This window comes from Nocardioides oceani, from assembly GCF_030412965.1.
Classification (GTDB): domain Bacteria; phylum Actinomycetota; class Actinomycetes; order Propionibacteriales; family Nocardioidaceae; genus Nocardioides; species Nocardioides oceani.
Genome location: NZ_JAUHJQ010000003.1, coordinates 1 through 56,569 on the forward strand (window position 1 = coordinate 1; position 56,569 = coordinate 56,569).

The 56,569-nt window shown below is 74.4% G+C and carries 53 protein-coding genes and 2 pseudogenes (1 of these 55 cut by a window edge); 34 read left to right on the plus strand and 21 right to left on the minus strand.

All coding sequences use genetic code 11. The features are described from left to right. Positions 1-115: 115 nt before the first annotated feature. Positions 116-1,167 (minus strand): annotated as a pseudogene (locus QWY28_RS09590) (IS3 family transposase); the annotation flags it as partial. A 133-nt stretch (positions 1,168-1,300) separates the two neighbouring features. Here QWY28_RS09590 and QWY28_RS09595 point away from each other — a divergent pair. Both QWY28_RS09595 and QWY28_RS09600 read left to right on the plus strand, forming a co-directional pair. Further along, positions 1,301-1,396 carry an acyl-CoA dehydrogenase family protein gene (locus tag QWY28_RS09595; protein ID WP_300952309.1) on the plus strand — a complete coding sequence of 32 codons (96 nt, stop codon included), beginning with the start codon at positions 1,301-1,303 and terminating at the stop codon, positions 1,394-1,396. Between the two features lie 47 nt (positions 1,397-1,443). Continuing rightward, the gene (locus QWY28_RS09600) at positions 1,444-2,796 is read left to right on the plus strand and encodes a hypothetical protein (RefSeq protein ID WP_300952310.1); all 1,353 of its coding nucleotides are present in this window, start codon (positions 1,444-1,446) and stop codon (positions 2,794-2,796) included. A gap of 176 nt (positions 2,797-2,972) precedes the next feature. Here the strand turns inward: QWY28_RS09600 and QWY28_RS09605 are convergent, their stop codons facing one another. Beyond that, positions 2,973-3,212 carry a hypothetical protein gene (locus tag QWY28_RS09605; protein WP_300952311.1) on the minus strand — a complete coding sequence of 80 codons (240 nt, stop codon included), beginning with the start codon at positions 3,210-3,212 and terminating at the stop codon, positions 2,973-2,975. A 218-nt stretch (positions 3,213-3,430) separates the two neighbouring features. Between QWY28_RS09605 and QWY28_RS09610 the strand changes: the two genes are divergently transcribed. Together QWY28_RS09610 and QWY28_RS09615 are read left to right on the plus strand one after the other, a co-directional pair. After that, positions 3,431-4,417, plus strand: a complete 987-nt coding sequence (locus QWY28_RS09610; protein WP_300952312.1) for a hypothetical protein — start codon at positions 3,431-3,433, stop codon at positions 4,415-4,417. Further along, on the plus strand, positions 4,414-5,022 hold the full coding sequence (locus QWY28_RS09615; RefSeq protein ID WP_300952313.1) for a hypothetical protein: 609 nt from the start codon (positions 4,414-4,416) through the stop codon (positions 5,020-5,022). The genes QWY28_RS09610 and QWY28_RS09615 overlap by 4 nt, the downstream gene beginning before the upstream one ends. A 130-nt stretch (positions 5,023-5,152) precedes the next feature. Here the strand turns inward: QWY28_RS09615 and QWY28_RS09620 are convergent, their stop codons facing one another. The 6 genes and pseudogenes from QWY28_RS09620 to QWY28_RS09645 form a co-directional block, all read right to left on the minus strand. Beyond that, on the minus strand, positions 5,153-6,109 hold the full coding sequence (locus QWY28_RS09620) for an LLM class flavin-dependent oxidoreductase (RefSeq protein WP_300952314.1): 957 nt from the start codon (positions 6,107-6,109) through the stop codon (positions 5,153-5,155). Next, complete coding sequence (locus QWY28_RS09625) at positions 6,106-7,014, minus strand: GNAT family N-acetyltransferase (RefSeq protein WP_300952644.1); 909 nt, start codon at positions 7,012-7,014, stop codon at positions 6,106-6,108. The genes QWY28_RS09620 and QWY28_RS09625 overlap by 4 nt, the downstream gene beginning before the upstream one ends. Further along, the gene (locus tag QWY28_RS09630; protein WP_300952645.1) at positions 7,014-7,526 is read right to left on the minus strand and encodes a GNAT family N-acetyltransferase; all 513 of its coding nucleotides are present in this window, start codon (positions 7,524-7,526) and stop codon (positions 7,014-7,016) included. The genes QWY28_RS09625 and QWY28_RS09630 overlap by 1 nt, the downstream gene beginning before the upstream one ends. A 127-nt stretch (positions 7,527-7,653) precedes the next feature. Further along, positions 7,654-7,851: pseudogene (locus tag QWY28_RS09635) on the minus strand (GNAT family N-acetyltransferase); the annotation flags it as partial. A gap of 184 nt (positions 7,852-8,035) precedes the next feature. Further along, a complete protein-coding gene (locus QWY28_RS09640) occupies positions 8,036-8,644 on the minus strand; it encodes a YceI family protein (protein ID WP_300952315.1) in 609 nt (202 codons plus the stop codon). 130 nt (positions 8,645-8,774) lie between these two features. Beyond that, complete coding sequence (locus QWY28_RS09645) at positions 8,775-8,912, minus strand: hypothetical protein (RefSeq protein WP_300952316.1); 138 nt, start codon at positions 8,910-8,912, stop codon at positions 8,775-8,777. Between the two features lie 258 nt (positions 8,913-9,170). On the opposite strand from QWY28_RS09645, the gene QWY28_RS09650 reads away from it, so the two are divergent. Further along, entirely contained in the window at positions 9,171-10,886 is a 1,716-nt protein-coding gene (locus tag QWY28_RS09650; RefSeq protein WP_300952317.1) for a DEAD/DEAH box helicase, read from the plus strand. A gap of 108 nt (positions 10,887-10,994) precedes the next feature. Here QWY28_RS09650 and QWY28_RS09655 read toward each other — a convergent pair whose 3' ends face one another. Further along, positions 10,995-11,891, minus strand: a complete 897-nt coding sequence (locus QWY28_RS09655; RefSeq protein ID WP_300952318.1) for an NAD(P)/FAD-dependent oxidoreductase — start codon at positions 11,889-11,891, stop codon at positions 10,995-10,997. Between the two features lie 27 nt (positions 11,892-11,918). Between QWY28_RS09655 and QWY28_RS09660 the strand changes: the two genes are divergently transcribed. The 8 genes from QWY28_RS09660 to QWY28_RS09695 all read left to right on the plus strand — a co-directional run bounded on the left by QWY28_RS09660 (position 11,919) and on the right by QWY28_RS09695 (position 19,908). After that, on the plus strand, positions 11,919-12,371 hold the full coding sequence (locus QWY28_RS09660; RefSeq protein WP_300952319.1) for a MerR family transcriptional regulator: 453 nt from the start codon (positions 11,919-11,921) through the stop codon (positions 12,369-12,371). A 25-nt stretch (positions 12,372-12,396) separates the two neighbouring features. Continuing rightward, positions 12,397-14,328: a penicillin-binding transpeptidase domain-containing protein gene (locus QWY28_RS09665; protein ID WP_300952320.1), complete on the plus strand. Its 1,932-nt coding sequence runs from the start codon at positions 12,397-12,399 to the stop codon at positions 14,326-14,328. A 203-nt stretch (positions 14,329-14,531) separates the two neighbouring features. Continuing rightward, positions 14,532-15,998: an NAD-dependent succinate-semialdehyde dehydrogenase gene (locus tag QWY28_RS09670; RefSeq protein WP_300952321.1), complete on the plus strand. Its 1,467-nt coding sequence runs from the start codon at positions 14,532-14,534 to the stop codon at positions 15,996-15,998. Positions 15,999-16,028: 30 nt separating this feature from the next. Beyond that, entirely contained in the window at positions 16,029-17,036 is a 1,008-nt protein-coding gene (locus QWY28_RS09675; protein ID WP_300952322.1) for a DUF2332 domain-containing protein, read from the plus strand. A 74-nt stretch (positions 17,037-17,110) separates the two neighbouring features. Further along, positions 17,111-17,689: a potassium channel family protein gene (locus tag QWY28_RS09680; RefSeq protein ID WP_300952323.1), complete on the plus strand. Its 579-nt coding sequence runs from the start codon at positions 17,111-17,113 to the stop codon at positions 17,687-17,689. A gap of 49 nt (positions 17,690-17,738) precedes the next feature. Continuing rightward, a complete protein-coding gene (locus tag QWY28_RS09685) occupies positions 17,739-18,128 on the plus strand; it encodes a hypothetical protein (RefSeq protein WP_300952324.1) in 390 nt (129 codons plus the stop codon). Positions 18,129-18,178: 50 nt separating this feature from the next. After that, a complete protein-coding gene (locus QWY28_RS09690; RefSeq protein WP_300952325.1) occupies positions 18,179-18,637 on the plus strand; it encodes a DUF350 domain-containing protein in 459 nt (152 codons plus the stop codon). After that, positions 18,637-19,908, plus strand: a complete 1,272-nt coding sequence (locus QWY28_RS09695) for a glutathionylspermidine synthase family protein (protein ID WP_300952326.1) — start codon at positions 18,637-18,639, stop codon at positions 19,906-19,908. Before QWY28_RS09690 ends, QWY28_RS09695 begins: the two co-directional genes overlap by 1 nt. 53 nt (positions 19,909-19,961) lie before the next feature. Here the strand turns inward: QWY28_RS09695 and QWY28_RS09700 are convergent, their stop codons facing one another. The 5 genes from QWY28_RS09700 to QWY28_RS09720 are packed head-to-tail and all read right to left on the minus strand — an operon-like array spanning position 19,962 to position 24,901. Beyond that, complete coding sequence (locus tag QWY28_RS09700; RefSeq protein WP_300952327.1) at positions 19,962-20,996, minus strand: helix-turn-helix transcriptional regulator; 1,035 nt, start codon at positions 20,994-20,996, stop codon at positions 19,962-19,964. Between the two features lie 10 nt (positions 20,997-21,006). After that, on the minus strand, positions 21,007-21,639 hold the full coding sequence (locus QWY28_RS09705; RefSeq protein ID WP_300952328.1) for a TIGR03086 family metal-binding protein: 633 nt from the start codon (positions 21,637-21,639) through the stop codon (positions 21,007-21,009). Then, positions 21,636-22,637: a sigma-70 family RNA polymerase sigma factor gene (locus QWY28_RS09710; RefSeq protein WP_300952329.1), complete on the minus strand. Its 1,002-nt coding sequence runs from the start codon at positions 22,635-22,637 to the stop codon at positions 21,636-21,638. Before QWY28_RS09710 ends, QWY28_RS09705 begins: the two co-directional genes overlap by 4 nt. Before the next feature lie 60 nt (positions 22,638-22,697). Beyond that, a complete protein-coding gene (locus QWY28_RS09715) occupies positions 22,698-24,287 on the minus strand; it encodes a glycerol-3-phosphate dehydrogenase/oxidase (protein ID WP_300952330.1) in 1,590 nt (529 codons plus the stop codon). Beyond that, positions 24,284-24,901 (minus strand): TetR/AcrR family transcriptional regulator, encoded by a 618-nt coding sequence (locus QWY28_RS09720; RefSeq protein WP_300952331.1) that lies wholly within the window; start codon positions 24,899-24,901, stop codon positions 24,284-24,286. The genes QWY28_RS09715 and QWY28_RS09720 overlap by 4 nt, the downstream gene beginning before the upstream one ends. 17 nt (positions 24,902-24,918) lie before the next feature. On the opposite strand from QWY28_RS09720, the gene QWY28_RS09725 reads away from it, so the two are divergent. After that, positions 24,919-26,499: an FAD-binding oxidoreductase gene (locus tag QWY28_RS09725; protein ID WP_300952332.1), complete on the plus strand. Its 1,581-nt coding sequence runs from the start codon at positions 24,919-24,921 to the stop codon at positions 26,497-26,499. Then, positions 26,496-27,416: a diacylglycerol/lipid kinase family protein gene (locus QWY28_RS09730; RefSeq protein WP_300952333.1), complete on the plus strand. Its 921-nt coding sequence runs from the start codon at positions 26,496-26,498 to the stop codon at positions 27,414-27,416. The genes QWY28_RS09725 and QWY28_RS09730 overlap by 4 nt, the downstream gene beginning before the upstream one ends. A gap of 292 nt (positions 27,417-27,708) precedes the next feature. On the opposite strand, the gene QWY28_RS09735 is transcribed toward QWY28_RS09730, so the two are convergent. Next, on the minus strand, positions 27,709-28,392 hold the full coding sequence (locus tag QWY28_RS09735; RefSeq protein ID WP_300952334.1) for a pirin family protein: 684 nt from the start codon (positions 28,390-28,392) through the stop codon (positions 27,709-27,711). A 16-nt stretch (positions 28,393-28,408) separates the two neighbouring features. Between QWY28_RS09735 and QWY28_RS09740 the strand changes: the two genes are divergently transcribed. After that, on the plus strand, positions 28,409-29,815 hold the full coding sequence (locus tag QWY28_RS09740) for a GH1 family beta-glucosidase (RefSeq protein ID WP_439117247.1): 1,407 nt from the start codon (positions 28,409-28,411) through the stop codon (positions 29,813-29,815). Positions 29,816-29,828: 13 nt separating this feature from the next. On the opposite strand, the gene QWY28_RS09745 is transcribed toward QWY28_RS09740, so the two are convergent. Genes QWY28_RS09745 through QWY28_RS09755 form a run of 3 tightly spaced genes read right to left on the minus strand, consistent with a single transcriptional unit; the run spans position 29,829 to position 33,122 of the window. Continuing rightward, the gene (locus tag QWY28_RS09745; RefSeq protein ID WP_300952335.1) at positions 29,829-30,566 is read right to left on the minus strand and encodes a sulfotransferase family protein; all 738 of its coding nucleotides are present in this window, start codon (positions 30,564-30,566) and stop codon (positions 29,829-29,831) included. 4 nt (positions 30,567-30,570) lie between these two features. Then, on the minus strand, positions 30,571-31,284 hold the full coding sequence (locus QWY28_RS09750) for a class I SAM-dependent methyltransferase (RefSeq protein WP_300952336.1): 714 nt from the start codon (positions 31,282-31,284) through the stop codon (positions 30,571-30,573). Continuing rightward, on the minus strand, positions 31,281-33,122 hold the full coding sequence (locus QWY28_RS09755) for a glycosyltransferase family protein (protein ID WP_300952337.1): 1,842 nt from the start codon (positions 33,120-33,122) through the stop codon (positions 31,281-31,283). Before QWY28_RS09755 ends, QWY28_RS09750 begins: the two co-directional genes overlap by 4 nt. 21 nt (positions 33,123-33,143) lie before the next feature. On the opposite strand from QWY28_RS09755, the gene QWY28_RS09760 reads away from it, so the two are divergent. The 5 genes from QWY28_RS09760 to QWY28_RS09780 all read left to right on the plus strand — a co-directional run bounded on the left by QWY28_RS09760 (position 33,144) and on the right by QWY28_RS09780 (position 39,765). Further along, positions 33,144-34,682: a hypothetical protein gene (locus QWY28_RS09760; protein ID WP_300952338.1), complete on the plus strand. Its 1,539-nt coding sequence runs from the start codon at positions 33,144-33,146 to the stop codon at positions 34,680-34,682. Then, positions 34,679-36,265 (plus strand): glycosyltransferase family 2 protein, encoded by a 1,587-nt coding sequence (locus QWY28_RS09765; RefSeq protein ID WP_300952339.1) that lies wholly within the window; start codon positions 34,679-34,681, stop codon positions 36,263-36,265. Before QWY28_RS09760 ends, QWY28_RS09765 begins: the two co-directional genes overlap by 4 nt. A gap of 104 nt (positions 36,266-36,369) precedes the next feature. Further along, the gene (locus QWY28_RS09770; RefSeq protein ID WP_300952340.1) at positions 36,370-37,449 is read left to right on the plus strand and encodes a sulfotransferase family protein; all 1,080 of its coding nucleotides are present in this window, start codon (positions 36,370-36,372) and stop codon (positions 37,447-37,449) included. Next, positions 37,446-38,384, plus strand: coding sequence for a hypothetical protein (locus tag QWY28_RS09775; RefSeq protein WP_300952341.1), 939 nt, complete (start codon positions 37,446-37,448; stop codon positions 38,382-38,384). The genes QWY28_RS09770 and QWY28_RS09775 overlap by 4 nt, the downstream gene beginning before the upstream one ends. Next, complete coding sequence (locus QWY28_RS09780) at positions 38,365-39,765, plus strand: glycosyltransferase family 2 protein (RefSeq protein ID WP_300952342.1); 1,401 nt, start codon at positions 38,365-38,367, stop codon at positions 39,763-39,765. The genes QWY28_RS09775 and QWY28_RS09780 overlap by 20 nt, the downstream gene beginning before the upstream one ends. On the opposite strand, the gene QWY28_RS09785 is transcribed toward QWY28_RS09780, so the two are convergent. Beyond that, positions 39,736-40,881 carry a MalY/PatB family protein gene (locus QWY28_RS09785; RefSeq protein ID WP_300952343.1) on the minus strand — a complete coding sequence of 382 codons (1,146 nt, stop codon included), beginning with the start codon at positions 40,879-40,881 and terminating at the stop codon, positions 39,736-39,738. The two genes, QWY28_RS09780 and QWY28_RS09785, sit on opposite strands and share 30 nt — an antisense overlap. A gap of 46 nt (positions 40,882-40,927) precedes the next feature. On the opposite strand from QWY28_RS09785, the gene QWY28_RS09790 reads away from it, so the two are divergent. The 9 genes from QWY28_RS09790 to QWY28_RS09830 all read left to right on the plus strand — a co-directional run bounded on the left by QWY28_RS09790 (position 40,928) and on the right by QWY28_RS09830 (position 49,716). Next, positions 40,928-41,830, plus strand: a complete 903-nt coding sequence (locus QWY28_RS09790) for an ABC transporter substrate-binding protein (protein ID WP_300952344.1) — start codon at positions 40,928-40,930, stop codon at positions 41,828-41,830. Then, entirely contained in the window at positions 41,823-42,689 is an 867-nt protein-coding gene (locus tag QWY28_RS09795) for an amino acid ABC transporter permease (RefSeq protein ID WP_300952345.1), read from the plus strand. Before QWY28_RS09790 ends, QWY28_RS09795 begins: the two co-directional genes overlap by 8 nt. Continuing rightward, entirely contained in the window at positions 42,686-43,438 is a 753-nt protein-coding gene (locus QWY28_RS09800; protein ID WP_300952346.1) for an amino acid ABC transporter ATP-binding protein, read from the plus strand. The genes QWY28_RS09795 and QWY28_RS09800 overlap by 4 nt, the downstream gene beginning before the upstream one ends. A 66-nt stretch (positions 43,439-43,504) precedes the next feature. Continuing rightward, entirely contained in the window at positions 43,505-44,683 is a 1,179-nt protein-coding gene (locus tag QWY28_RS09805; RefSeq protein WP_300952347.1) for a CaiB/BaiF CoA transferase family protein, read from the plus strand. After that, on the plus strand, positions 44,680-45,426 hold the full coding sequence (locus QWY28_RS09810) for a glutamine amidotransferase (protein WP_300952647.1): 747 nt from the start codon (positions 44,680-44,682) through the stop codon (positions 45,424-45,426). Before QWY28_RS09805 ends, QWY28_RS09810 begins: the two co-directional genes overlap by 4 nt. Before the next feature lie 72 nt (positions 45,427-45,498). Beyond that, positions 45,499-46,998: a flavin-containing monooxygenase gene (locus QWY28_RS09815; RefSeq protein WP_336622414.1), complete on the plus strand. Its 1,500-nt coding sequence runs from the start codon at positions 45,499-45,501 to the stop codon at positions 46,996-46,998. A 69-nt stretch (positions 46,999-47,067) separates the two neighbouring features. Further along, complete coding sequence (locus tag QWY28_RS09820) at positions 47,068-47,262, plus strand: CsbD family protein (RefSeq protein WP_300952348.1); 195 nt, start codon at positions 47,068-47,070, stop codon at positions 47,260-47,262. Positions 47,263-47,461: 199 nt separating this feature from the next. Beyond that, a complete protein-coding gene (locus QWY28_RS09825; protein ID WP_300952349.1) occupies positions 47,462-48,967 on the plus strand; it encodes a DEAD/DEAH box helicase in 1,506 nt (501 codons plus the stop codon). Positions 48,968-49,020: 53 nt separating this feature from the next. Next, positions 49,021-49,716: a CPBP family intramembrane glutamic endopeptidase gene (locus tag QWY28_RS09830; RefSeq protein WP_300952350.1), complete on the plus strand. Its 696-nt coding sequence runs from the start codon at positions 49,021-49,023 to the stop codon at positions 49,714-49,716. Between the two features lie 113 nt (positions 49,717-49,829). On the opposite strand, the gene QWY28_RS09835 is transcribed toward QWY28_RS09830, so the two are convergent. Both QWY28_RS09835 and QWY28_RS09840 read right to left on the minus strand, forming a co-directional pair. Further along, positions 49,830-50,729, minus strand: coding sequence for an NAD(P)H-binding protein (locus QWY28_RS09835; RefSeq protein ID WP_300952351.1), 900 nt, complete (start codon positions 50,727-50,729; stop codon positions 49,830-49,832). A 36-nt stretch (positions 50,730-50,765) separates the two neighbouring features. Next, positions 50,766-51,509 (minus strand): MerR family transcriptional regulator, encoded by a 744-nt coding sequence (locus QWY28_RS09840; protein ID WP_300952352.1) that lies wholly within the window; start codon positions 51,507-51,509, stop codon positions 50,766-50,768. 112 nt (positions 51,510-51,621) lie between these two features. Here QWY28_RS09840 and QWY28_RS09845 point away from each other — a divergent pair, with 112 nt between their 5' ends. The 4 genes from QWY28_RS09845 to QWY28_RS09860 all read left to right on the plus strand — a co-directional run. Then, positions 51,622-52,833, plus strand: coding sequence for an acetyl-CoA C-acetyltransferase (locus QWY28_RS09845; protein ID WP_300952353.1), 1,212 nt, complete (start codon positions 51,622-51,624; stop codon positions 52,831-52,833). A 172-nt stretch (positions 52,834-53,005) separates the two neighbouring features. Beyond that, positions 53,006-55,219: a 3-hydroxyacyl-CoA dehydrogenase NAD-binding domain-containing protein gene (locus tag QWY28_RS09850; protein WP_300952354.1), complete on the plus strand. Its 2,214-nt coding sequence runs from the start codon at positions 53,006-53,008 to the stop codon at positions 55,217-55,219. Between the two features lie 127 nt (positions 55,220-55,346). After that, the gene (locus QWY28_RS09855) at positions 55,347-56,078 is read left to right on the plus strand and encodes an ABC transporter ATP-binding protein (protein ID WP_300952355.1); all 732 of its coding nucleotides are present in this window, start codon (positions 55,347-55,349) and stop codon (positions 56,076-56,078) included. Continuing rightward, positions 56,053-56,569 carry the 5' end (the start) of a hypothetical protein gene (locus QWY28_RS09860; RefSeq protein ID WP_300952356.1) on the plus strand. It continues 1,028 nt past the right edge of the window, so the window shows 517 of its 1,545 coding nt (coding positions 1-517); the start codon lies at positions 56,053-56,055; its stop codon lies off the right edge, out of view. The genes QWY28_RS09855 and QWY28_RS09860 overlap by 26 nt, the downstream gene beginning before the upstream one ends.

Consider the following 56,569-nt stretch of genomic DNA (forward strand, 5'->3'; position numbering starts at 1 on the left):
CAGCAGTCTGGTGAACGCCACCGCCCGGGGCCGACACGTCAACGCGAGGGCACCCGCAGGGCCGGTCATAAGCAAGGGTCAGACCCCAGGTGGTGGCGCAGTCACGATGCTCGCAGTCGTAGGCGTCGGCAACAGTGCCGATCGAGGGGCGGATGCCGGCGTCGGCGAGATGATCTGTGAACGCGATGGATGTGTACTGCGACCCGGCGTCCGCGTGGCCGATCAGCTCTCCGGGCACGACCGGGCGACCCTCGCGGTCGCGCTGCCACAGCGCCATTCTCAGCGGCACGTCCACGAGCTCTACCGCCTTTGTCGACGCGACGTTCCACGCCACGATCCGTTGCGCGAAGACGTCAAGGATGAACGCGACGTAGACGAACCCCGCCCAGGTGCGGACATAGGTGAAGTCCATGACCCATGTCCGGTTCGGCGCCGGGGCGGTGAAGTCACGATCGAGCAGATCACCGGCACGTCGACCGTCCTTGCCCGGGATCGTGGTCCGTAGGCCCTTTGAGCGTCGGATCCCTTGCAGGTCAAGCGATCGCATCGCCCGGTCGACCGATCCTGGTGAGGCTCCAGGGCTCGTACGCCGCACCAGCGCGGTCATCTTCCGCCGCCCGTAGAGGCCCTCGGGCGTCAACCGGCGCACGCCCTCGTGATCGGTGCGCCAGGCCAGGTCACGGACCTGGTCGATGACGGCGGCGTCGCTGATCGTGCGGGCCGCGACCGGGCGGTTGGCGCGCGTCCATTCGCGGTAGGTCCGTGCGGCGATCTGGCAGCCCTGCTCACGCAGGACACGGCAGATCGACTCGACCGCATGGCCCTCGGTCCGCAACTCGTCGATGAACGCGACGATCAGCGGTTGCGGGGGTCGAGTTCCCCGGCGAAGAAAATCGAGGCCCGCCGAAGGATCTCGTTGTCCTCCTCGAGCCGGCGGACCTTCGCCTTCAGCTCGCGGATCTCAGCCAGCTCATCACTCGTCGCGCCCTGACGCTGACCGCCATCGACCTGAGCTTGGATCACCCACCGCCGCACGGTCTCCTTGCCCAGGCCCTCGCGACGCGCGACGACTTCGGCGGCTGCGGTCAACGACGAGTACTCCGGCAAGTGCTCCAGCACCTGCCGCACGCACCGCTCCTTGACCTGCGGATCGATCTTCTTCGGCATGCTGCTCATCCTCCTGGACTCAAACAGGAGCGGCATCAAACCTGGGGCGCTTCATTTTGTGTCAGTTCTGTGCCAGCAACGACGCTTCCGGCGCGCCGGACGAGCGTTTGCGCAGGTCAGCGAGCCCCGGACGGTGACACACCAGAAGATCTACACGATCTTCGAGGGCACCTCGGAGATCCAGCGGCTCGTCATCGCCCGGGCCATCTCGGGCGCGCAGATCCGGTAGCCGTCCGGAGGGTCCGAACGGCGCTCCGGTCGACGTAGCCTCGCGCCATGACGGACAGCTCTCGGGACCGGCGGGGCGCGTGGGTGCAGGCCCTGCTCGCAGCCCTCGTGGTGGCAGCGGCGCTGGTGGCGGCACCGGTGCCCGCAGCAGCAGCACCTCAGCAGGACGGGCCGGTGTGGACGCAGCCCCAGGGCCTCGCGCCCAGCCACCTGCAGCCCGACTTCCCCACCGCGGTGGCCGTCGGCCAGGGGGGCCGGGTCCTGGCGGTCTTCGGCTGCAACCGCGGGCGCGGCGCGACCGCGCGCCGTGCGCTGTGTGCCCGGTGGCGGGAGTGGGACGGCAGGATGGGTCCCACCCTCACGCTGGGCGACGCCGCCTCCGGAGCGGCCGAGGACGCGCCGGTCGACGCCGCGATCAGCACGGAGGGGATCGCCACCGTCGTGTGGGAGACCGCGGCCGGCCTGCAGCTGCGACGCGTGCGCGCCGGCGGCCGCCTCGGCGGCGAGCAGCTCCTCGCCACGGGCCGGGTGGAGACGGTCGCCGTGACGGCCGGGGACGCCGGCTCCGTCGCCGTGACGTGGGCCCAGGACCAGGCCCGGTCGGACCCGGCGCCCGTCACCGACGGAGTGCGGGTGCGGGTGGTGAGCGCCCGCGGCGTGGCCGGCCCGACGACCGTGCTGCCCGGGAACACCGTGCACCGCGTCGTGCCCGTCCCCGGCGGCGGAGACCTCGGGTACGCGGTGCTGACCTCCGACGCAGGCCTCACCCGCTCCGTCGCCCGCTACGACCTCACCGAGGTCGCCGAGGACGGCACCGTGCGTGCGACCACGGTGGTCGACGACGCGACCGTCGGGGTCGACGTCGCGACCCGCCACACCGGTGCGTTGGTCCTCGCCTGGTGGCGCTCGGAGGGCGACGAGCGGGTCCTCACCGTGCGCCGCTACCCCCAGGGTCTCGCCGGCCCCTCGAGGACGTTCCGGGCCGGGCCCGTGCACCCTCGTGGGGGCGAGGCCGTCCTCGCGAACACGTTCGACGGCCTCCAGCTGGTCTTCTCGACGGAGCGCGGCAGGCGGGTGGGCGTCGTGCCGTGGTCGGGTGGCAAGCCGCTGCGCCACGTCCCCCTCGCCGCCGGCGGCGAGGTGCATGCCGCGCGCGATCGCCTGGTCCTCCTCCACCCGGTCGCCTCGGTCGTCGGCCAGTACGTCGAGGTCCGGACGTGGGACGGCACGAGGCTGTCGCGGCCCAAGCGGGTCCTCGTCGACGACCGCTTCGACAACGAGTGCGGCGACAGCCGCTTCGACATCGCGAGCGCCCACGGGCACGTCGCCGTCGTCAACGTGCGCGAGCTGGGGTGCGTGCGGAGCGGCCTGGTCCGCGCCCAGGTCGTCGTCCGCGACTGATCGGGTGCCGAGGGGCGGTGCCGCCCGCGCCGGCCGCCGACCCCGCAGCAGCGCCGAGCCCTGCACCGCTTCGCCGAACTACTGGTGGAAGTCCTCGTCCGGCTCGCGCGACCTGCGGGAACGCGGCGGCCGGGACGACTTCCACCCGTCGTTCGGCGGCGTTCGCCCCGAGCGGGTCAGCTCGCCGCGTCGAACCGCAGCCCGAGGGCGTCGCGCACCTCGTCCACGGCCAGCCCCGCGAGGTCGAGCCGGCGCCGTACCTCATCCTCGTCGAGGTCGTCACTCGGCTCCTCCGCGCGCTGGAGGAGGTCGCCGGCGACGGCGAGCCGCGCCTCGTGCTCGGTGCACCCGATCCGCCGGTAGGACTCCAGCAGCCGTCGGCCGTCCTCGTCGAGCCAGTCGAGGGGGTCGTTCATCGGGTGTCTCCTTCGGCGGTGCGGGTGCGGTCGTGCGGTGGGCGGGCCGTCCCCCACGGCGGCCCGCCGACGGGCTCCAGTCTCCGAGGCGTCGAGCGCCCGGACCGACCACCGACCCGCCGCCCGGACGTTCCCGGACAACCACGGACAGCCGTGTGGGTCTCACTACGCTGGGTCCGCCGCCGGGACCGCGGCGCACGGCAGGGGAGGGGACTCGGGTGACCGACGAGCGCACGCGCGAGCACGCCGTGACGGCGGGGGGCGCCGGCGGCCGGTGGGACCGGTTCGCCGAGGAGCTGCAGGTGCTGCGGCGGGCGGCGGGGGAGCCGTCCTTCGCCGAGATCGCCCGCCGCGTGGCCGACCAGCGCGCCGCCGCAGGTGTCGACGAGCACGCCGCGCGCGTCGCCCGCACCACGGTGTACGACGCGTTCCGCACGGGCCGCGCGCGGGTCAACGTCCCGCTGGTCCGCGAGATCGTGGTCGCCCTCGACGCCGACCCCGCCCTGGTCGACGCCTGGCTGGCCGCGCCCGTCGAGCGGGTCGGAGCGGTTCCGCCGGTGCAGCCGGTCGAGCCCGTCGAGCCCGTGGCGGAGCCCGCGGCGGAGGGCCGCGTGCCGCGGCGCACCGCCCTGCTCCTCCTCGCCGCCTTCGTCGTCGCGAACGTCCTGGGCCGCACCTTCGTCGACCTCTTCGACCTGCCGATCTACCTCGACATGGTGGGGACGGCGGCGGCCGCGCTCGCGCTCGGGCCGTGGTACGGCGTGGCGGTCGCGGTCGTCACGAACCTCGCCGGGGTGGTGCCGAGCGGGGTGGCGTCGATCCCGTTCGTGCTGGTCAACGTGGCCGGCGCGCTGGTGTGGGGCTACGGCGTCCGCCGGTGGGGGATGGGGCGGACGCTGCTGCGGTTCTTCTCCCTCAACCTCGTGGTCGCGGCCGCGTGCAGCCTGGTCGCGGTGCCGATCCTGCTGGCGATGTTCGGCGGCTCCACCGGGCACGGCGAGGACCTGATCGTCGACACCTTCCTCGACGTCACCGGCAGCAGCGTGGTGGCGATCGCCGTCGGCAACCTCCTCGTCTCCCTCGCCGACAAGGTCATCAGCGGCTTCGCCGCGCTCGTGGCCGTCTCCGGCCTCCCGCCCCGGCTCCGCGCCGGGGTGCCGCTCCCGCTGACGCCGACCCCCGCGGGGCCGGAGAGCGCCGCGTGAGACAGCGCTTCCGCGGACGGATCGCCGGCGTCGGCACGACCGGCGGGGTCCGGATCGTCGTCGGGCACTGGCACGACACCCCGCTCGGCGCGTTCTCCGACGCGATGGTCGAGACGGCCGCCGGCCACCGGGTCCTCCTCGCCCCGCACGACGCCGCGGCGGACTTCATCGCCGCGACGTACACCTTCGACGAGGTCCGGATCGAGCCGTTCTCCGTCGTCGTCGGCGGGTCCGGCGACCGCGACCGGTGGCTCGTCCGCTCGGCGTCGCTCCGCCTCGACCTGGCCGTCGGCGGCCGGACGGGCCTGGGCCGCCTGCTCCGGCTCGTCCCCGACCGGCTGGCCACCGCGCCGGCGTTCTGCACCCTCACCGACCCGGTGGCGCGGCTCGTGCTCGCCGGTGTGCGGACCCGCGGCTCGGCCGCCGGCGACCGCCGCGAGTGGTACGGCGCGACCGACCACCACGCGGTGACCGCCGCCTCCGGCACCTTCGACGGCGCCGACCTCGGCACGCTCGCCCCGGTGGAGCCGCCCCCGCGCTTCGGGTTCTCCTCCACCCCGCCCCGCCCGTCGGTCACCAGCGTCGTGACGACCGTCCAGTCCTGACCCGGGCGAGAGGTACCCCGGCGGGTGTACCAGGCCGGAGGTCTCGGGCCTCCGCGACACCTTCTGGCCCGTCGCCTCGCCCCAGGACGTCAGGCGTACCACCTGGGCGGTACGCCTGCAGCCCCGAGACTCACGCCCGCACAGCAGGCATGACCGTCTCGGTGACGAGCCGCAGCGAGGCCCACGACGGCTCGGCGGGGAGGCCGCCGCAGGCGGGGTGGTTGGTGACGAGCCGGACCTCGCGGGAGCGGATGCGCTCGACGAGGTCGTCGGCGGTGCAGACGAGGTACACGCCGGCCGCCTGCATCTCCTCGACGGTGGTCGAGCTGTCCAGGACGTGGGAGGCGGCGTCGCCGTGCCAGGACTGGTACGCCGTGGCGTCGGCGAGCAGGTGGTGGCCCCACCTCTCCCAGAACTCCTCGGGCCGCTCGGCGCAGAACACGTTCGCCGGGCCGGGCGGCGCGGTGATCACCAGACCCGGCTCGCGGCCGAGCTCGCGGCACGCGGCGACGTACTCCTCCTCGAGCGCGGGGTCGCCGTGCTGCGGCTGGAAGGAGAGCCCGAGCCGCGCCGCGCGCCGGGCGGCCGCGGGCGTGCCGCCGCCGTAGAGAAGGAACGGGTGCGGGTCGCTGAACGGGCGCGGCGTGACCCGGCCGGTCGCCCACGCGTCGAGCATCGTGGTGATCCGCTCCTCGATGTCGCGGCCGCGGGTGCGCCAGGGCCGGTCGAACAGCGCGTACTCCACCTCGCGGTAGCCCAGCCCGAACGTGAAGCCCACCCGCCCCGCGGCCAGGTGGTCGAGCACCGCGATGTCCTCGGCGAGCCGTAGCGGGTCGTGCAGGTTGACCAGCAGCGCCGCGATCGTGATCGGCACCCGCGTGGTCACCGCCGCCATCGCGGAGGCGACCAGCATCGGCGAGGGCACGTAGCCGTCGTCGGAGGCGTGGTGCTCGGAGAGCATGATCGCGTCGTGGCCGTGCGCGTCGACGTACGCCGCCTGCTCGAGCGACCGCGCGTAGACCTCCTGCCGGGTGGCGGCGTCGCCGCCCGGGACGCGGAAGTCGTAGCGGGTGACGAAGGTGGTCATGGCTCCAGGGTGACGCTCCGGTTGACCCACGTCGAGGACACGACCATGCCGACCTTCTCGTAGAGCCCGCGTGCCCCCGCGCGGGTGTCGGTCGAGAGGTAGCAGCGCGCGGCGCCGTGCTCGCGGGCGCGGCCGAACGCGTCGACGAGCATCGCGGGCGCGAGCCCCCGGCCGCGGTGGTCGGGGCGGACGGCCACGCGGGCGACGTACGCCGCGTCCCCGGCGAGGAAGACGTGCGTCGCCCCGACGAGCTCGGCGGTCGCGCCGGAGCCGTGGAGGAGCAGGCGGAGGTTCCACGGCTCGGCGCCGGGGCGGTCCCAGACGCGGGCGCCGAAGTCGGCCAGCGGCATCCGCTCGCGCTCGGACCACTCGAGGAACGCGTCCTCGACCAGCGTCCACACCGCCTCGCGGTCGGCCTCGGTGGCGTCGCGCAGGCCGTAGCCCGCGGGCAGCGGCCGGGCCTCGATCTCGGCGCCCTCGGGCAGCTCGAGGTCCCAGGCGGTCCAGCGCACCTCGTAGCCGAGGTCGGCCATCAGCCGGTCGGCGGCGCTGCCCTCGGGCACCTGGGTCCCGACGCGCGTCGAGCCGGCGGCGCGAGCCCGCTCCTGGACCCAGCCGGCCAGCGCGGTGCCGATGCCGCGCCCGCGCTCGTCGGGGTGGACGGCGGTGTAGGCGACGTCGGGGGCGGAGAGGTCGGCGTAGGCGACCAGCCGGTCGCCGTCGAAGACGCCGACGGTGCTCGCGGCGACGTCGTACGACGGCCGCTGCCAGTCCGCGACGACGTCCTCGAGCGTCAGCTCGGCCTCGCCGAGGTCGACGACCTCCTCGGCGGCGACGACGGCGTGGACGGCCTCGGCGTCCTCGAGGGTCAGGGGGCGGGCGGTGAGCCCGGCGGGCAGCTGCATCAGTCGGTCCTCGTCAGGTCGGCGGCACGGTTGACCCACACCGACGTGGTCTCCATCCCGACCTTGAGGTACAGGTCGAGCGCCCCGGTGCGCGAGTCGGTGGACAGCTCGGCGCGGGGCGCGCCGTGCTCGCGCCCGACGGCGAAGCAGTCGGCGAGCAGCGCCTGGGCCAGCCCGCGGTGGCGGCGGTCGGCGCGGGTGGCCAGCTTGTCGACGTACGCCCACTCCTCGTTGACGTGCAGGGAGGCGACGGCGACGACGTCCCCGTCGGCGTCGGTGACGACGCGCAGGTGCCACGGCTCGAAGCCGGGCCGCTGCCACACGGTGGCGGCGAAGTCCTCGAAGGACTGCCGCTCGCGCACCGACCACTCCAGGAAGGCGTCCTCCACGACCGTCCAGGCGGCCTCGCGCTCGTCCTCGCGCGCCGCGCGGACAGCGTGCCCCGGAGGTAGGGGGCGGTCGGGGACGGTGCGGCCCGGCGGCAGCTGCAGCACCCAGCTGGTCCACCGCACCTCGTAGCCCAGCGAGGCCAGGAGCCGGTCGCCCGGGGAAGCCCTCGGGCACGGGCTGCCCGACGACGCTCGCACCGAGCCCGCGGGCGGTCGCGCGCACCCACGCGGCGAGCGCGGTGCCGATGCCGCGGCCGCGGACGTCGGGGTGGACCGCGACGTCGGCGCGGTCGACGTGGGTCAGCTCGGCGCAGGCGACCAGCCGGTCGCCGTCGAGGACACCGAGCGATCGGGCGGCGAGGTCGTACGACGGCCGCTGCCAGTCCGCGACGATGTCGGACTCCTCGATGACCACCTGCCCGAGGTCGGCCAGCTCGGAGGCCGCCATCACCTCGAAGACCGCGCGGGCGTCCTCCGGCACCAGCGGGCGGGCGGCGAGGCCGGCCGGGAGCGTGATCTGCACGCCGGAGATGAGACCACGGGGACGACCGACGGGGCCGCTCCTTTTCTCGGGAGCGGCCCCGTCCGGGGTGGTGCTGGGTGGTGCTGGGTGGTGCTGGTCGAGCGGTGGCTCAGGCGTTCTTGATCGCCGAGACGTCGAACTCGAGCTTGATCTTCTCCGAGACGAGGACGCCGCCGGTCTCGAGCGCGGCGTTCCAGGTGAGGCCCCAGTCCTTGCGGTTGATCGCGGTGCCGCCCTCGAAGCCCACGCGGAGGTTGCCGAAGGGGTCCTGCGCGGAGCCGGTCTCGTCGAACGCGACGGTGACGGCGTTGGTGACGCCCTTGATGGTCAGGTCGCCGGTGATCGCCCAGGTGTCGTCGTCGACCTTCTCGACCTTGGTCGAGCGGAAGGTGATCGTCGGGTTCGCCTCGGCGTCGAAGAAGTCGGCGGAGACCAGGTGGCCGTCGCGGTCGGCGGAGCCGGTGTCGATGCTGGCGGTCGTGATGGTCAGCGAGACGTTCGAGGCCGACGGGTTCGCGGCGTCGATGTGCGCGGTGCCCTCGAACTCCTTGAACGCGCCGCGGACGGTGGTGACCATCGCGTGGCGGGCGCTGAAGCCGATCCGGCTGTGCGAGGCGTCGATGGTGTAGTCGCCGGTGATGTCGGCGACGGCGGCGGTGGCGGGGTTGAAGACCGGCTCGGCGGCGACGGTCTCGGACTTGCGGCTGAAGATGCTCACGGGTGCTCCTCGGGAGGTGGTGGTGGAGGCTGGACGACGAAAGTCGTTCAGAATTCAACCACCAGAACGGACCGGGGTCCGGTTCCATTCCCGGGGCGCCCCTGTGGTCTGGACCACAGGGTCGGAGCGGTCAGGCGGCGGCGGATGCCGCGGCGTACGTCACCGGCGCCGGAGCGACGCTCCAGCGGGACTCCAGGCGCGTGCGCCCGTGCTCGTCGACGACGGGCACCCAGCGCTGCACGGGTCGGGTCCGGGACGTGGGGGACACCTGTGGTTCCTGCATGGGACACCTCCTGTTCACTTTCTGTTCACCGATGCTACCTCTTCCCCACTGGAGGCGCCAGCAAACGCACGACGCGGCGTGCTTCCCCCACCTGGTGGCGCGAGGAGGCGCAGCGGCGGGGTTCTCGCTCCCGCGACCCGCTCGGGGCCGTAGGCGGGGCCCGGGAGGCCGGACGGGGCGGTGACCCAGCGCACCGCGCTGCGGAAGAACGGCCCGGAGCGCGGAACCTCTACGGTGGGGAGGGTGAGCACCACCGACGACGCCCCTGCCCCCACGACCACCTTCGCGGACCTGGGCCTCGACGACTCCGTCCTGCGCGCGCTGAAGGACGTCGGGTACGAGACCCCGTCGCCCATCCAGGCCGCCACCATCCCCCCGCTGCTCGCCGGGCGCGACGTCGTCGGCCTGGCGCAGACCGGCACCGGCAAGACCGCCGCGTTCGCGCTGCCGATCCTCAGCCAGCTCGACCTCAAGCAGAAGACGCCGCAGGCGCTCGTGCTCGCCCCCACCCGTGAGCTCGCGCTCCAGGTGTGCGAGGCGTTCGAGCGGTACGCCGCGCACCTCAAGGGCGTCCACGTCCTGCCGGTCTACGGCGGCCAGGCGTACGGCGTACAGCTCTCCGCCCTGCGTCGCGGCGTCCACGTCGTCGTCGGCACGCCCGGCCGGATCATGGACCACCTGGAGAAGGGCACGCTCGACCTCTCCGAGCTGCGGTTCCTCGTGCTCGACGAGGCCGACGAGATGCTCAACATGGGCTTCGCCGAGGACGTCGAGACGATCCTCGCGAGCACGCCCGAGGACAAGAACGTCGCGCTGTTCTCCGCGACGATGCCCGCGCAGATCCGCCGGCTGTCCAAGAGCTACCTGCGCGACCCGCAGGAGATCACCGTCAAGGCGAGCTCCACGACGGCCGCGAACATCACCCAGCGCTACCTGCTCGTCAGCTACCCGCAGAAGGTCGACGCCCTCACGCGCATCCTCGAGGTCGAGAACTTCGAGGGGATGATCGTCTTCGTCCGCACCAAGCACGAGACCGAGACGCTCGCCGAGAAGCTGCGGGCCCGCGGGTTCTCCGCCGCCGCGATCAACGGCGACGTCGCGCAGGCGGTCCGCGAGCGCACCGTCAACCAGCTGAAGTCCGGCAAGCTCGACATCCTCGTCGCCACCGACGTCGCCGCCCGCGGCCTCGACGTCGAGCGGATCAGCCACGTCGTCAACTACGACATCCCGACCGACACCGAGTCCTACGTCCACCGCATCGGCCGCACCGGCCGCGCGGGCCGGACCGGCGACGCGATCTCGTTCGTCACCCCGCGCGAGCGCTACCTGCTCAAGCACATCGAGAAGGCGACCAAGCAGCCGCTCACGCAGATGCCGCTGCCGAACGTCGACGACGTCAACGCCACCCGGCTCTCGCGCTTCGACGACGCGATCACCGAGGCGCTCGGCCAGACCGACCGGATCGAGAAGTTCCGCGACATCATCGGGCACTACGTCAAGGAGTACGACGTGCCCGAGGTCGACGTGGCCGCCGCGCTCGCCGTCGTGGCCCAGGGCGACACCCCGCTGCTGCTCGACCCCGCCGCCGAGGTGCGCCCGCAGCGCCTCGACGACCGCCCCGACCGCAAGGACCGGGGCGACCGACCCGACCGGGGCGAGCGCCGCCCGCGCGGTCGCACCGACGTCCCCATGGCGACGTACCGCATCAACGTCGGCAAGCGGCACAAGGTCGAGCCGCGCCAGATCGTCGGCGCGATCGCCAACGAGGGCGGCCTGCAGCGGGCCGACTTCGGCCACATCCAGATCCGCCCGGACTTCTCGCTCGTCGAGCTGCCCGCAGACCTGTCGCCGACCGTGCTCAAGAAGCTCGAGGAGACCCGGATCTCCGGCAAGCTCATCGAGCTCCAGCCCGACAACGGCCCGGCCCGCCCGGCCCGCAAGCCGCGTCACAAGGGCTGACGGCGACTCGCTGCTCGGTGGCCGCTCCGGGGCTGCCGTGGGGGGTCTTCAGCGATCTTGTGGTCGCTCCACACGCGGTGTACGCCGTGTGGAGCGACACCAGGGTCGCTAGAGGAGCGCCGCCACCATCGCGGACGCGGCCACCTGGCCGGAGGCGGCCGCGATGAGCACCGAGGCCATCGCCATGGGGAGCGCGGCGACGTGCGCCATGTCGCCGGCGGCGTGGACCCGGGGGAGGCTGGTGCGGCCCATGACGTCGACCTCGACGCCGCCCGAGGGCAGGGTGGCCAGCCCCAGCTGCTCGGCGAACGGCGCCGCCTGCGCGCTGACCGGCACGACGAAGACGCCGGCGTAGTCCTCGGTCGAGCCGTCGGCGAAGGTGACGGTCGCCCCGCCGGAGCTGCGGCAGAACCCGGCGACCGGCTCGGTCCGCACCTCGACCCCGGCCGGCAGGTCGGCCTCGACCGGGCCGCCGTCGGCGAGCACGGCCAGGCGCGACGCCACCGGCGCCATGATCCGCGACAGGTGGCCCGCGGCCGGGCCGGCGCCGAGCAGGGCGACCGGCCGGCCGGCGTACTCATGACCGTGGCAGAACGGGCAGTGCGCCGCCTCCCGGCCCCACAGCTCGGCCAGCCCGGGCTTGTCGGGGAGCGTGTCGCGCAGGCCGGTCGCGAGCACCAGCCCGCGCGCCCGCACGGTGGGGCCGCCGGCGAGCTCGACGCGGAAGCCGTCGCCGACTTGGGCGACCCGCTCGGCCGCGGCGTCGCGCACGTCGACGGTGTCGTACGCCGCCAGCTCGGCGCGGGCGGCCGCGCGCAGGTCCGCGGGCGGCGTGCCGTCGTGGCTGAGGAAGTTGTGCATCGCGTCGACGGTGGCGTTGCGGTAGCGGCCGCTGTCGAGCAGCAGCACCGACCGGTGCACGCGGCCGAGGGTGAGGGCGGCCTGGAGGCCGGCGGGGCCACCGCCGATGACGACGGCGTCGAACGGGGTCTGTGACTTGTCCATGTCGGCAGTCTGTGAGTTCATGTCGACATGAAGTCAAGCGAGCGCGTCCAGCGGTGGTCCGTGGGCGATCTGGCCGGCCGGTTCGGCCTGGCGACCCACGTCCTGCGGCACTGGGAGGACGTCGGGCTGCTCACCCCGGCCCGGGACGCGGCGGGCCGGCGCCGCTACGGCCAGGACGAGGTGGTCCGCGTCGCAGTGATCATCCGCAGCAAGGCCGCGGGCATGAGCCTGGAGCAGATCGCGGTGATGCTCGACGCCGAGGCCGAGGACCGCCAGGTCGTGCTGCAGGCACACCTCGACGACCTCGACCGGCGGATGAGGGAGATGGAGCGCTCGCGGGAGATGACCGAGCACGCGCTGCGCTGCGGGGCCCACGACATCGCCACCTGCCCGCGCTTCAAGGCCGCGGTGACCGACCTGGTCGAGGGCAAGCTCGACGCCTTCCCCACCGGCCACGAGATCCACGCGATGCTCGGCTGACGCGCGGACTGGTAGAAGGGTCCGCATGCGCCGTCTCGGGAGCCTCGCCACGACCGTCCTCCTGCTGGGGGCGGCCACGACCGGCTGCACGGCCGGCGACGACGACGGGGACGGGCCGGGGCCCGAGGAGGCCGCGGCGGAGCTCGCCGCTGGGCTGGCCGCCGGCGAGCTGACCGGGGTGGCGTTCACGACCGTCACCGACGACCAGGCGCAGGCGGCGTACGACGAGGTGGTCGCCGGGCTCGCCACCGGCGAGGACGGCCCGACGCCGGCCGTCGAGGTCGGCGAGGTCACCGAGACCGAGGAGGGCGCCGCCACCGCCACCCTGACCTGGACCTGGCCGGTGCTCGAGGGCGTCGACGGCGGGTGGAGCTATGAGTCCGAGGTGGCGCTGATGGACCTCGACGGCGCGTGGCGGGCGGTGTGGCTGCCCTCGCTGGTCCACCCGGGGCTCGAGGACGGCGCGGTGCTGGAGCGGACGACCATCCGGGCCGCCCGCGGCGACATCACCGGCGCCCGCGGGCTGGCGCTGGTCACCGACCGGCCGGTCGTCTCCTACGGGGTCGACCGAGCCCGCGTCCCGAAGCGGCAGGCGGTCGCCGACGCCCGTGCGCTGGCCGGCCTGGTCGACGTCGACGCCGAGGCGTACGCCGCGCGGGTGCGAGCGGCGGGGGACCAGGCGTTCGTCGAGGCGATCACCTACCGGCGCGAGGAGGTGCCGGCGGGGCTGGTCGCCTCGACCGGCCCGCTGCGCGGCGTCATCGCCATCCCCGGCGAGCGCCCGCTCGCACCGACCCGGGAGTTCGCCGCGCCCGTCCTGGGCTCGGTCGGCGAGGTGACCGCCGAGATGGTCGCCGAGGACCCGACCCTCCGGCCCGGCGACCAGGCCGGCCTGTCGGGCCTGCAGGCGCGCTACGAGGACCAGCTGCGCGGCGAGCCGGGCGTCGTGGTCGACGCGATCGGCCCCGGCGGGGAGGAGCGCGAGCTGTTCCGCGTCGAGGCGACGCCGGGCGAGGAGCTCGTCCTCACCCTCGACGTCGACCTGCAGTCCGCGGCCGAGGCGGTGCTCGCCGACGTGCGCCCCGGCAGCGCCCTCGTCGCGGTCCGGCCGAGCGACGGCGCGCTCCTCGCGGTCGCCAACGGCCCGGGCAACGACGGCCTCAACCTGGCGACGTACGGCCAGCTGGCCCCCGGCTCGACGTTCAAGACGGTCACCAGCCTCGCCCTGCTGCGCGCCGGCCTCGAGCCCGGCACGACCGTCCCGTGCACCCCGACGCTCGAGGTGGACGGTCGGCGCTTCACCAACTACTCCGACTACCCCGCCTCGGCGCTGGGCCCGGTCCCGCTGCGCACCGCGGTGGCGCACAGCTGCAACACCGCCTTCATCTCCCAGCGCGACCGGCTCGATCGCGATGGCTCCGGTGACGCGCTGCTCGAGGCGGCCGCTTCCCTCGGCCTCGGCCTCGACCACGACCTCGGCTTCCCGGCGTACTTCGGCAGCGTCGAGCCGCCCGCGTCGCAGACCCAGGCGGCGGCGGACCTCATCGGCCAGGGCAGGGTGCTGGCCTCGCCGATGGTGATGGCGACGGTGATGGCGAGCGTGCAGCAGGGCGCGACGGTCGTGCCGCGGCTGCTGGAGCAGGTCGAGGTGTCGGTCCCCGAGGGCGTCGCGCCGCTGCAGGCCACCGAGGCGGACGCCCTGCGGTCGCTGCTCCGTTCGGTGGTCACCGACGGCAGCGGGGCGCAGCTCGCCGACGTGCCGGGGCCGCCGGTGCTCGCCAAGACCGGCACGGCCGAGTTCGAGGACGGCGGCCGGATCGCGACCCACGCGTGGATGGTCGCGGCCCAGGGCGACCTGGCCGTCGCGGTCCTCGTCGAGCGCGGGGCGTCGGGGTCCAGCACGGCCGGGCCGCTGCTGGAGGAGTTCCTCAGGACGGCCCGCCGGCTCGGGGGTTGAGACCGAGCCGGCGGACCGACGGCCGGCCGAGGAGTGGGGGACCGCGGCCGGACAAGGGAGAACCCCTCGCCGCATGGGGTCGGCAAGGGGTTCAGTGCCGTCTTCTCGGTGCTCCCTCCGAAGTCGACATGCACGAGCATTCCACGGCGTCCGGGACGTGTCAGCGATTTGGCGCAAGACGTCGAGGTGACAGGCTTCACGTCATGACCGGACCAGACCGCCTGCCCCTGCTCGACGACCACCACCGCGACCTCCTCATCGGCGGCCGGTGGCGCCCGGCCGGGTCCGGCGCACGCTTCGAGGTCCTCGACCCGGCCGACGCCTCGGTGCTCACCGACGTCGCCGACGCCACGGTCGACGACGCGGTCGCCGCGCTCGACGCGGCCGTCGCGGCGCAGGCCGACTGGGCCCGCACCGCCCCGCGCGAGCGTGGCGAGATCCTGCGCCGGGCCTTCGAGCTGGTCGCCGAGCGGGCCGACGACTTCGCCCTGCTGATGAGCCTGGAGATGGGCAAGACCGTCGCGGAGGCCAAGGGCGAGGTGGCCTACGGCAACGAGTTCTTCCGCTGGTTCTCCGAGGAGGCCGTGCGCATCCACGGCCGCTACATGGCCAACCCCGCCGGCGGCAGCCGGCTGCTGACGCTGAAGAAGCCGGTCGGGCCCTGCCTGTTCGTGACGCCGTGGAACTTCCCGCTCGCCATGGGCACCCGCAAGATCGGCCCGGCCATCGCCGCGGGCTGCACGATGGTCGTCAAGCCGGCCGCGCAGACCCCGCTGACCATGCTCGCGCTGGCCGCCGTCCTCGCCGAGGCCGGCCTGCCCGACGGCGTGCTCAACGTCGTGCCCTCGACCGCCGCCGCGGAGATCAGCGAGGCGCTGCAGGCCGACGACCGGCTGCGGAAGGTCTCCTTCACCGGCTCGACCGCCGTCGGCCGGATCATGGTGCGCCAGTCGGCCGAGCGGCTGCAGCGGGTGAGCATGGAGCTCGGCGGCAACGCGCCGTTCCTCGTCTTCGGCGACGCCGACCTCGACGCCGCGGTCGACGGCGCGATGGTCGCGAAGATGCGCAACATGGGCGAGGCGTGCACTGCGGCCAACCGGTTCCTCGTGCACGCCGACGTGGCCGAGGAGTTCGGCCGCCGCCTCGCCGAGCGGATGGGCGCGCTGCGGCTCGGCCGCGGCCAGGACGAGGGCACCGACGTCGGCCCGCTCATCGACGAGTCGGCGGTCACGTCGGTCGGCGGACTGGTCGAGGACGCCGTCCGCGACGGCGCCCGGGTGCTGGTCGGCGGCGAGCCGCACGAGGGTCCCGGCTACTTCTTCACCCCGACGGTCCTGCTCGACGTGCCGCAGCACTCCGCGATCAACGCCGAGGAGATCTTCGGCCCGGTCGCGCCGATCACGACGTTCACCACCGAGGAGGAGGCCGTCGCGAAGGCCAACGACACCGAGTACGGCCTGGCCTCCTACGTCTTCACCCGCGACCTCGCGCGCACGATCCGGCTGGCGGAGTCGCTGGAGTTCGGCATGGTCGGCGTCAACACCGGGCTGATCTCCACCCCGGCCGCGCCGTTCGGCGGGATCAAGGCGAGCGGGTTCGGCCGCGAGGGCGGCTTCGAGGGGATCGAGGAGTACCTCGAGACGACGTACGTCGCGCTGCCCGCCGGCTGAGCGGCTCCCGCTCGGTGCCAGGATGCGGCCATGGAGCCGTACGCCGAGCCGCGCGAGCAGTACCGCCGCTTCGCCGACGAGGCCGCCGACTCCCCGTGCTTCCGCGACTGGGCGCTCGCCGTCGCCGAGGACCCCGAGGTGCTGGCCTGGCTGGCCGACCTGCCCGCCGGGAAGGCCCAGCCCAACCTCGTGCTCGCCGCGGCCCGGTGGCACGGCGTACCCGCTCCCGGGCCGTACGCCGCGCTCCGCGAGGCGCTGCTCGGGCCGGCCTCCGCGCGGGTGCGCGCGACGGTGCTCGAGCGGCGCACCCAGACCAACGAGGTACGTCGCCTGGCGACCCTCGTCCCGGCGTTCGCGGCCCTCGGGCTGGACGAGCCGGTGGCGCTCCTCGAGGTCGGCGCGAGCGCGGGTCTGTGCCTCTTCCCGGACCGCTGGGGCTACCGGTGGACCGCGCCGGACGGCCGGACCCTGGCCGAGGCGCCGCTGGCCGGCGCCGGCGAGCTGACCTGCACCGTCGAGCTGCACGCCGACGCGGCCGGCCCGCCGCCGTACCCGGCGCTCCCGCCGTCCGTGGCCTGGCGCGGCGGGCTGGACCTCCACCCGCTCGACGTCTCCGACCCCGACACGGCGGCCTGGCTGGCGACGCTGGTGTGGCCCGAGCACACCGACCGCCGCGAGCTGCTGGCCCGCGCCGTCGAGGTGGCCCGCGCCGAGCCGCCGGACCTGCGCGCGGGCGACCTGCTCACCGACCTCCCGCCGCTGGTGGAGGAGGCCGCGGCCCACGGGCCGGTGGTCGTCTTCCACAGCGCCGTGGCCGCCTACCTGTCCGCGCCCGACCGGGAGCGCTTCCACGAGCTGATGACCGGCCTGGTCGCGGCCGGCGCCTGCCACTGGGTCAGCAACGAGGCACCCGGCGTGCTGCCCCGGGTGACGGCCACCGGGCCGACGCCGCCCGACACCCCGACGTTCGTGCTCGGCGTCGACGGCCGGGCCGTCGCCTGGACGCACGGCCACGGCCGGTCGCTGACGTGGCTGTGAGCGCCGCGAGGTGGATTGAGGCGGCGCCGGGAGGGGAAGGAGCGGTCGGCCGGACCTCACTGCTGGGAGAAACGATGACCGCCGCGCCTGGGAGCGACCCCGCCGACGACCGCGCCGACGCCCGCGCCGCTGCCCGCCTGGCGCGGCCGGCCCGGCGGCTCGTCAACCACCCCTGGCTGCTCGTCGCCGCGATCCTCAGCACCTGGGTCGGCTGCTCCCTGGCCTACGCCGCGCTCGAGGACAAGGGCCCCGTGGAGTCGCTGTGGTGGGGCGTGGTCACCGGCTCGACCGTCGGGTACGGCGACTCCTACCCCGCCAGCACCGCCGGCCGGGCCGTGGCCGTCGTGCTCATCGTCGCGATGCTCGTCCTGGTCCCGATCGCCATCGGCCACGTGATCGCCGGGCTGGTGCACGACCGCGACCAGTTCAGCCACGACGAGCAGGTCGCCCTCGCCGAGACCATCGAGTCCCTCCACGACCGCGTCGAGCTGCTCCAGCACCTGCTCGTCGACAGCCTCGCCGACGCCCACGGCGAGGAGTGGCTGCGCGAGCGGCTCGGTGAGCACCGGCACGGCGCCGTCCCGGACGACGTGACGGCTGCCGACGACGTGGACGACCGCATGCTCCGGCTGTTCCGGGCCGAACGGCCGTGACCCCGACCGGCACCACCCCCCACCCGCGCACCACCCCTCGGAGGAACCGATGACCACCACCGCCCGACGTCGGATGCGCTCGACGAGCGTCGCCCTCGGGGTCACCGCGCTGATGGCGGCCGGCCTGACCGGCTGCTCGTCCTCGGCCGACTACGCCGCGGTCTGCGTGAACCCCGAGACCGAGGAGCGGGTCGACGACGACGAGTGCGACGACGACCGCGACTACAACGGCGTCGGCACGGGCTTCTTCTGGTACTACCTCGGCGCGAGCTCGCGGGTGCCGTCGGTCGGGTCGCCCGTCTCCGGCGGCACCTGGAACGGCTCCTCGCTCTCCGGCAAGGTCCAGCGCGGCGGCCTGCCCTCGACCGGCGGCTCGACGGTGAAGTCGACGACCAAGACCGGCGGGTTCGGCGGCAGCAGCCGCGGCTTCTCCGGCTGACCGCGCGCCCCGCGCCGTACCTCCCCCACCCCGACCCGCGAAGGAAACCGATGTCCGACCTGCTCAACGCCCTCGGCCACGCCGTCGTCTACGCCGTGCTCGCCGGCCTGCTGCTGGTGGCCGCCTACTACGTGCTGGACCTGGTCACCCCGGGCCACCTCGGCAGCCACCTGCGCGGCATCGACGAGCGCGGCGAGGAGTCGGTGCACGCGGCCAGCCGCTCCGCCGGCGTCGTGACCGGCGCGTGGCTGGTCTCCAACGCCGCCGTCCTGTTCACCGCGATCTGGACCAACGGGGAGACCGATCTGGGCTGGGCGCTGGCCTGGACGCTGTCCTTCGGCGTGCTCGGCATCGTGCTCAACGCGGCCATGTTCTTCGTCATCGAGGCGATCACGCCGGGCGACCTGCGCACGATCGTCACCTCCGCCGGACCCGTGCGCCCCCTGGCGTACGTCGCCGCGGCGGTCGCGCTCAGCACCGGCGCGATCGTCTGCGCGAGCATCGCCTGATGTGGCGCCACCGCGCCCGCCCGCGCCCTGACTGGGAGCGGATCGTCACCGAGCAGGGGCTGATCTTCCCCACGACGGACAAGCCGGACGGCACCAAGGTGCCGTACTGGAACGAGGCCGCGTGGTACGAGCTGACCCTCGACGAGGTCGAGATGCTCGAGGCCGCGACCGAGGAGCTGTGGGCGATGTGCGTCGACGCGGCCGGGCACATGGCCGCGACGATGACCGACCAGCGGCTCGGCCTCCCGCCCGGCACGCTCGCGCTGGTGCGGGAGTCGATCGCGCGGGAGGACCCCGCGGTCTACGCCCGCTTCGACCTCGCCTACGGCGCCGACGGCTCGGTGAAGATGCTCGAGGTCAACGGCGACACCCCGACCGGGCTGGTCGAGACGGGCGTCGCGCAGTGGCGGTGGGTCGAGGACGTCATGACCGACATCGACCAGTGGAACAGCGTCCACGACCGGCTGGTCAACTGCTGGCGTCGGCTGCTCAACTTCGGCTCGCTCGGCGACGGTCGGGTGCACTTCCTCTACGACCTCGGGGAGGAGGGCTCCTACGACGGCGGCGAGATGGAGATGACCGTCACCTACCTGATGGACTGCGCCATCCAGGCCGGCGTCACCGCCCTCGCGCAGCCGATCGCGGAGGTGGGCTGGAACCCCGACGCCCGCGAGTTCCGCGACGTGCACGACCAGCCGATCCGCACGGCCTTCAAGCTCTACCCCTGGGAGGAGATGCTCGGGGAGGACTTCGGCCGGCTCATCGTCGACGGGGCCGAGCGGCAGCCCGTGCGCTGGTTCGAGCCGCCGTGGAAGGTGCTGCTGTCGACCAAGGCGATCCTGCCGGTGCTGTGGGAGCGCAACCCTGGGCACCGCCTGCTGCTGCCGGCCCACTTCGACGAGCCGCGCGACCTCCAGGAGTGGGTCGCCAAGCCGCTGCACGGCCGCGAGGGCGACAACATCCGCATCCACCTCGCCGACGGGTACGAGACCCGGATGCCGGGCGTGTACGGCGAGGAGGGGTTCGTCTACCAGGGCTACACCCAGCTGCCGGTCTACGAGGGCAACCACGTCGTCCTCGGCTCGTGGATCGTCGACGGCCAGGCGGCCGGCATGATCGTGCGCGAGTCCGACGGCCCGGTCACCGACTACTTCAGCCGGGTCGTCCCGCACGCCATCAGCGACGCCCTCTCCCCCGACGACGCCCAGGTGCAGGCCTGGATCCTCGACCGGGTCCCCGCCGACCCGCCCCGGTTGCCGCCGGGGGCCTGAGGGCCGGTGCGGGCGGTGTCGGGGTCACCGGTTGACCGGGTACTCCCGCACCCTCAGGCGGGCGCGCCCAGGGTGGCGGCGAGGCGGGTGCGCGAGGTGATGCCGAGCTTGCGGTAGACGCGGGAGAGGTGCCACTCGACCGCCTTGACGGTCACCACCAGCTCGGCGGCGATCTGGCGGTTGGTCAGCCCGTCGGCGGCCAGCGCGGCGACCCGCCGCTCGGAGGCGGTCAGCGCGGCGAGCGCCTCGGACTGCACGCGGTGCGGGGTCTCGCCGAGCCGGTCCAGCAGGCGACGTACCCGACCACGCAGCGGCCAGAGCTCCTGGCGACCGGCGTACGCCTCCGCGCCGCGCAGCAGGGCGAGCGCCTCCTGCGGGTCCTCGGTCCCGGGGGCGAGCAGCAGCAGGCCGGCGAGGTCGGTGTCGAGCTGGGCCGCGAGCCGCTCGGCGCGGAATCCGGCCGCGGCCAGCGTCGCCCGCGCCCGCCGGAGCAGCGCGGTGCGGTGGGCGCCGGAGTCGGCGGTGGCCAGCGTGCGCAGCGCGCTCGCCACGGCGTACGGCGATCCGGAGGCCTCCGCGACCGCGAGGTGCTCGCGCGCGAGGTCGGCCCCCTCGCGGAACCGCCCGGTGCGCACCAGCGCGAGCGCCGCGCCCGCCCGCCACGGGACCTCGAGGACGTGCTGGAGGCGGACCTCCGCGGGCGGGTCGAGCGCGGCCAGCACGTCGCCGGCGGCGGTGAACCGCTCGAGCGCCAGGTCGACCTCGGAGAGCGCCGCGGCGACCTCGCCTCGGGCGTGGAGCGCGAACGCGGCGACGTCGGCCTCGGCGGCGTCGACGGGGGACCCCACCGCCGCGTACGTCTCCAGCCGGTCCCCCAGCGCGACCACGTCGCCGAGGTCACCGCGCGCCAGCCGGCACTCGACGGCCGCCAGGGCCGCCCGCACGCCGTCGCGCGGCGCCAGCCCGGACCCGCGCAGCCGGGTCAGCGCCGAGAGGGCGTCGACGACCCGGCCGGCCCGGACCAGGTCCGCCACGCGGTCGACCGGCGCGGTGGCGACGGTGACGACGGGGGCGGCGGTCTCGGGCACGGCCGCCACCCTAGGAAGCCAGGCCGCCCCGCGTGCCCGGTTCGCGCGACATGGCCGCGGGTGGTCCAGCCAGGTCCCGCCCGACGAAGGCCAGCAGCTGCGCGGCGTACGTCGCGTCGTCGGCGACCGGGCGGACCGGTCCGAACCGCACCCCCCGGTCCGCGGGGTCGACCACGACCCCGGCGACGGCGAGCAGCCCGCGGGAGAGGTCCTCGGGCAGCGGCCCGCCGCGGCCGGTCGCCCGGCCGACGTCCCACGCGTGGACGGTGATCTCCAGGGCAGCGGCCGCGACGAGGAGCGGCCCGGCGAGGCCGGCGTCGCCGACCGCCACCGACCCGTCGCCCCCGGTCGGCTCGCCCGCGACGGCCCGGGTCCACGCCGCCAGCAGCGCGCACGCCTTCTCCCGCAGCGCGTCGACCCGGGTGAGCGTCGGCGGCGGCGGGTCGACCCGCACGACGCCCTCGGCAGCCTCGGTGAAGGCGTCGAGGGCGTCCTCCATGTGGGCCAGGAGCGCGCGCAGCGTCCACGCGGTGCACGGTGTGCGCCGGTCGAGGTCGGCGGGCGTGACGTCGGCGAGGGCCATCCGGGCGTAGGCCAGGGACCGGTCGAGCAGCTCGACGGCGCCGTCGAGCGCCCGGGTCACGAGACCGGCTGGTGGTCGGCGGGGAGGCGGTCGGGCAGGCCGAACATCGCGAAGAGCCGGTGGTCGAAGAACGCGGTGACGTGCCTGACCTTGTCCCCGTCGAGCTCGATGACCTGCAGCTGGAACGGGGTGAAGTCGCCCTCGGGCGTGCGCATGTAGAGCCCGTACGCCGGCTGGCCGTTCGCCCACGTGGCGAGCATCGGCATGTCGTGGACCCCGCCGGGGCACTCGTTGCCGATCAGCCAGCCGATGTTCGTCGCACCCTTGAACCAGCTGGTGAACGGCGGCATGTCCCAGGTCGCCTCGGCGGTCAGCATGCTGACGATCTCGCCGACGTCCTTGCGCCAGAACGCGTCGACGTACCGTTCCAGCAGCTGCTGCTGGGCCTCGCTCAGGTCGGGCCGGACGGTGTCCTCGGTGAGCCCGCGGTCCTTCATCTGCGCGTGCGCCCGCTGGAGCGCGGAGTTCACCGCGGCGACGGTGGTGTCGAGCGCCTCGGCCACCTCGGCGGCCGACCAGCGCAGCACGTCGCGCAGGATCAGCACGGCCCGCTGCTTGGCGGGCAGGTGCTGGAGGGCGGCGACGAACGCGAGCCGGATCGAGTCGCGCTCGGCGACCACGACCGCGGCGTCGGGCACCGGCTCCAGCCAGGCGATCTCGTGGTCGGTCTCGAGCGCCTCACCGGCCATCTGGTCGGGCGTGCCGAGGCCCGCGGGCAGCGGTCGCCGGGGCCGGCCCTCGAGGTTGGTCAGGCACACGTTGGTCGCGATGCGGTACAGCCAGGTGCGCACCGAGCTGCGGCCCTGGAAGTCCGCCGAGGCCTTCCAGGCGCGCAGGAAGGTCTCCTGCACCAGGTCCTCGGCCTCGTGCACCGAGCCGCTCATCCGGTAGCAGTGCGCGAGCAGCTCGCGCTGGTAGCGCTCGGTGAGCGTCGGGAAGTCGCTCAGCTCGGGGTCGGTCGTGGTCGTGGTCGTGGTCGTCGTCGCGGTCGCGGTCATGCCCTGTGCCTCCACCTCGGTCAGTCTGCTCCGCTCATCGACCGGCGTCGAGTGCCGAACTCATCGGTGCTCGGGCACCGACCCCGCGGCGAGCTCGAGCGCGCGCCGCGCGGCGGGCTCCGCGAGGGCCCGGTCGGCGGCGACCAGGCCGACGCGGGTACGCCGGTCCAGCAGGTCGTCGACGTCCGCGGCGCCCTCGTGGGTGACGCCGAAGACGAGCTCGGCCAGCGTGACGGGGACGCCCGGCGCGACCGCCGCGAGCAGCGCGGCCTCGTCCAGCCCGGTCACCTCCACGGCCGAGGCGAGCACGAGCGCGGCGTCGGTTCCGTAGCGACGCACCAGCCGCCGGTCCTGCTCGAGCCCGGCGAGGACCGGGCGGGGAGCCGCGCCGAGCAGCGGCAGCGTCCGCGTGCGACACGGACCGGCGGCCAGCCCCGCGGCCGCCGGGGTGGTGAGGGCGGCGTCGACGGCGTCCTGCGCCATCCGGCGGTACGTCGTCAGCTTGCCGCCCACCACGGTGACCATGCCCGAGCGGCCGACCAGCACCGCGTGCTTGCGCGAGAGGTCCGCGGTGGAGCCGCCGGCGCCGGACTCCAGCAGCGGCCGGAGCCCCGCGAACGCGCCGACCACGTCGGAGCGGTGCAGCTGGCGGGCGAAGCAGGCGGAGACCACGTCGAGCAGGAAGCCGATCTCGGGCTCGGTCGGCACCGGCACGTCGGGGACCGGTCCCTCGACCGGCTCGTCGGTGAGGCCGACGTACACCGTGCCGTCGGGCTGGGGGAGCACCAGGACGAAGCGGTTGGTCTCGCCGGGGACCGGGGCGAAGACGGAGACCTGCAGGCCGGGCAGCGCGTCGTCGCGCAGGACGAGGTGGGTGCCGCGGCTGGGGCGGAGCGTGACCTCCTCGGCGAGGTCGCCCGCCCACACGCCGGCGGCGTTGACGACCATCCGCGCGATGACGGTCGAGGTCGCGCCGGTCAGCTCGTCGCGCAGCGACACCTCCGTGCCGAGGGTCCCGCCGCCGGCCGGGGCGGTGCCGAGGACGCGGGCGCGGGTACGGACGGCCGCGCCGTGCGCGGCCGCGGTGCGCGCGACCGTCGTCACCAGCCGGGCGTCGTCCTCGAGCTGGCCGTCCCAGCTGAGCATGCCGCCGCGCAGGCCGGCCGGCCGGAGGGCGGGCGCGAGCGCGAGCGTCTCGGTGGCCGAGAGCCGCCGCGGGCGGGGCAGCGTCTCGGCGTGGGTCCGGGCCCCGCGTCGCAGGGCGTCGCCTGCGCGCAGCCCGGCCGCGGTGAGCACGGCCTGGGCGCGGGTGACGCTGCTGGTGAGCGGGACGACCACCGGCATCGGCCGGGTCAGGTGCGGGGCGGTGACCTCCATCAGCACCCCGCGCTCGACGGCGCTCTCGTGGGCGACGCCGACCTGCCCCTTGGCGAGGTACCGCAGGCCGCCGTGCACCAGCTTCGAGCTCCACCGCGAGGTGCCGAACGCGAGGTCGTGGGCGTCGACGGCCAGCACCGAGAGGCCCCGGGTGACCGCGTCGAGGGCGACGCCGGCGCCGGTGATGCCCAGGCCGACGACCACGACGTCGACCTCGGTCGGCGCGCCGGCGAGGCCCGCGGCGATCCGGGTGGGCGCGAGCGGGGCGCTCACGGCTGCAGCGTCCGGGTGAGCACGACGCGCATCTCGGCCTCGAGCGCCGCCTCGGTGACGGTGTCGTCGACCATCGTGTGCGCGGACATGACGAAGCCGTGGGCCGACAGGACCAGTCCGCGGGCCATCGCTGCGGGGTCCCCCGCACGCACGTCACCGGAGGCCTGCGCCTCGCGCAGCGCCTGCTCGACGAGGTCGAGCACCAGCTGCTGGGAGCGGCCCCGGCGGTCCAGCAGGTAGGGGAGGATCAGCTCGGGGTCGAGCTCGACGATCCGCACGAACAGCTCGTTGCCACGCAGCACCTTCACGGTGCGCACCAGCTTGTCGACCAGGCGCTCGACGACGGTGCGGTCCGGGGCGTCCTCGTCCTCGGTCTCCGCGGCCACCACGACCTCGGTCCACTCCCGGGTCATCAGGTCGGCCAGCAGCTGCCGCATGTCCGACCAGGTCCGGTAGATCGTCATCCGCGAGACCCCGGCCCGGCGCGCGACCTCCGTGAGCGTCGTGCGCCGCCAGCCGATGTCGAGGATGCACGCGCGCGCCGCGTCGAGGTAGCCGTCGCGGGGGCTCGCCGGCTCGTCGGCGCCGGAACCGTTGTGACGAAGTGACGTCATGTGTCACAGTGTAACGCATGAGCACTGCTGCCGCCGCCGTCGAGATGCACGCCAGCCGCTGGGGCGACCCGGCCCGGGCCGGCGCCCTGCCGGAGTCCGCCCGCGGGCTGGTCGAGGCCGTCTTCGGCATCGACGAGCGCCCGGCGGCCACCGACGTCACCGTCCCGGCCCCGGCCCTCGCCGCGGAGGTCCTCGACGCGCTGCGTGCGGCCGTGGGTGCCGACCACGTCCTGCTCGACGACGCCACCCGCCGGCTGCGCACGCGGGGGAAGTCGACTCCCGACCTGCTCCGGCAGCGCGCGGGGGACCTCTCCGACGCACCGGACGTGGTCGTCCGGCCGGCCGACCACGACCAGGTCGCCGCGGTGCTCGCGGTCGCCGTCGAGCACCGCGTCGCCGTCGTGCCGTTCGGCGGTGGGACGTCGGTGACCGGCGGGCTCGCCGCGCGCCGGGAGGGGTACGCCGGCGTCGTCTCGCTCGACCTGGTCCGGATGAAGCGGCTCCTCGCGGTCGACCACACCTCGATGACCGCGACCCTCGAGCCGGGCCTGCGCGGCCCCGAGGCCGAGGCGCTGCTCGCGGCCGAGGGGCTGGTGCTCGGCCACTACCCGCAGTCGTTCGAGCACGCGACGATCGGCGGCTTCGCGGCCACCCGGTCCAGTGGCCAGTCCAGCGCCGGGTACGGCCGGTTCGACGCCCTCGTCGTCGGCCTGCGCGTCGCGACGCCGCGCGGTGAGCTGCGGCTCGGCAGCGCCCCGGCCAGCGCGGCCGGCCCGGACCTCCGGCAGCTGCTGCTCGGGTCCGAGGGCGCCTTCGGCGTGATCACCGAGGTGACGGTCCGGGTGCGGCGGCTGCCGGCCGAGAAGGTCTACGAGGGCTGGGCCTGGCCGTCGTTCGCCGAAGGCGCGGCGGCGATGCGGACGCTCGCCCAGGCCGGGCTGCTGCCGACCGTCCTGCGGCTCTCCGACGAGCACGAGACGGCGATCAACCTCGCCCGGCCGGACGCGATCGGCGCCGAGGGCGCGAGCGGCTGCCTGATGGTGGTCGGCCACGAGGGCGAGCCCGACCCGGTCGCCGCGCGACGTGCCGCGGTCGCGTCGGTGCTCACCGGACTCGGCGGGACGCCGCTCGGCGAGGAGCCGGGCCGGGCGTGGGCGCACGGCCGGTTCGACGCGCCGTACCTCCGCGACGCGATGCTCGACGTCGGGGTGCTCGTCGAGACGCTGGAGACGGCGACGTTCTGGTCGCGGGTGCCGCAGCTGTACGACGCCGTCCGCTCCGCCCTCGTCGAGGCGCTCGGCGAGCCCGTGCTCGTGCTGTGCCACATCAGCCACGTCTACGAGACCGGGTGCTCGCTGTACTTCACCGTCGCCGCGTCCGGGGGCGACGACGCGCTCGGGCGGTGGCAGCGTGCGAAGGCGGCCGCGAGCGACGCGATCGCCGCCACCGGCGCAACGATCACCCACCACCATGCCGTCGGCACCGACCACAAGCCGTGGCTGCCCGCCGAGGTCGGTGAGCTCGGCGTCTCGGTGCTCCGCGCGGTCAAGGCCGAGCTGGACCCGACCGGCGTGCTGAACCCGGGGGTGCTGGTGTGACCCGCTCCTTCACGTTCCTGGTCAACCCCGCCTCCGGGGGCGGCGCCGCCCCCGGCGCGGTCGTGCCGGTCGCGCGGCTGCTGCGGGAGGCCGGCGCGACGGTCGACGTGACCTACTCGCCGGGGCCGCGGGCGATGCCCGGCCTGGTCGCCGCTGCGGTCGGGCGCGGGGACGTCGTGGTCTCCGTCGGCGGCGACGGGATGCTGTCGTCGCTGGCCGGCGAGGTGTCGGCGGCCGGCGGCACCCTGGCCGTGCTGCCCGCCGGACGGGGCAACGACTTCGCCCGGATGCTGGGCCTGCCCGAGTCGCCCGAGGACCTGGCCGCGCTGCTGCTGTCGGGGCCGGCCCGCCGCGTCGACCTCCTGTGCGCGTCCTTCCCGGGCCACCCCCCGCGCGAGGTCGCCGGGTCGGTCTACTGCGGTATCGACGCCCGCGCGGCCGCGCTCGTCGACCGGGCGCACCGGCTGCCGCGGCGGCTGCAGTACCCCCTCGCCGCCGTCGGCGCCCTGCTCACCTACGCCCCCGCCGGCTACCGGCTGTGCGTGGACGACGACGTGCGCGAGCTCGAGGCCGCGACCGTGGTCGTCGCCAACTCCGCCTACTACGGCAAGGGCATGCGGATCGCCCCGCCCGCCTCGGTCACCGACGGCCTGCTCGACGTCGTCGTCATCGAGGCCGCCTCCAAGGCGGCGCTGGTCCGCGCCCTGCCGAAGGTGTACGACGGCGGGCACGTCGACCTGCCCGAGGTCACCGTGCTCTCCGGCCGGCGCGTCGAGCTGGCCGCCGACCCCGCCCGGTCCGGCGGCAGTCCCGTGCCCGTCGGTGGCGACGGCGAGCCGCTCGGCCTCCTGCCCGGGCTGGCCGACGACCCGCTCGTCGTCGAGGTGCGTCCCGGAGCCGTCGCCGTCGTCTGCTGAGCCCGGCGGCGGTCGGTGGCGGGTGTGGGCGTGCTCGAGGCGTCAACATTCGTTCAATTGCGCGGTTCTGTCGGTGCGCAACCGCTTCCACCCCGACGAAACGGCGCAATTGAACGATCGTTGACGCCCGGCCCGGCCCGGCCCGAGCCCGGCCCGGCCCGGCCCGGCCCGGCCCGCCCGGCGCGAGCCCGACGCCGGACTTCTCAGGGGACCCCTGCACTTCTCAGGGGAGATCTGCCCCGATAAGTGCAGGAGTCACCGGTTAACCGGGGACTCCTGCACCCGCCAGCACCTACCCCGCGAACGTCCACACGAGCAGCTCGGTGGGCACGGCGGCAGTGACGTGGTGCTCGGGCTCGTCGGTGAACAGGAACGCGTCGCCGGCGCCGAGCGGCTCGGCGAGCGAGCTGCGGGTGAGCGCACCGGTGACGACGTAGGCGTGCACGCGCGGGGCGACCGGCAGGGTCAGCGTCTCGAGCGGGTCGAGCCGGGCGACGGACAGCACGGCGCCGGGCTGCGGGGAGACCACCTCGACGAGTCCCGCGCCGGGCACGGCGGAGGCCGGCGCCGGCGTGATGGCGTACGTCGGGTCGAGCCCGGCCCGCTCGTCGTCGGTGGCGAGCCAGACCTGCACGAAGTGCGCCCGCCCCTCGGGCATCGCGTGCTCGGCGTGCTCGATCCCGGAGCCGGCGGCGAGCACGGCGACCTGGCCGGGGGAGACGACGGTGTCGCGGCCGGAGGAGTCGCGGTGCCGGAGGCTGCCGGTGACCACCCAGGTGACGATGTCGAGCCCGCTGTGCCGGTGCTCGTCGAAGCCCCGGCCCGCGCCGAGGTGGTGCTCGTCGTGGCAGACCATCGGCCCGAACCGCAGCCGCTCGGGGTCGTAGCTCGCGCCGAACGAGAACGCGTGGTGCGTCACCATCCCGGCCGACCGGGTCACGAAACGGGCAGAACCTCGGCGGATCTCGGTCGTCACGGCCATGATTGTGCCCGTGCCCGCCGCTCCGAACGACCCCGCCCGCGGCCTGCCCGAGCTGCCCGGCCTGCCCGAGCTGCCCGAGCTGCCCCCGGGCTTCCGGTTCGGCACGAGCACCGCGGCGTACCAGGTCGAGGGCGCGGCGCGCGAGGACGGCCGCGGTCCCTCGATCTGGGACACCTTCAGTCACACCCCCGGCCGGACCAAGGACGGCGACACCGGCGACGTCGCGTGCGACCACTACCACCGGTTCCACGAGGACGTCGCGCTGATGAAGGACCTCGGCGTCGGCGGCTACCGGCTCTCGCTGTCGTGGCCGCGGATCCAGCCGACCGGCTCCGGCGCGGTCAACCAGAAGGGCCTGGACTTCTACGACCGGCTGCTCGACGAGCTGCTGGCCGCCGACGTGCAGCCGATGGTCACGCTCTTCCACTGGGACCTGCCGCAGGCGCTCGAGGACGACGGCGGCTGGCTCAACCGGGCGACGATCGACCGCTTCGCGGAGTACGCCGCGCTCGTCGGCGAGCGGTTCGGCGACCGCGTCGAGCATTGGGTGCCGGTCAACGAGCCGAACGTGGTGATGATGATGGGCTACGGGATCGGCATGCACGCCCCGGGCCGCCAGCTGCTCTTCGACGCGCTCCCCGTCGCCCACCACCTGCTGCTCGCGCACGGCCGCGCCGCGATCGCCCTGCGCGCGTCCGTGCCGTCCGGGGTCACCGCGAGCGTCGGCTGCGCCAACAACCACGCCCCGATGTGGCCCGCCTCCGACGACGCCGCCGACATCGGCGCGACCAAGCTGTTCGACGCGCTGTGGAACGGGCTGTTCATCGAGCCGATGCTGCTCGGCCGCTACCCGGTCGACCTCGCCCCGCTGCTCGAGGACGTCGTGGCCGACGGCGACCTCGCGACCATCCGGCAGCCGCTCGACTTCTACGGCGTCAACTACTACAACCCGTGGAAGATCGCCGCCGCCGGCGAGGACGCCGACCTGCCCTTCGAGTTCCGCGAGCTGCTCGGCTACCCGACGACCGACGCCGGGTGGCCGGTCGTGCCGGACGCGCTGCGCGAGTGGCTGATCATGTTCCGCGCGCGCTTCCGCCACGCGCTCCCGCCGATCTACATCACCGAGAACGGCGCGGCGTACCACGCCGGACCCGACGCCGACGGCGTGGTCGACGACCAGGCGCGCATCGACTACCTCGACGGCCACCTGCGCGCCGTCGCGACGGCCGTGCAGCGCGGCGTGGACGTGCGCGGGTACTACTGCTGGTCGCTGCTGGACAACTTCGAGTGGTCCGAGGGCTACTCCCAGCGGTTCGGGCTGGTGCACGTCGACTACGAGACGCAGGTGCGGACGCCGAAGCGCTCCTACCGGTGGTACGCCGACGTCATCGCCGCGCAGACCCGCTCGGTCGGCTGAGGGCCCGGGCCGCTCAGACCGAGTGCCGCACGGCCATCGTCGCGCGGACCGACTCCTCGTCCCAGGGCTCGCCGAGCCACTCGTACATCCCGCGCAGCACGGCCGGGTCGGCGACGTACTCGTCGTAGTGCACGTGGTACGCCGCGTCCCCGAGGTCCGCGGCCAGGCGCAGGAGGCGCTCCTCGTTCTCCTCTAGGTGCTCGGCCTTGCGCGCCCGCTCGTCCTCGTCGCCCTGGGCCCACCACTTGCTCTGCAGGACGTCGGCGTGCGCGCGGGTGTTGACGAGGAACCGTGCGCCGGGGAAGACCTCGCGCAGCCACGCGACGTACTCCTCGAGGTCCGGGTGGTACCACCGGATCTCCTTGAAGCCGGTCACCCGGGTGTCCTCCTCCGGGCGCAGCACGGTGTCGACGACCAGGCGCCGGATGCCGGCCAGCGAGCGCTGCGCGGGGAAGTCGGCGATGCCGAAGAACGGGTGGGTCGGCTGCCGCAGCCGCTCCTTCGAGCCGCGCCGCGACTCGGTGAGCATCGTGCGGTGGAAGGTGAACAGGTGGTGCAGCGCGTCGCGGTTCTCCCCACGGATGAGGTAGCCCGGGATCGCGTTGAGCAGCCCCGAGACCAGCGTCGAGCCGGACCGGCCGTAGGTGACGACGAAGAGGTAGTCGAGGTCGGGGTTCTCCCGCCTGCGGTGCTTGCGCAGGCGCGCCCGCAGCTCCGCGACCTCCGCGGCCGACGCCGGAGCGTCCCCCACGGGCTCAGGCCCTCGGGGAGAGGACGTACATCGACTGGCCGTCGGTCTCGCGGCCGTGGACGTACTCCTCGACGGCGAGCCCCGCGTCCCACATCAGCCCCTCGAAGAAGCGCCGGTCGAAGCGCACGCAGTGCAGGGCGCCCTTCCACTCCAGCTTGAGGTAGTCGGTGGGGTTCTCGACGCAGTCCGGCACGTCGTCCTCGACGAAGGCGGTCATCAGCGCGCGGCCCTCCGGCGCCAGGATCCGCGCGATCGTGCGGGCGTAGCCGGCGACGTCGTCGGTGAGCATGTGGGAGAAGACCGAGTAGGAGTAGAGGACGTCGACGCTGCCCGGCTCCGCCGGGATGTCGTACGTCGCCTGCCCGTCGGGGTTGTAGCGGGCGTTGTGCTGGTCGACGAGCGTGAACCGGGTGTGCTCGTCGGAGAGGTGGTCCTTGGCCCAGGTCAGCAGCTCGGGCTGGACGTCGACGCCGTGGTAGTCCGCGACGTTGCCGAGCAGGTGCTTGACGCCGATCGCGAGCCGGCCGGCGCCGCAGCCCCAGTCGAGCAGCCGCTTGCGGCGGCCCAGGCCGGCCCGCTGGCGCAGCAGCTTGACGTCGCGGATCCCCGCCTGGACGAAGTCGGCGTCCCGCTTGAAGTGCGCGCCGCCCATCCGCAGGGAGTACGGCGGGAGCGGCACGGCCGTGAGGTCCGGCTGGTCGGCGCGGGTGTCGGTCACGGCCGGGAGTCTACGAGCGTGAGCGCCCGGGCCAGCAGGGTCGCCGCGCGGGCGTCGAAGGAGTGCTCGGCCACGACCCGCTCCGCCGTACGCCGCCGGGCGGCCGCGCCCGGCCAGTGCTCGTCCGGCTCGCCGGCGGTGAGCCGCCGGAACTCCTCGTCGGTGCGCCACACGCGGACGGTGCCGGCCGCCTCGCCCAGCGCGTCCTCGAGGCCGGCGACGTCGTCGGAGAGCAGCCGCGCGCCGGTGGCGAGCACGTCGAAGACCCGGTTGGAGACGAACCCCTCGGTCCGCATGTCCTCCCAGTGGTCGTTGAGCACCACGCCGGCGCCGGCGTAGAGCGGGCCGAGCGCGTCGTTGGCCACGTGGTCTGCGGCGACCGGCACGTCGGCGGGCCAGCCCTGCCCGACGACGGTGAGGTTCAGCCCGGTGCGCCGGGCCGCCGCGACGCTCGCACGCAGCTCGCCGCGGGAGTTGCCGACGAAGAGCGCGCGGGGACCGTCCTCGCGGCGCGGCAGGTCGGGATGGAACCGCGTCGGGTCGGTGCACTGCGGCAGCGGCTCGATGCCGTGCCGGGCGGCCCAGGTCGTCGAGGCGGCGAAGGCGGCGTCGTGGGCCGCCAGCTCCTCGGGCGTCACCAGCTCGGGGTGGCTGATCACCCACAGCAGGTTGGTCGTGTGCGCGGGCGGTTCGACCCGCTCGAGGCCGCGGAGGACGAGGGTGACGTCGTCGAGGTCGCGGGTACGCCGCGTGCGGGTCTCGGGGTGGTCGATCGCCACCCACTGGCCCTGCCGCTCGAGCGCGGCGGCCAGCGAGCTCGCGAAGTGCCAGTCGCCCCACCGGCGCCCGCGCGGCGCGGCCGGTGCGGCGATGTCGATCGACCAGCGCAGCGCCCGTCGGCCCTCGCGCACCCGCAGCGGCCGGCCCGGCGCCTCGAACCCGGCGGCCCGCCACCACGCGGCGTCGGCCGCCTCGGGGAGGTCCTCGCCGGTGACCAGCCGGGAGGCGGTCACCAGCGTCGTCACGCCCGGCCGGCCGCGGGTGGCCCGGACCGGGGGCTCGACCGCGTCGGGCAGCGGCAGGTGGGCGGCGCGCTCGACGTCGGCGACCGGGTGGCCCACGAGGACCGGCCCGGCGACGGTGTGGTCGGGGCGGAGCAGGAGCGGCACGGCGGCGCCCACGCCGTCGGCGTCGAGCGCGGCCACCAGGTCGGCCACCCAAGGCCAGCGGGGCGGGCGGACCGCGCCGCGCACCTCGACGACGACCTCGGCCGGCTCGGGCTGGAGCCCGGGGTCGGCCACCACACGGGTGGTCGGCAGGTCCGCGACCACGGCGGTGAGGACCCGGGTCGCGGCCGGGTCCGTCGTCACCAGCCGGCCCGCCACGCCGTCGGTGCCCGCCAGGTGGCGCGCCCACTGGACGGCCCGCGGCAGGTCGTCGACGTCGACCACCACGACGGTCGGGGCGGAGGTGTCCCGCTCCCGGGGCGGGCGGAGCAGCTCGGCGGGGTCGTGGGTGCGCAGCCAGTCCTCGAGCGGGCCGGTCGCGGCGAGGTCGATGAGCGGGTGCGGCGGGCGCTCCCGCTCGGCGGGGTCGGCCAGCCAGAAGCTCAGCGGGTCCGGCGCGTGCCGCGACCACCGGCCCCGCGGGTAGAGCCAGGCCGGCTCGAACAGCGGGTGCGGCGTCGCGCCCTCGGGTCGGCCGCGCACCCAGTGCTCGGCCGCCTCGGCCCGGGAGCCGAACGCCCGGCCGGCCTGCGCGGCGTACCACTCGACGTCGAGGAGCGGGCTGGCCGCGACCAGGGCGACGGCCTCGGTCTCGGAGGTCCGCGGCGGCACGGCCGTACCCTACTCAGCACCATGCCTGCCCCCGCCGAGACCGCTGTGCATCCCGCGCTGCCCGCGGACCTCCGGACCCCGGCGCTCGTGCTCACCGACGAGCCGGACCCGGCTCCGGCGGCCGAGGGCGTCACGGTCTGCGGCGTCGGCACGCGTCCGCCGCGCGACGGCGGCTGGGCGTCGGTCACGCTCGCGCTCGCCGACGAGACCGCGCTGCGGCGGACGGTCTCCGCCCTGCCGCCGCTGGGCCGGGCGCGGTCGCTGGCCGTCGTGCTCCGCTCCGCGGTCTCGCCGGTGGCGCTCGTGCCGCGGCCGGAGTGGCCCGCGCTCCGCGAGCTGGACGTGCGGACGGTCGACGGCAGCGCGGTCACGCGGGTCGAGCTGGCCAAGGGCGTGCCGGTCGCCGACGTGCTGGTGGAGCTCGCGCGGGCGACCGGGTCGGGTGCCGTCGCGGGTCACGGCGGGCTGGTCGCCGCGCCCGGCCTGGGCCTCGGGCTGCCGGCTGTCGCCGACGTGGTCACCGATGACGTGCCCGCCTCCCTCGTGACCGTCCCACCCGCCGAGCCGTCGACGATCCTCGCCGTCGATCCGGTGCCCGTGCCGACCGGGGCGGGCCTCGACGTCGGCCCGCTCGACGAGGCCGTGCTCGGCCCCTGGGGCTCCGCGGCGCCGGCCACCCGTCCGGCCGTCGACCTCGACCCGTCGTGGCGGCCGACCGCGGCCCTCGTCGCCTCCCTGCGCGACGTCGAGGCCGTCCGCGTCGCCTGGCCGGCACCGGAGCGGCTCGTCGCCGCCCTCGCGCTGGCGGGCGTCCCGCTGCAGCCGCTCGGACCGGTCCCCGAGGCCTCGCGACCGCTGCTCGGCGACGCCCTCGCCGACCTCCTCGACCCCGGTGCGCCGCCCGTCGACCGTGAGGTCCGGTCGGTGCTGCTCGCCCGCGCCGCGCACGACACCCACGCGGTGCCGGCCTGGCGGGAACGGGTGGGCGCGCGGGCCGGGGTCCGGGTCGCGACCGCGCCCTCGGTCTCGGTCGTGCTGACCTGCGGGCCCGACGGCGTCGATCAGGCCCGCGCGCAGCTGGCCCGCCAGGTGGGCGTCGACGTGGAGGTGGTCGAGCCCGGCGCGACGCCGGCCGGCGACGTGGTGCTGGCCACCGACGCGTCCGGCTGGTGGGGCCCCGAGGTGCTGGCCGACCTGCTGCGCGCGCGCCGTTCCTCTGGTGCCGACGTCGTCGAGATGCCCGCGGAGGTGGTGCACGTCCAGGCGATCGGCACGACCGTCCGGCGCCGCCTCGCCACCCAGGAGTACGTCGCCGGGCCCGACGTCTCCGCCGGGCTCGCCGGCCTGGTGCTGGTCGACCGCGCGCTGGCCGGCCTCGGGCCGGGCGAGATCCGGGCCTCTGGCGCGACGACGTACCGCACCCACGGGCTGGCGCACGTCGCCCGCCTCCGCGGACACGAGCACCTGCCCGCGCTGCTCCGCCGGGAGCTCGTCGTGGCGCAGTGGCGCGGGCTGCGGCTCGGTCCGCTGGTGGAGCCCGGAGCAGGAGGAGCGTCGTGAGGGGTCAGCCGCGGGTGCGCCGCAACGACTGGAGCGCGATCGAGGTGCCGGAGCCGGGGGCGTGGGAGCCGCGGCTGTCGGTGAGCGTCGTGGTGCCGGCGTACCGCGCCGAGGCGCTGCTGCCGACCGTCCTCGCCGGGCTGGCCGGGCAGACCTACCCCGCGCACCTGCTCGAGGTCGTCGTCGCGAACGACGGCCCCGACGACCTCGCGCTCCCCGAGGTGCGCCCCGAGCGGACCCGGATCGTGCGGGTCGACTCCGGCTGGGGCCGCGCGAACGCGTGCCACACCGGCGCGCTGGCCTCGGACGGCGACGTCCTGCACTGGCTCGACGCCGACATGCTGGTCGAGCGCGAGCACGTCGAGGCGCAGCTGCGCTGGCACCACGTCGTCGACCACGCCGTCGTGCTGGGCCACAAGTGGTTCGTCGACCCGGCGCCGGTGCTCGCGGCCGGCCCCGACGCGGTCCGGTCGGCCGTCGCGGACGGGTCGGTGGCGAGGTGCTTCGACGGGCAGCCGCGCGAGGGGCACGACTGGGTGGAGCAGGTCTACGCCCGCACCGACGACCTGCGCGCCGCGGGGCCGCGGGCGCTGCGCACCCACGTGGGGGCGACGGCGTCGCTGCACCGCACCCTGTACGACGCCGCCGGCGGCATGGACACCTCGCTCGTGCTCGGCGAGGACATCGACCTCGGGCACCGCCTCGCCGAGGCGGGCGCCGTCTTCGTGCCCGACCGGTCCGCGCGCAGCTGGCACCTCGGCCCGTCGCACGTGATGACCCAGCGCGAGGACGTCAACGCGCACAACGACCCCTACCTCGCCGACCGCGTCCCCGACCTGCGGCCCAAGCGTCGGCCCGGCCGGCTCTACTCCGTGCCGTACCTCGAGGTCGTCCTCGACACCCGCGGCCAGCCCCACGACGCCGTCTGCACCGTCGTCGACGCGGTCCTCGCCTCGACGCTCGCCGACCTCTCCGTCGTGCTGCTCGGCGACTGGGACGCCCTCACCGACGACCGCCGATCGCCGCTCGCGGACCCGCTGCTCGACACCCGGCTCGTGCACGCGTCGTACGTCGGCGACCCCCGCGTCCGGTTCCTGGGCTCGCTGCCGGAGGGGCGCTGCCCGGCGATGTTCCGGATGACGCTCCCCGACGCCGGCTGGGCGCCGCGGCGACCGGCCCTCGCCGCGCTGCTCATGCACCTCGAGCGCACCCACCACGGCCTGCGCCAGGTCCACTGCCCCGGCGGGCCGGCCGGCGGCACGGTCATCCGCGTCGAGCGCACCGCCGCCGTTTCCCGCGCCCGTCTCGTCGCCGAGCCGGGGGAGGACCTCGACGACGTCGTCGACCAGCTCTTCGGCTCCTGGTGGCTCGAGGCGGAGGACGCCGGCTTCCAGCCCGTCGCCGAGGTACGCCGCCCCCGGCTCCCCGGCACCGCCGGCCCCGCCCTCGACCCCGCCGAGGCGTGGGACGAGCCGCAGCCCGCTGTGAGACCGGACCCCCGCCCGGCACCACAGCCAAAGCCCGAGCAGCCGACGGACCGTCCCTCGCGGCTCGCCCGTGCCGTCCGCCGCCTGAGCCGCTAGCTCGCGATCCGGTGCCACCTGCTGGCACCGGACCGCGCACGACCGCCGTCGGCGAGGCGATCGGGTGGCAGGCGCTGCCAGGCACATCTCCTAGGCTGAGGGTCATGTCGACGACGCCTGTCCCACCGGCCCCTGCGGTGAAGCGGCGGGTGGTGTTCGTGGTCGGCTCCGGCCGCAGCGGGACGAGCACGATGTCCGGCACGCTCCAGACGCTCGGCATGCACGTGCCGCAGCCGGAGGTGCAGGCCGACGAGACCAACCCGAAGGGGTTCGGCGAGCCCCAGTGGGTGGTCGACTTCCACCACGAGCTGCTGCAGCGGTGCAACGTGGCGGTCTCCGACGCCCGCCCGTCGGCGTGGTTCGAGGCCGGCAAGCTGGCGACCTTCGAGCCCCTGCGCGGCCGGCTGCACGAGTGGCTGGAGCAGCAGTTCGTCGAAGGCGGCCCGGAGGTCGTGGTCAAGGACCCGCGGCTGGCCTGGTTCATGGGCCTGTGGCGCAGCGCGGCGCTGCGGTGCGACGCGACGCCGGCGTACGTCACGATGCTCCGCCCGCCGACCGAGGTGGTCGGCAGCAAGCAGAAGTACTACGCGGGCGGCCGCACCTCCAGCACCGCCGGCGAGATCAGCCGCACCGCCGCCTGGGTCAACATGATGCTTCACACCGAGCGGTCCACCCGGGGCAGCGCGCGGGCGTTCGTGCGGTACCACGACATGCTGACCGACTGGACGATCCCGGTCTTCGGCCTCGGCCAGCTCTTCGACCTCGACGCGGTGAAGTCGGCCTCGGCCAACGACATCCGCAAGGTCCACCAGTTCATCGACCCCAACCTCCGCCGCGTGCAGCTGACCTGGGACGACGTGCGCGTGCCGACGCGCCTGCGCGAGGTCGCCGAGGAGTCCTGGCAGCAGCTGGACCGGCTCGCCGACGACGGCGGTGACACCCCCGAGGCGCACGACCGGCTCGACGAGCTGCGCACGGCCTACGCCGAGCTCTACGAGGAGGCCGAGGCCCTCGCCGAGTCGACCGCGCTGGCCGCGCGGCGCGAGGGCCAGGCGCAGAAGCCGCAGCCCGACCAGCTCGCACCCGGGCGCCGCGGCGCCGACCGCATCCCCCACGGCGTCCGCGCGATGGTGCCGGCGAGCGCCCGCCGCGGCCTGCGCAAGGCGCTCGGCAAGCAGCGATGACCCCCCGCAGCGCCGACCGCGCGCCCGACATCGCCTGCCTCGAGGGCGACGCGACGTACGACGTCCGCTGGGCCTGGCAGGACGGCCCGCTCGACCCCGGGCTGACCTGCGTGTTCCGCGTGAAGAACGAGGCCCGCAACCTCCCCTGGGTCCTGCCGCCGATGCTGCGGGCGGTCCAGCGGGTGGTCCTGGTCGACAACGAGTCCGACGACGGCACGCCCGAGGTGGCGCAGCGGGTCGCGGACGAGTGCGGCGCCGGCGACCGGATCGAGGTCACCTCCTACCCCTTCCGGGTCAGCCGCGCCGGCACCGAGCACCTCGCGACCCCGCCGCACTCGGTGCACTCGCTGACCCACTTCTACAACTGGTCCTTCTCCCACGTCCGCACCGGCTACTCGATGAAGTGGGACGGCGACATGGTGCTGACCGGCGAGGGGGAGGCGCTGCTGGCCGACCTCGCCTGGCAGCTGCACGGCTCCGGCGCGGTCGTCGCCGTCCCGCGGCACCCGCTCAGCATCGAGAGCGAGTCGGTGGCCTGGGTCGACCTGGGCTTCCGGTTCCTCGAGCCGTGGGTCTACCCCATGGGTCCGCAGTTCACGTTCGTCAAGGCCTTCGAGTGGGAGGTCCGGGAGTTCCCGGAGACCTCCGAGCGGATCGTGGCGCCCGAGGGGCTGTGCGTGGAGCTCAAGTGGCTGGACCAGGACGAGTTCGCCCACTGGACCAGCGCCGAGGACTTCGACTCCTCCCGCGCGCCTCGCAAGCGCCGGGAGTGGGAGGTCTACTCCGCGCTGCGCGAGGGTCGCGGCGCGGAGGTCCCGGGCCTGCACCGGATCGAGGCGCCGCCGGGCGTCCACGTCGTCGACCACGTGACCCGCACGTGGCTGCCGCAGGCGCCGCGCCCGCTGGTCAAGCGCCGTGGCCGGCTCGACGTCTGAGCCCGCGCCCGGGCTCGAGCCGGGGCGCCACGACCGGGTCACCCTGCGGTTCGCCGACCGCACCGCGCTGAGGGGGTACCCCGCTCCCGCCGGCGTCCTGGCCCGCACCGTCGAGGTGCTGCTCGACGCCGACCCCGGCCCGCTCGGGTTCGTGCCGCGGCCGGAGTGGCCGCCGCTGCGTCGCTACCGCGCGCACGCGACCGACCGGGGTTGGCGGGTCGTCGTCCGCCTCGCCGGCCACGTCGAGGTGGCCGCGGTCCTCGCCGAGCTGGGGCGGTACGCCGTCCGCCCGGTCGTCGAGGTCACCCAGCGGCGCCCCGGGCTCACGCTCGACGACCGCGTCCTCAACGCCGAGGGCTTCGGCCCGGCCGACGGGCCGGTGGTCGACGTGACCGCGGCCGAGCCGAGCGAGCAGCTGGTCCGCGACCTGCGCGCGCACGCCGCCGCCCACGTCACCGCGACCACGGCCCCGGCCGTCGTCGCGGGGCTCGCGATGGCCGGCGTGCCGCTCGTCGGGGAGGCCCCCGCCGGCCTCGACCGGACCCTCCGGGAGCAGGTCGCCGCCGCCGTCGACCTGGCCGACCCCCGTGCCCGCGAGGAGCACTCGGTCCTGCTGCGCCGGGCGGCCCTCGACGCGCACGGCCCCGTCCGGCGCCAGCCGTCGGTGAGCGTCGTGCTCGCGACCAAGCGACCCGAGATGCTCGACCACGCGCTGCGCCAGGTCGCCAAGCAGCGCGGGGTCGACCGGCTCGAGCTGGTGCTCGCCCCGCACGGCTTCGACTCCGACCCGGTCGGCGTGCAGCAGCGCGCCGGCGTGCCCACCACCGTCCTGCCGCAGCCGCCCGACGCCGTCTTCGGCGACGTGCTGACGGCCGCCTCGCGCGCGGCGGCCGGCGAGCTGGTGCTGAAGATGGACGACGACGACTGGTACGGCCCCGACTTCGTCGCCGACCTGCTCCGCGCCCGCGGCTGGAGCGGGGCGGACGTGGTCGGGACGCCCGCCGAGCAGCACTACCTCGCGCCGCTCACCACCACCGTCACCCGCGGCCACCGCGCCGAGGCGTGGACCCGGTTCGTGGCCGGCGGCACGATCCTGCTCCCACGCGACCTGCTGCGGGAGGTCGGCTGGTGGCGGCAGGTGCGCCGCTTCGTCGACGCGCAGCTGCTCGTCGCCGTGCACGCGGCCGGCGGCACCGTCTACCGCACCCACGGCCTGGGCTACCTGCTGCGCCGCAACGCCTCCGGCCACACCTGGGAGGTCGAGCTCGAGGAGCTGCTCGACCCGGCCCGGGTCCAGCAGCGCTGGGACGGCTTCCGGCCCAGCCGGCTGCTCGAGTGCGCCCCCGACGAGCTACCCCGCGAGTCCCCGGGCCAGCCGTAGCACCACCTCGCGCAGCCGCTCCGGCGACGTCGCCACGTTGAGCCGCACGTGGCCGGCCAGCCCCGGGTGGTAGTCGTGCCCCGCCGACACCTGCACCCGCCCCCGCTCCAGCGCCACCGCGGCCGGGTCCTCGTGGCCGTGGGCCCGCAGGTCCAGCCAGGCGAGGTACGTCGCCTCCAGCGGCCGCATCCGCGCCTCGGGCAGGTGCTCGCCCAGCAGCTCGGCGAGCAGCGTGCGCTGGCCGTCGAGCCGCTCGTGGAGCGCGGCGAGCCACGCGTCGCCCTGCTCGTACGCCGCCACCGCGGCCACCTCGCCGAGCGGCGACCACGAGTCGTTCTGCGCCATCGGCACGCCGGCCAGCCGCGCAGCCGTCGCCGGGTCGTCGCTGACCACCTGGGCGCACCGCAGGCCGGCGGTGTTGAACGCCTTCGACGCCGCCACCACCGCGACCGCGTGCTCACCGGCGCCCTCCAGGGACAGGTAGGGCACGTGCTCGGCCCCGGGCAGCACCAGCGGCGCGTGGATCTCGTCGCTGACCACCCGCGCGCCGTGCCGCGCCACCACGTCGCGGACGCCCTCCAGCTCCGCGCGCGAGTAGACCTGCCCGCACGGGTTGTGCGGCTGGGTCAGCACCAGCGTCGAGGCGCCGCGCGCGAACATCTCGTCCAGCCGGTCCAGGTCGATCGTCACCCGCTCCGCGTCCGGCTCGACCGGCAGGTCCCACCGCTCGCGCCCGCAGACCGCGGGCAGCCCCAGCTGCGGGGGGTACGCCGGCAGCGGCACGACCACCGCGCCCGGCGCGCTCAGCACGTCGATCGCGAGCCGCACGCCCGCCGTCACGTCGACGGTCGGCAGCACCTGCGCCGGGTCCACCCGCCACCCGAAGTGCCGCGCCGCGAACCCGGCGTACGCCCTCCCGAGCGCGCCGCCGCCCGGCTCGAACGACGGGTAGCCGGTGATCCCCGCCGCCACCGCCCCGGCGACCGCGTCGGCCACCGCCGGCGCCAGCGCGTAGTCCATCTCGGCCACCCACGCGGGCAGCACGTCCTCGGGCACCTGGCCCCACTTGTGGACGAGTGCGCGGCGGGCCTCGGTGTCGCTCAGGTCACGGATCACGCGTTCATTGAACAGGGGACCACCCGCAGTCAATACGATGCGGCCCATGCGCTCGCGTCGTGCCGCCCTGGCCGCCCCCGTCCTGCTCACCGCCCTGGCCGCGGCCTCCGCCTGTGCGCCGGTCGAGGACGAGGAGCCGGAGGCGGCGACCGACGCCACCACCGCCGCGTCCGAGGACGCCGGCGCCGCGGACCCGGCCGCCTGCGTCGAGGACGCCCCGCTCGTGCAGGAGGGCACGCTCACCATCGGCACCGACTCCCCGGCGTACGAGCCGTGGTTCGTCGACAACGACCCCACCAACGGCAAGGGCTTCGAGTCGGCCGTGGCCTACGCCGTCGCCGAGGAGCTCGGCTTCTCCGAGGACCAGGTCAGCTGGGTGACGGTGCCGTTCAACTCCTCCTACGCGCCGGGGGAGAAGACATTCGACCTGGACATCAACCAGGTCTCGATCACCCCGGCCCGGGCCGAGGTCGTGGACTTCTCCGAGGGCTACTACCAGGCCGCGCAGGCCGTGATCACGCTGAAGGACTCCCCGCTGGCCGGCATCGGCAGCATCGCCGAGCTCGCCGACCACGAGCTGGGCGCCCAGACCGGCACCACCTCGCTGACCGCGATCCGCGAGATCATCCGGCCCGAGAGCGACCCGCTGGTCTTCGAGGACACCAACGCCGCCAAGCAGGCGCTCAAGAACGGCCAGGTCGAGGCGATCCTCGCCGACCTGCCGACCGCGTTCTACATCTCCGCCGTCGAGATCCCCGGCAGCGCAATCATCGGCCAGTTCCAGCCCGAGACCGGCGAGCAGGAGGAGTTCGGGATGCTCTTCGAGAAGGGCAACCCGCTGCGCGACTGCGTCGACGCCGCGCTCGCGAGCCTGCGCGAGGACGGCACGCTGGCCGAGATCGAGCAGCAGTGGCTCTCCGACACGGTGAGCGTGCCGACGCTTGACTGACACCTCACCCGCGGCGCCCTGGACGCCGAGCCTGCGCGAGCTCGAGCGGCGTGCCCTGCGCCGGCGCCGCCGGCTCTTCTCCCAGGTGATCGCGACCGGCCTGGTCCTGCTCGTCCTGCTCGTCCTGGTGGTGGCCGTCCGGTCCTCGCCGGGGTGGCCGAACGTGCGCGAGCTGTTCTTCTCCTGGGAGCACGCCCGCGACGCCTTCCCCGAGATCGCCTCGGGGTTCTGGCTCAACGTCCAGCTGTTCGTCGTCTGCGAGGTCGTCATCCTCGTCCTCGGCCTGCTGGTGGCGCTCGCCCGCGTCGCCCGCTCGCCGTGGCTGGCGCCCGTGCGGGTGCTCGCCGTCGTCTACACCGACCTGCTCCGCGGCATCCCCACCCTGCTGCTCGTGCTGATGCTCGGCTTCGGCATGCCTGCGCTCGGCCTGCAGGGCGTCCCCATCAGCGGCACCTTCTGGGCCGGAGTCGCGCTCGTGCTCTCCTACAGCGCGTACGTCGCCGAGGTCTTCCGCGCCGGCATCGACTCCGTCCACCCCTCCCAGGTCGCCTCCGCCCAGGCCCTCGGCCTGAGCCGCCCGCAGGCGCTGCGCCACGTCGTCGTCCCGCAGGCGGTCCGCCGGGTCGTCCCGCCGCTGCTCAACGACTTCGTGTCCCTGCAGAAGGACACCGCCCTGGTCTCCGCGGTGGCCGTCTTCGACGCGGTCTTCGCCGCGCGCGACTCCGCGGCCTACAACTTCAACTACACGCCCTACGTCGTCGTCGCCGCGTTCTTCGTCGTGCTGACCGTGCCGCTCGCCCGCCTCACCGACTGGCTGCAGCGGCGCTGGCTGGCGCGGGAGAGGGCGGGCCAGCTGTGAACGCACCCTCCTCGTCGGCCCTGCTGGAGGTCCGCGGCCTGCGCAAGACGTACGGCGACCGGCTGGTGCTCGACTCCGTCGACCTCGACGTCCACCCCCACGACGTGGTCTGCCTGATCGGCTCGTCCGGCTCCGGGAAGTCGACCCTCCTGCGCTGCCTGGACCTGCTCGAGGACATCGACGACGGCACGATCCGGCTGTCGGGGCACGAGATCTCCGACCCCACCGTCGACCCGCGGGAGGTCCGCAAGCGGGTGGGCATGGTGTTCCAGGCCTACAACCTGTTCCCGCACCTCTCGGTCCTCGACAACTGCACCCTCTCCCCGCGCCGGGTCCACGGGCTGGGGAAGGCCGAGGCCGAGGCGCGGGCCCTGGAGCTGCTGGAGCAGTTCGGCCTCGCCGAGCACGCCCGCAAGCACCCCGACCGCCTCTCCGGCGGCCAGCAGCAGCGGGTCGCGCTCGTCCGTGCGCTGTGCACCCGTCCCGAGCTGCTGCTCCTCGACGAGATCACCGCGGCCCTGGACCCCGAGCTGGTCGGCGAGGTGCTCACCATCGTCCGCGACCTCGCCCGCGCCGGCACGACGATGGTGCTCGCCACCCACGAGATGGCCTTCGCCCGCGACGTCGCCACCAAGGTCTGCTTCCTCCACCAGGGTCGGATCCTCGAGCAGGGCCCGCCCGACCGGCTCTTCACCACCCCCCGCGAGGAGCGGACCCGCCAGTTCCTCGCCCGCGTCCTCCCCGCCTGAGGCTGCCGGTCCCGTCCGTGGACGACCCCTCGCGACCGTGACAGTGGTTCTGTCATCATCCGCAGCATGAGCGAGACGAGCGCGAGCACGAGCATCGAGCTGGGCCAGGGCACCGGACCGTTGCGCGGGGTGAAGGTCGTGGAGATCGCCGGCATCGGCCCGGGGCCGCACGCGTGCATGCTGCTGGCCGACCTCGGCGCCGACGTGATCCGGGTCGAGCGGCCGGGCGGGCAGCTGCTGGCCGGCGGCGCGCACAACCTGCTCAACCGCGGCCGGCCGAGCGTGGCGCTGGACCTGAAGAACCCCGAGGCGCGTGCGACCGTCCTGGAGCTGGTCGAGGGCGCCGACGTGCTCGTCGAGGGCATGCGCCCGGGCGTGATGGAGCGGCTCGGGCTCGGTCCGGAGGACTGCGCGGCGGTCAACGAGCGGCTCGTCTACGGCCGGATGACCGGCTGGGGCCAGGACGGCCCGCTCGCCCAGGCCGCCGGGCACGACATGAACTACATCGCGATCACCGGCACCCTCTTCGGCCTCGGCCAGGACAAGGGCAAGCCGCACTTCCCGAGCAACCTGGTCGGCGACTTCGGCGGCGGGTCGACGTACCTCGTCATCGGCATCCTCGCCGCGCTGCTCGAGGCGAAGGTCAGCGGCCGCGGCCAGACCGTCGACGCGGCGATCGTCGACGGCACCGCCAGCCTCAACGCGATGACCGCGGCGTTCCTCGCGGGCGGGCAGTTCAAGGAGGAGCGGGCGGTCAACCTGCTCGACGGCGGCGCACCGTTCTACGACGTCTACGAGACCTCCGACGGCCGGCACATGTCGGTCGGGTCCCTGGAGCCGCAGTTCTTCGCCGAGCTCGTCCGGCTCCTCGGCGTCGAGGACCGCTGCCCGGGCCAGTTCGAGATGGAGCGCTGGGGCGAGATGCGCGCGCTGTTCACCGACACGTTCAGGAGCCGGACCCAGGCGGAGTGGGTCGAGGTGTTCGAGGGCACCGATGCCTGCGTGGCTGGCATCATCCCGATCAGCGAGGCGGCGGAGCACCCGCACATGGCGGCGCGCGGCGTCTTCGTGACCAAGGACGACCTCCTCCAGCCCACCCCGGCCCCCCGCTTCAGCCGCACGGAGGCGACGCTCACGCTGCCGCCCTCGCGCGAGGCCGGCGAGCACACCCGGGCGGCGCTGACCGCCTGGGGCGTCGCCGACGTCGACGGGCTGATCGAGCGCGGAGTGGCGGTCCAGGTCTGAAGCCCTTCCTCTTCCTCGGGACCCGTGCGGAGGACGCCGCCGCCGACGGGGAGTACGACGCCGTCCTCCTCGCCACCGGGCTCGACGAGCGCGACGTACGCCGCGTGCGGCTCGAGCAGCGGTCGCTGGCGGAGTCCCTGGGCGGCCCGGTCGACCTCGACGACTGGTCCGGCGTGGTGCTGGGCGGCGGGCCGTTCAACGTCAGCGACCCGCCCGAGGCGAAGTCGGGGGTCCAGCGGCGCGTCGAGGACGAGCTCGGCGAGCTGGCCGCCCGGGCGGTCGCCGCGGACCACCCGTTCCTCGGCTGCTGCTACGGCATCGGCACCCTCGGCGTGCTGCCCGGCGGGGTGGTCGACCGGACCTACGGCGAGCCGATCGGCGCCGTGGACGTCACCTTGAGCGACGAGGGCCGGGCGGACCCGCTGACCGGCGTGCTGCCGGCCCGCTTCGCGGCGTACCTCGGCCACAAGGAGGCCGTCTCCCGCCTCCCCGACGGCGCCGTGCTGCTCGCGTCCTCGGCGACGTGCCCGGTCCAGGCGTTCCGCATCGGCCGCAACGTCTACGCCACCCAGTTCCACCCCGAGCTCGACGTCGACGGGCTGTGCCTGCGCATCGACGTCTACGAGCACCACGGGTACTTCGAGGCCGGCGGCGCCGAGGCGCTCAAGGCGCTCGCCCGCGCGGCGCACGTGACCGAGCCGGCCCGGCTGCTCACGCGCTTCGTCGAGCTCTACGCCCGGTGACCGGTCGGCCGGAGCGGCCGGTGAGGCGCGTCACTCTCGACGGGCTGTTGAACATCCGTCAATAATGGCCGCGTGAGCACCCCCCAGCACACCGAGCCCACCTCCGAGCCCACCTCCGAGCCGGCCGCCGAGCACACGCCCGAGCACATCGACGTCCTCGTCATCGGCGCCGGCCTGTCGGGCATCGGCGCGGCCTGCCGCCTGCGCGAGGAGCACCCGGGGCGGAGCCTCGCGCTGCTGGAGATGCGCGAGGTGAGCGGCGGGACGTGGGACCTGTTCCGTTACCCCGGCATCCGCTCGGACTCCGACATGTTCACCTTCGGCTACCGCTGGCGGCCCTGGCCGAGCGACACCGCGCTGGCCGACGGGCAGCTGATCCTCGACTACCTGCGCACCGTCGCCGCCGAGCACGGCGTGGACCGGCTGATCCGCTACCGGCACAAGGTCGTCGGCGCGTCGTGGGACTCCGGGACCGCCCGGTGGACGGTCCGCGTCGAGACCCCGGAGGGCGCGAGGACGTTCACGACCGGCCTGCTGTGGAGCTGCGCGGGCTACTACGACTACGAGGCCGGACACTCGCCGGTCTTCCCGGGCCAGGAGGAGTACGCCGGCCGGCTGGTGCACCCGCAGCAGTGGCCCGAGGACCTCGACACGACCGGCAAGAAGGTCGTCGTGATCGGCAGCGGGGCCACCGCGGTCACGCTCGTCCCGGCGCTGGCCGGCACCGCGGAGCACGTCACGATGCTGCAGCGCTCGCCGACGTACATCCTCTCCCGGCCGGGCCGCGACCCCTGGGCCAAGGCGCTCGCGAAGCTGCCGGCGCGGATCAGCTACCCGATCGTGCGGTGGAAGAACATCCTGCTCGCGATCGGCACCTACAAGCTGGCCAAGACCAGGCCGCAAGTCGTCAAGGGCGTCGTGCGCGCCGGCGTGAAGCGGCAGCTGCCCGAGCACGTGGACGTCGACACGCACTTCAAGCCGTCGTACGACCCGTGGGACCAGCGGCTGTGCTTCGTCCCGGACGGCGACCTGTTCAAGGTGCTGCGCAGCGGTGACGCCTCGATCGTGACCGCGGCGATCGACACGTTCACCGAGACGGGGATCCGGCTGACCGACGGCAGCGAGCTCGAGGCGGACGTCGTCGTGAGCGCCACCGGCCTGCGGCTGCAGCCCTTCGGCGGGATCCCGCTCGAGGTCGACGGCCGGCCGGTCGAGCTGTCGGAGACGATGTCGTACAAGGCGCTGATGCTCAGCGGCATCCCGAACTTCGTCTACACGATCGGCTACACCAACGCCTCGTGGACGCTCAAGGCCGACCTCGTCGCCGACTACGTCTGCCGGATGCTGCGCCACCTCGACGAGACCGGGAAGCGCTCCTTCGTCGCCGACCGGGACCCCGCGGTGGGTGAGCGCCCGTTCCTCGACTTCTCCTCCGGCTACGTGCAGCGCGCGCTCGACGGCCTGCCCCGCCAGGGCGACCGGGCGCCGTGGAAGCTCGACCAGAACTACCTCACCGACGTGCGCACGATCCGCCGCGACGCGATCGACGACGGGGTGCTGACCTTCCGCTGAGCGTTTCCGAGACGTCCTGCGCGGTCACCGGTGGTGCGTACCCGACCGCACGACCACAGGAGGTCAGACATGGGACTGGGCGACAAGCTGAGCAACAAGGCCGAGGAGCTCGGCGGCAAGGGCAAGGAGACCGCCGGCGACGCGACCGGTGACGACCAGCTCAAGGCGGAGGGCAAGGCCGACCAGTCGTCGGCCAACCTCAAGAACGCCGGCGAGAAGGTCAAGGACGCCGCGAGCGACGTCAAGGACGGCCTCACCAAGTAGGGGCATTCCCGCCCCGACGGAGAGACATCTCACCCCGCGTCGATGGGGTGATGTGCGGGCCGCATCCCTACAGTGGGGATGCGGCCCGTTCCTGTCCCGCCCCGGAGCCGCATCTCCATGCGTTCGAGCACTGCCCTGCAGCAGCTCCGCGCCGTCCCATGGCGAGACACCCGCCACGAGACGGATCTGTCACCCCTTCATGCCTGCCTTCACCACCCTCGGCGTCCCCGCCGACCTCACCGCCGTCCTCGGGGACCGCGGCATCACCGAGCCCACCCCGATCCAGGCCAAGACGCTGCCGGACTCCCTCGCGGGTCGCGACGTCCTGGGCCGCGGCCGCACCGGCTCCGGCAAGACCTACGCCTTCCTCCTCCCGCTCGTCGCCCGCCTGGCCGCCTCCGGCCGGCCCGCGACGGCCCGCAAGCCGCGCGCGCTCGTGCTGGCCCCGACCCGCGAGCTGGTCGGCCAGATCGAGGAGTCGCTCAAGCCGCTCGCCGAGGCCGCCGGCCTCACCACGCTGACCGTCTTCGGCGGCGTCGGCCAGAACCCTCAGGTCCGCGGCCTCCGCGCCGGCGTCGACATCGTGCTGGCCTGCCCCGGCCGCCTCGAGGACCTCATCGGCCAGGGTCACTGCGACCTCGGCGCGGTGGAGGTCACCGTGCTCGACGAGGCCGACCACATGGCCGACCTCGGCTTCCTCCCGGCCGTGCGCCGCCTGCTGGACGCCACCCCGTCCCGCGGCCAGCGGCTGCTGTTCTCCGCCACCCTCGACAAGGCCATCGACGTCCTGGTCAAGCGGTTCCTCCACGAGCCGGTCGTCCACCAGGCCGACTCCGCGCAGTCGCCGGTCAGCGCGATGGACCACCACGTCCTGCACCTCGCCCGCGAGCACCGGATCCCCGTGCTCGTCGACCTGGCCAGCGCGCCCGGCCGCACGGTCGTCTTCACCCGCACCAAGCACGGCGCCAAGGCACTGACCCGCCAGCTGAACAAGTCCGGCGTCCCGACCGTCGAGCTCCACGGCAACCTGAGCCAGAACGCCCGCACCCGCAACATGGAGGCGTTCCACTCCGGCAAGGCCAGCACGCTGGTCGCCACCGACATCGCCGCCCGTGGCATCCACGTCGACGACGTCGCCCTCGTCGTCCACGCCGACCCGCCCGCCGAGCACAAGGCCTACCTGCACCGCTCGGGCCGCACCGCCCGGGCCGGCGCCGCAGGCACGGTCGTCACCCTCATGACCGACGAGCAGGTCCGCGACGTGCGCGACCTGACCCGTGCGGCCGGCATCAAGCCGACCATCACGCGCGTCGCGACCGCCGCCGACCCGGTGCTCGTCGCGCTGGCCCCCGGCGAGCGGCAGACGGTCCCCGGCGGCCTCGTCGTCGAGGCTCCCGCGACGCCCGCCGGCGGCGGTCGCAGCGGTGGCAACGGTGGCGGCAACGGCGGGGGCGCGGCTCGCTCCGGCTCCGGCCGGCGCTCCTCGCGCGGCGGCCGCGGTCGCTCCGGTGGCCAGGGCGGCTCCGGCCAGGGTGGCTCCGGCGCGGGCAGCTCGGCCAAGAACGGTGCCCCGTCCTCGGCCGGCGCCAAGGGCGGCTCGGGCGGCCAGGGCGGTCGCGGGCGGCGTACGGGTGGCGCCTCAGGCGGCTCCTCCGCCGGTGGCGGCCGTCACAGCGCCTCGTCCTTCAGCTCCGGCCGGCGCTGAGCGCAGGCCCCGGTGCCGACGTGGGCCGTGGCGCCGTCCGTAAGGTCGGTGTCGTGAGCCCCGTCGGAACCTGGCTGCGCCGAGCGCTGTGGGACGTCGTCCCGCGCGACCACCGCCAGACCGCCGCCGCCCTGCGGCGGCGGCAGGTGGTGACGATCGCCTTCGTGGTGCTCGGCGCGCTGGTGCTCGGCTTCTCGCTGCGCATCGACCCGGGCAGCGGCTGGTTCTACGTGTCCACCGCCGCCCTCGCCGGGGTGTGGACGGTCGGCGCGTTCGCGTCCGGCCCGCTCCACCTCGGCCGGATCGCCTGGCGCGACCGGCTCAGCCGGCCCGTCGTCACGCCGGTGCTGCTCGGCGCCGCGATCGTGGCGGTGTTCGTGGTCGGCGGGCTGGTGATCCGGGAGATCCCGTTCCTGCAGCGGCAGGTCAGCTCCGTGCTCGACTACGCCGACCAGGGCTCGCTGCCGCTGCTCGTGCTGATCACCGCGGTCAACGGCATCGCCGAGGAGCTGTTCTTCCGCGGCGCGGCGTACGCCGCCATCCCGCACCGCCCGGTGCTGTGGACGACCATCGCGTACGTCGTCGCCACCGCCGCCACCGGCAACGTGATGCTCGCCTTCGCAGCCATCCTCCTCGGCGTGGTCGTCGGCCTCGAGCGGCGTGCCTCCGGCGGGATCCTCGCGCCGATCCTCACCCACTGCACGTGGTCGGTCTCGATGCTGCTCGTCCTGCCGCCGATCATCGGCTGAGCGCGGGAAGTTTCATCGGCCGGCCGATGAACCTCCCGGCTGGCCGATGAAGTTTCATCGTCCTGCCGACAGTTCCAGCGGACGGCCGATGAAATTCGCGACTCGCAGACCCCTCAGCGCCCCGCGGACTCGCGGTCCTCGGCGAGCGCCGCCTCGACGGCCTCGGCGTAGGTGAGCGGCTCGCCGGGGACGAGCTCGCGGATGGCGGGATCGGTGACGACGACCTCGTTGCCCATCGACTCGATGAGGTTCGCGGCGGTGGTGGCGTCGACGCCGGTGACGAGCTTGATCCAGTACTGCGACAGGATCGGCGTGCCGAGCGGAACGTGGATGATCGGCAGCCGCCGCCCGTGCATGACCGACCCGGCCTGGGCCAGCATCTCGGCGTACGTCAGCTGGTCTCCGCCGCCGATCTCGAAGACCCGGCCGAACGCCTCCGGCACGTCGACCACGCCGGCGAGGTAGCGGACCACGTCCGCGATCGCGATCGGCTGGGTCCGGGTGGAGGCCCACCGGGGGACGACCATCGCGGGGAGGTTCTTGACCAGCCGCCGCGTCATCTCCCACGAGATCCCGCCCGAGCCGACGACGATCGCGGCCCGCAGCACGGTCACCGGCACGCCCGCCTCGGCGAGCAGCCGCTCCACCTCGCGCCGGGAGCGCAGGTGCGCGGAGAGCTCCTCGTCCTCCGAGCCGAGCCCGCCGAGGTAGACGATCTGCCTCACGCCGCTCGCCGCCGCGGCCAGGCCGAAGCCCCGGGCGGCGTCGGCGTCCTTGCGCTCGAAGTCGTCGTCGTCGAGGGAGTGCACGAGGTAGACCGCGACGTCGACGCCGGTCATCGCCTCGCCGAGCGTGCCCGGGTCGTGCACGTCGCCGAAGACGGCGTCGCCCGGGCCGTCGTAGTCGTCGGGGCGACGGGTCATCGCCCGCACCGTGTGCCCCCGGTCGAGCAGCTCGGGGACCAGCCGGGCGCCGACGAAGCCGGTCGCGCCCGTGACGAGGACGGAGGTCATGCGGCCACCCTAGGGACGCGACCCTAGGACGGTGGCTCAGGACTTGCGGCCGGCCCGGGCTGCGATGCGCGCCCGGCGGTCCTCGTCCATCGCTGCCTCGTACGCCGCGACCAGGCTGGCGATCGAGAGCGGCTTGAGCCGCTCGACGACCTGCTGGATCCGCTCGGGCGGCGCGCCGGCCTCCTTGTACGCCGGCCACACCATGGTCCGGAACAGCTCGTTGAGCTCCTGGGCGATCTGCCGACCGTGCGCGGCGTACACCTCGCCCGCCGCGACCGCCGCCTCCGTGGGGAACCCGAGGTCGACCAGCCCGAGCCCCACCTGCAGCTGCGAGGCGGCCACCTCGAACCGCCCGCGCCGCGGCCGACGCACGATCCCGAGCGCCTCCAGCGTGGCGAGCTCGTCGTCGGCCAGGGACCGCCCGGCGCGGCGCTCCAGCTCGGCGCGCGACATCTCCACCGGCACGTCGGCCTGCCACGGCGCGAGCATCGCGCGGTGCAGCGCGATGTCCTCGGGGGCGGCGGCGTCTGGGATGCCGGCGAGGTACTTCTCGATCGCGGCCAGCGTGAACCCGTGGCCCTGCAGCTCGCGCACCAGCTCCAGCCGAGCGACGTGGTCGGGGGTGTAGTAGCCGCTGCGCCCACGCCGGATCGGCGGCGGCACCAGGCCCTTGGTCGTGTAGAAGCGGACGTTGCGCACGCTCATGCCGACCCGGCTCGTGAGCTCGTCGAGCGTCAGGAGCTCGCGCGCGGCCTCCAGCCGCTCCTCCGTCTGCGTCACGTCCACTCCTCTCGTGAGCCAGACCACAACCGACCCGCTCTTGACCGTGACACCAATAGTGTCACAATCGGGGGACCACCATCACAGACGCACCACTGACGCTAGGACGGTCATGGCAGAAGCATTCGTGTACGACCACATTCGTACGCCGCGTGGCAAGGGCAAGGCGGCCGGCTCGCTGCACGAGGTCAAGCCGGTCGACCTCGTGGTCGGCCTGCTGGACGAGATCAAGGACCGCAACCCCTCCCTGGACCCGGCCCGCGTCGACGACGTGGTGCTCGGTGTCGTCTCGCCGGTCGGCGACCAGGGCGGCGACATCGCCAAGACGGCCGCGCTCGCCGCGGGCTACCCCGACACCGTCGCGGGCGTCCAGCTCAACCGCTTCTGCGCCTCGGGTCTCGAGGCCGTCAACCAGGCCGCGGGTCGCGTCCGCTCCGGCTTCGAGGACCTCATCCTCGCCGGCGGCGTGGAGTCGATGAGCCGCGTCCCGATGGGCTCCGACGGCGGCGCCTGGGCCTCCGACCCGGCCACCGCGCTCACGACCGGCTTCGTGCCGCAGGGCATCGGCGCCGACCTCATCGCCACCATCGAGGGCTTCAGCCGCGAGGACGTCGACGCGTTCGCCGCCGAGTCCAACCACCGTGCCGCGAAGGCGTGGGCCAACGGCTACTTCGCCGACTCCGTCATCCCGGTCCGCGACATCAACGGGCTGGCCGTCCTGGACCGCGACGAGCTGATCCGCCCCGACACGAGCGTCGAGAGCCTCGCGGGCCTCAAGCCGTCGTTCGCGCAGATCGGTGCGGACGCGGGCTTCGACGACGTGGCGCTCGAGAAGTACCACTGGGTCGAGAAGATCAACCACGTCCACCACGCCGGCAACTCCTCGGGCATCGTCGACGGCGCCGCGATCATGGCGATCGGCAGCGAGCAGGTCGGCACCGACCTCGGCCTGACCCCCCGCGCGCGGATCATCTCCACCGCGGTCTCGGGCGCCGACCCGACGATCATGCTCACCGGCCCGGCGCCGGCGGCCCGCAAGGCGCTCGCCAAGGCCGGCCTCGAGGTCGGCGACATCGACCTCTTCGAGATCAACGAGGCGTTCGCCGCCGTCGCGCTCCGCTTCATGCGCGACATGGGGATCAACGACGAGATCACCAACGTCAACGGCGGCGCGATCGCGATGGGCCACCCGCTCGGTGCGACCGGCGCGATCATCCTCGGCACGCTCATCGACGAGCTCAAGCGCCGCGACCTGCGCCGCGGCCTCGCCACGCTCTGCGTCGGCGGCGGCATGGGCATCGCGACGATCGTCGAGGTCGTCTGACCGAGGGACGAGGCCAGGCGACCTGATGGTGGTCGAGCAAGCGGCACGGCTGAGGAACGAAGCCGTGACCCGCGTGTCGAGACCCAGCGAGCCGACCGCCCACCTCGAGCACTGACGAGCGCCCCGCGCCGTACCCCAGACACCGATCGCACCTGAACGAACAGGACCCCGAATGACCACCAGCACCACCGAGCAGACCGCCGTCCGCTACGAGCGCGACGAGGACGGCATCGTCACCCTGACCCTCGACGACCCGAACCAGTCGGCGAACACCATGAACGACCTCTACATCTCCTCGATGCGGGACGCGATCGAGCGCCTGTACGCCGAGGAGGCCGACGTGACCGGCGTCGTCGTCGCGAGCGCGAAGAAGACCTTCTTCGCCGGCGGCGACCTGAAGAAGATGGTGACCGCGACCCGCGAGGACGCCGCGGACGTCTTCGCGATGGCCGAGGGCGTCAAGGCCGCCCTGCGCAAGCTCGAGCTGTTCCCGAAGCCGGTCGTGGCCGCGATCAACGGCGCCGCCCTCGGCGGTGGCCTCGAGATCTGCCTGGCCACCAACCACCGCATCGCCGTGGACTCCCCCTCGGTCGTCGTGGGCCTGCCCGAGGTCAGCCTCGGCCTGCTCCCCGGCGGCGGCGGCGTGACCCGCATCGTGCGGATGTTCGGCCTGCAGGAGGGCCTGATGGGCTTCCTGCTGGAGGGCAAGCAGTTCAAGGCCGCCCAGGCCAAGGAGAAGGGCCTGGTCGACGAGCTGGTCGCCACCCGCGAGGAGCTCGTGCCCGCCGCGAAGGCGTGGATCAAGGCCAACCCCGAGGCCAGCAAGAACCCGTGGGACGCCCCGGGCTACAAGATGCCCGGCGGCACCCCGAAGTCCCCGGCGCTGGCCGGCTTCCTGCCGGCGTTCCCGGCGCTGCTGCGCAAGCAGACCAAGGGTGCGGTCTACCCCGCCGCCCGGGCGATCCTGTCCGCGGCCGTCGAGGGCGCGCAGGTCGACTTCGACACCGCCTCGCGGATCGAGTCGCGCTACCTGACCAACCTCGTGGTCAACCAGGGCTCGAAGAACATGATCCAGGCGTTCTTCACCGACCTGCAGGCCATCAAGTCCGGCTCGCTGCGCCCGCAGGGCATCGAGCCGTGGAAGGCCACCAAGGTCGGCGTCCTCGGCGCCGGCATGATGGGTGCGGGCATCGCCTACGTGTGCGCCCGCGCCGGCATGCAGGTCGTGCTCAAGGACGTCTCGGCCGAGAACGCCGCCAAGGGCAAGGCGTACTCCGAGAAGATCAACGCCAAGGCCGTCTCCCGCGGGAAGCTCACCGAGGAGAAGTCCGCGGAGATGCTCGAGCGGATCACCGCCACCGGCGACCCCGCCGACCTCGCCGGCTGCGACCTGGTCATCGAGGCCGTCTTCGAGGACCCGTCCCTCAAGGCCAAGGTCTTCGCCGAGGTGGCGCCGTACGTCAACGACGACGCGCTGCTGTGCTCCAACACCTCGACGCTGCCGATCACCGAGCTGGCCCAGGGCGTCGACCGCCCGAAGGACTTCATCGGCCTGCACTTCTTCAGCCCGGTCGACAAGATGCCGCTGGTCGAGATCATCAAGGGCGCCGAGACCTCCGACGTCGCGCTGGCCAAGGCCTACGACGTGGTGCAGCAGATCAAGAAGACCCCGATCGTCGTCAACGACAGCCGCGGCTTCTACACCTCCCGCGTCATCGGCTTCATGGTCAACGAGGGCATGGCGATGCTCGCCGAGGGCGTCCACCCCTGGACCATCGAGCGCGCCACCACCCAGGCCGGCTACCCGGCCCCGGTGCTGCAGCTCTCCGACGAGCTCAACCTCGAGCTGATGGCCAAGATCGCCAAGGCCACCCGCGAGGCCGCCGAGCGCGACGGGCTCGACCTGGCCGAGCACCCGGGCACCGCGGTCGTCGACCGGATGCTCGAGGCCGGCCGTCCGGGCCGCCTGCGCGGCGCGGGCTTCTACGACTACGACGAGGCCGGCAAGCGCCAGTCGCTCTGGTCGGGCCTCTCCGAGCTCTTCCCGCTCGCCGAGCAGCAGCCGTCCATCCAGGACTGCAAGGACCGGATGCTGTTCGCCGAGGCGCTCGAGACCGCGAAGTGCTTCGAGGAGGGCGTCATCACCTCGGCGGCCGCCGCGAACATCGGCTCGATCATGGGCATCGGCTTCCCCCCGATGACCGGTGGTGCCGCGCAGTTCATGACCGGTTACCAGGCGCCGGCTGCATCCGGGGCCGACGGCGAGATCGGCCTCGCGGCGTTCGTCGCGCGCGCCGACGAGCTGGCCGAGGCGTACGGCGACCGCTTCCGACCCACGCAGTACCTGCGCGACCTCGCGGCCTCGGGCGGTTCCTTCCCCGCCTGAGCCACCGCTGACGTCATGCGGAGGGAGCACCCCCTCGCTCCCTCCGCATGACGCAACCTCCGCATGACGCGACCTTCGCGTGACGCAAGGCGGGGACGGCGCGCACGGCGCGGGTGACAATGGTCCGGTGACCCCTCCCCCCAGCGGCCACCCGGTCGAGGTGCGCGACCTCCACGTCCGCTTCGGCGAGGTCGAGGCCGTGACGGGTGTCGACCTCGTCGCCGAGGCCGGCCACGCGACCGCGCTGCTCGGCCGCAACGGCGCCGGCAAGTCCACGACGATGCGCGTGCTGGCCGGCGTGGTGCCGCCGACGTCGGGCTCGGTGAGCGTGGCGGGCCACGACGTGCGCCGCGACCCGCTGGCGGTCAAGCGCGCGGTCGGCTACTGCCCCGACGTCGGCGGGCTCGTGCCGCGCGCCACCCCCTGGGAGCACCTGCAGCTCTCGGCCCGCCTGCGCCGCCTCGACCGGACCGAACCGGCCTGGGAGCAGCGCGCCCGCGACCTCCTCGAGCGCTTCGAGCTCGGCGACGTCGCGCACCGGGTGACCGCGGGCTTCTCCCACGGGATGGGCCGCCGGCTCTCCGTGGTGCTCGCCGTCCTGCACCAGCCGGTGGTGCTGCTGCTCGACGAACCGTTCGACGGCGTCGACCCGATCGGGGTCGAGGCGACGATGGCCGCGATCGACGACGCCCGCGCGCGCGGCGCGTGCGTGCTCGTCTCCACCCACCTGCGCGAGCTCGCGGTCGAGGCGTGCAGCACGGTCACCGTCCTGCGCGGCGGCGCCCGCGTCGCCACCGCGTCCGCCAGCGACATGGCCGGCGAGGAGGGCGCGCGTGCCTACCGCGGCCTCCTGGACTAGCGCTCCGAGCGGCGGCCTGCGGGAGGCGCGACGGGCGGTCGCCGACGTCGGCCACCTGGTGCGCTTCCGCGCTGCGACGGTACGTCGCCGGGACTCGGCCGGCTGGTTCCTGCTCGGGTTCGTGGTGCTGACGACCGCGGCGGCCGTCGTGCCGGCGTACACCCCGGGCGCCGGCGGCGACGGCCGCGCCTTCGAGCTGCTCCTGCTGCTGCCGACGGCGTTCGCCGGCTTCCTCGGCCTGGCCGTCGTCTCGGCCGTCGCGTCGGGTGGTGGGCGCGAGCTCCTCGACCGCGACCCGGCGACGGTCCTGCCGGTCAGCCCCACGACCGACCACCTCGGCGCGCTCGTGCTCGCCCCGCTGAACATCGCGTGGCTGCTGCAGGCCTGGACCCTCCTCGGGACCGCGGCGTACGCCCTCGGTCCCTCCGGCCTGGCCGCCGCCCAGGTCGTCGTGCTGCTCTGGCTGGCGACCGCGACGGCGATCGCGCAGG

What these genes read in the sequence shown, in the direction of transcription:
- QWY28_RS09600 (WP_300952310.1), top strand. Translation starts at nt 1,444, where the DNA reads ATGACGGACAGCTCTCGGGACCGGCGGGGCGCGTGGGTGCAGGCCCTG.
- QWY28_RS09605 (WP_300952311.1), bottom strand. Translation starts at nt 3,212, where the DNA reads ATGAACGACCCCCTCGACTGGCTCGACGAGGACGGCCGACGGCTGCTG.
- QWY28_RS09620 (WP_300952314.1), bottom strand. Translation starts at nt 6,109, where the DNA reads ATGACCACCTTCGTCACCCGCTACGACTTCCGCGTCCCGGGCGGCGAC.
- QWY28_RS09625 (WP_300952644.1), bottom strand. Translation starts at nt 7,014, where the DNA reads ATGCAGCTGCCCGCCGGGCTCACCGCCCGCCCCCTGACCCTCGAGGAC.
- QWY28_RS09655 (WP_300952318.1), bottom strand. Translation starts at nt 11,891, where the DNA reads ATGGACAAGTCACAGACCCCGTTCGACGCCGTCGTCATCGGCGGTGGC.
- QWY28_RS09660 (WP_300952319.1), top strand. Translation starts at nt 11,919, where the DNA reads ATGAAGTCAAGCGAGCGCGTCCAGCGGTGGTCCGTGGGCGATCTGGCC.
- QWY28_RS09665 (WP_300952320.1), top strand. Translation starts at nt 12,397, where the DNA reads ATGCGCCGTCTCGGGAGCCTCGCCACGACCGTCCTCCTGCTGGGGGCG.
- QWY28_RS09670 (WP_300952321.1), top strand. Translation starts at nt 14,532, where the DNA reads ATGACCGGACCAGACCGCCTGCCCCTGCTCGACGACCACCACCGCGAC.
- QWY28_RS09675 (WP_300952322.1), top strand. Translation starts at nt 16,029, where the DNA reads ATGGAGCCGTACGCCGAGCCGCGCGAGCAGTACCGCCGCTTCGCCGAC.
- QWY28_RS09680 (WP_300952323.1), top strand. Translation starts at nt 17,111, where the DNA reads ATGACCGCCGCGCCTGGGAGCGACCCCGCCGACGACCGCGCCGACGCC.
- QWY28_RS09685 (WP_300952324.1), top strand. Translation starts at nt 17,739, where the DNA reads ATGACCACCACCGCCCGACGTCGGATGCGCTCGACGAGCGTCGCCCTC.
- QWY28_RS09690 (WP_300952325.1), top strand. Translation starts at nt 18,179, where the DNA reads ATGTCCGACCTGCTCAACGCCCTCGGCCACGCCGTCGTCTACGCCGTG.
- QWY28_RS09695 (WP_300952326.1), top strand. Translation starts at nt 18,637, where the DNA reads ATGTGGCGCCACCGCGCCCGCCCGCGCCCTGACTGGGAGCGGATCGTC.
- QWY28_RS09710 (WP_300952329.1), bottom strand. Translation starts at nt 22,637, where the DNA reads ATGACCGCGACCGCGACGACGACCACGACCACGACCACGACCGACCCC.
- QWY28_RS09720 (WP_300952331.1), bottom strand. Translation starts at nt 24,901, where the DNA reads ATGACGTCACTTCGTCACAACGGTTCCGGCGCCGACGAGCCGGCGAGC.
- QWY28_RS09725 (WP_300952332.1), top strand. Translation starts at nt 24,919, where the DNA reads ATGAGCACTGCTGCCGCCGCCGTCGAGATGCACGCCAGCCGCTGGGGC.
- QWY28_RS09760 (WP_300952338.1), top strand. Translation starts at nt 33,144, where the DNA reads ATGCCTGCCCCCGCCGAGACCGCTGTGCATCCCGCGCTGCCCGCGGAC.
- QWY28_RS09770 (WP_300952340.1), top strand. Translation starts at nt 36,370, where the DNA reads ATGTCGACGACGCCTGTCCCACCGGCCCCTGCGGTGAAGCGGCGGGTG.
- QWY28_RS09775 (WP_300952341.1), top strand. Translation starts at nt 37,446, where the DNA reads ATGACCCCCCGCAGCGCCGACCGCGCGCCCGACATCGCCTGCCTCGAG.
- QWY28_RS09790 (WP_300952344.1), top strand. Translation starts at nt 40,928, where the DNA reads ATGCGCTCGCGTCGTGCCGCCCTGGCCGCCCCCGTCCTGCTCACCGCC.
- QWY28_RS09805 (WP_300952347.1), top strand. Translation starts at nt 43,505, where the DNA reads ATGAGCGAGACGAGCGCGAGCACGAGCATCGAGCTGGGCCAGGGCACC.
- QWY28_RS09820 (WP_300952348.1), top strand. Translation starts at nt 47,068, where the DNA reads ATGGGACTGGGCGACAAGCTGAGCAACAAGGCCGAGGAGCTCGGCGGC.
- QWY28_RS09825 (WP_300952349.1), top strand. Translation starts at nt 47,462, where the DNA reads ATGCCTGCCTTCACCACCCTCGGCGTCCCCGCCGACCTCACCGCCGTC.
- QWY28_RS09835 (WP_300952351.1), bottom strand. Translation starts at nt 50,729, where the DNA reads ATGACCTCCGTCCTCGTCACGGGCGCGACCGGCTTCGTCGGCGCCCGG.
- QWY28_RS09845 (WP_300952353.1), top strand. Translation starts at nt 51,622, where the DNA reads ATGGCAGAAGCATTCGTGTACGACCACATTCGTACGCCGCGTGGCAAG.
- QWY28_RS09850 (WP_300952354.1), top strand. Translation starts at nt 53,006, where the DNA reads ATGACCACCAGCACCACCGAGCAGACCGCCGTCCGCTACGAGCGCGAC.